This is a genomic window from Streptomyces zaehneri, assembly GCF_032248645.1.
In the GTDB taxonomy this organism is placed as follows: Bacteria; Actinomycetota; Actinomycetes; order Streptomycetales; family Streptomycetaceae; genus Streptomyces; species Streptomyces coriariae.
In genome coordinates this window covers 1-42,276 of record NZ_JASTTJ010000040.1, presented here as the reverse complement: position 1 = coordinate 42,276, position 42,276 = coordinate 1, and the positions used below count along the sequence as shown (strand labels likewise).

The 42,276-nt window shown below is 69.2% G+C and carries 21 protein-coding genes and 1 pseudogene; 15 read left to right on the top strand and 7 right to left on the bottom strand.

The genetic code is table 11. The features are described from left to right. Positions 1 to 245 precede the first annotated feature (245 nt). The 12 genes and pseudogenes from QQM72_RS38845 to QQM72_RS38790 all read left to right on the top strand — a co-directional run bounded on the left by QQM72_RS38845 (position 246) and on the right by QQM72_RS38790 (position 29,809). On the top strand, positions 246 to 6,257 hold the full coding sequence (locus QQM72_RS38845; protein WP_314225532.1) for a type I polyketide synthase: 6,012 nt from the start codon (positions 246 to 248) through the stop codon (positions 6,255 to 6,257). Positions 6,258 to 6,440: 183 nt separating this feature from the next. Then, positions 6,441 to 11,951, top strand: a complete 5,511-nt coding sequence (locus QQM72_RS38840; RefSeq protein WP_399080244.1) for an SDR family NAD(P)-dependent oxidoreductase — start codon at positions 6,441 to 6,443, stop codon at positions 11,949 to 11,951. Between the two features lie 31 nt (positions 11,952 to 11,982). Then, a complete protein-coding gene (locus QQM72_RS38835; protein WP_314225530.1) occupies positions 11,983 to 17,394 on the top strand; it encodes a type I polyketide synthase in 5,412 nt (1,803 codons plus the stop codon). Positions 17,395 to 17,436: 42 nt separating this feature from the next. Further along, positions 17,437 to 22,746, top strand: a pseudogene (locus tag QQM72_RS38830) (SDR family NAD(P)-dependent oxidoreductase); the annotation flags it as partial. Between the two features lie 227 nt (positions 22,747 to 22,973). Further along, a complete protein-coding gene (locus QQM72_RS38825; protein ID WP_314225528.1) occupies positions 22,974 to 23,741 on the top strand; it encodes an arylamine N-acetyltransferase family protein in 768 nt (255 codons plus the stop codon). A 275-nt stretch (positions 23,742 to 24,016) separates the two neighbouring features. Continuing rightward, complete coding sequence (locus QQM72_RS38820) at positions 24,017 to 24,340, top strand: hypothetical protein (protein ID WP_314225527.1); 324 nt, start codon at positions 24,017 to 24,019, stop codon at positions 24,338 to 24,340. Further along, positions 24,337 to 25,740, top strand: a complete 1,404-nt coding sequence (locus QQM72_RS38815) for a 3-deoxy-7-phosphoheptulonate synthase (RefSeq protein WP_314225526.1) — start codon at positions 24,337 to 24,339, stop codon at positions 25,738 to 25,740. The genes QQM72_RS38820 and QQM72_RS38815 overlap by 4 nt, the downstream gene beginning before the upstream one ends. A 106-nt stretch (positions 25,741 to 25,846) precedes the next feature. Then, entirely contained in the window at positions 25,847 to 25,984 is a 138-nt protein-coding gene (locus QQM72_RS38810; protein ID WP_314225525.1) for a hypothetical protein, read from the top strand. Positions 25,985 to 26,205: 221 nt separating this feature from the next. Beyond that, a complete protein-coding gene (rifK, locus tag QQM72_RS38805) occupies positions 26,206 to 27,366 on the top strand; it encodes a 3-amino-5-hydroxybenzoate synthase (RefSeq protein ID WP_314225524.1) in 1,161 nt (386 codons plus the stop codon). After that, a complete protein-coding gene (locus QQM72_RS38800) occupies positions 27,363 to 28,463 on the top strand; it encodes a Gfo/Idh/MocA family protein (RefSeq protein WP_314225523.1) in 1,101 nt (366 codons plus the stop codon). The genes rifK and QQM72_RS38800 overlap by 4 nt, the downstream gene beginning before the upstream one ends. Next, positions 28,460 to 29,158 (top strand): HAD-IA family hydrolase, encoded by a 699-nt coding sequence (locus tag QQM72_RS38795; RefSeq protein ID WP_314225522.1) that lies wholly within the window; start codon positions 28,460 to 28,462, stop codon positions 29,156 to 29,158. Before QQM72_RS38800 ends, QQM72_RS38795 begins: the two co-directional genes overlap by 4 nt. Positions 29,159 to 29,290: 132 nt before the next feature. Then, a complete protein-coding gene (locus tag QQM72_RS38790) occupies positions 29,291 to 29,809 on the top strand; it encodes a MarR family winged helix-turn-helix transcriptional regulator (protein ID WP_314225521.1) in 519 nt (172 codons plus the stop codon). Between the two features lie 73 nt (positions 29,810 to 29,882). Here the strand turns inward: QQM72_RS38790 and QQM72_RS38785 are convergent, their stop codons facing one another. The 4 genes from QQM72_RS38785 to QQM72_RS38770 form a co-directional block, all read right to left on the bottom strand. Then, on the bottom strand, positions 29,883 to 30,761 hold the full coding sequence (locus QQM72_RS38785) for a 3-hydroxybutyryl-CoA dehydrogenase (protein ID WP_314225520.1): 879 nt from the start codon (positions 30,759 to 30,761) through the stop codon (positions 29,883 to 29,885). Then, positions 30,758 to 31,789, bottom strand: coding sequence for a 3-oxoacyl-ACP synthase III family protein (locus QQM72_RS38780; protein WP_314225519.1), 1,032 nt, complete (start codon positions 31,787 to 31,789; stop codon positions 30,758 to 30,760). The genes QQM72_RS38785 and QQM72_RS38780 overlap by 4 nt, the downstream gene beginning before the upstream one ends. Positions 31,790 to 31,797: 8 nt before the next feature. After that, positions 31,798 to 33,156: a crotonyl-CoA carboxylase/reductase gene (ccrA, locus tag QQM72_RS38775; RefSeq protein WP_314225518.1), complete on the bottom strand. Its 1,359-nt coding sequence runs from the start codon at positions 33,154 to 33,156 to the stop codon at positions 31,798 to 31,800. A gap of 582 nt (positions 33,157 to 33,738) precedes the next feature. Continuing rightward, positions 33,739 to 34,494, bottom strand: coding sequence for a thioesterase II family protein (locus QQM72_RS38770; RefSeq protein ID WP_314225517.1), 756 nt, complete (start codon positions 34,492 to 34,494; stop codon positions 33,739 to 33,741). Positions 34,495 to 34,686: 192 nt separating this feature from the next. Here QQM72_RS38770 and mhpA point away from each other — a divergent pair, with 192 nt between their 5' ends. Beyond that, positions 34,687 to 36,303: a bifunctional 3-(3-hydroxy-phenyl)propionate/3-hydroxycinnamic acid hydroxylase MhpA gene (gene mhpA, locus QQM72_RS38765; protein WP_314225516.1), complete on the top strand. Its 1,617-nt coding sequence runs from the start codon at positions 34,687 to 34,689 to the stop codon at positions 36,301 to 36,303. An 86-nt stretch (positions 36,304 to 36,389) separates the two neighbouring features. Here the strand turns inward: mhpA and QQM72_RS38760 are convergent, their stop codons facing one another. The 3 genes from QQM72_RS38760 to QQM72_RS38750 form a co-directional block, all read right to left on the bottom strand. Then, complete coding sequence (locus QQM72_RS38760) at positions 36,390 to 36,794, bottom strand: type II toxin-antitoxin system PemK/MazF family toxin (protein ID WP_314225515.1); 405 nt, start codon at positions 36,792 to 36,794, stop codon at positions 36,390 to 36,392. A 488-nt stretch (positions 36,795 to 37,282) separates the two neighbouring features. Next, entirely contained in the window at positions 37,283 to 38,563 is a 1,281-nt protein-coding gene (locus QQM72_RS38755) for an MFS transporter (RefSeq protein WP_314225514.1), read from the bottom strand. A 59-nt stretch (positions 38,564 to 38,622) separates the two neighbouring features. Further along, entirely contained in the window at positions 38,623 to 39,000 is a 378-nt protein-coding gene (locus QQM72_RS38750; RefSeq protein WP_314225513.1) for a MerR family transcriptional regulator, read from the bottom strand. A 75-nt stretch (positions 39,001 to 39,075) separates the two neighbouring features. On the opposite strand from QQM72_RS38750, the gene QQM72_RS38745 reads away from it, so the two are divergent. Next, positions 39,076 to 39,804, top strand: coding sequence for an SDR family oxidoreductase (locus tag QQM72_RS38745; protein WP_314225512.1), 729 nt, complete (start codon positions 39,076 to 39,078; stop codon positions 39,802 to 39,804). A 544-nt stretch (positions 39,805 to 40,348) separates the two neighbouring features. Then, on the top strand, positions 40,349 to 42,088 hold the full coding sequence (locus tag QQM72_RS38740) for an FAD-dependent monooxygenase (RefSeq protein ID WP_314225511.1): 1,740 nt from the start codon (positions 40,349 to 40,351) through the stop codon (positions 42,086 to 42,088). The last annotated feature ends 188 nt before the right edge of the window (positions 42,089 to 42,276 follow it).

The following is a 42,276-nucleotide window of genomic DNA, read 5'->3' as shown; positions in this document are numbered from 1 at the left end:
CCAACTCCTATCTCGACGCGCTCATGGCCCACCGGCGGGCCGCCGGCCTGCCCGGTGTCTCGATGGCCTGGGGCCTGTGGCAGCAGAGCACCGGCCTGACCGCCCACCTCAGCGAGATCGACCAGGCCCGCATGAGCCGCGGCGGCGTCCTGCCCCTCACCCCCGCCGAGGCCCTAGCCCTGCTCGACACCGGCCTGCGAGCCGAACACACCCTGCTCGTACCGATCAAGCTCGACCTGCGGTCCTTGCGCGCCGACGCGGCCTCCGGCGGCACCGTCCCGCACCTCCTGCGCGGCCTGGTGCGCAGTGGCCGCCGCCTCGCACGCGCCGGCGCAGGCGACGGCAGTGACCTGTTCCGGCGCCTCGCCGGACTGCCCGAGGCCGAACAGGAAGCCGTCCTCCTCGGCATCGTGCGGGCCGAAGCCACCGCGGTCCTCGGCTTCAACGCCGCCGAACTCGCCCAGGGCACACGAGGGTTCAGCGAGATCGGCTTCGACTCGCTCACCGCGGTCGAACTCCGCAACCGGCTCGGCGCCGCCACCGGCGTCAAACTCCCCGCCACCCTCATCTTCGACTACCCCACCCCGGTGGCACTCGCCCGCTACCTGCGCGAGGAGCTCGGCGACGAGACGGCCGGTGCCACCGCCACCGCCACCCCCACCGTCCCCGCCGAGCCCGACGAGCCCATCGCCATCGTCGGCATGGCCTGCCGCCTGCCCGGCGGCGTCGACGACCCCGACGGCCTCTGGCGTCTCGTGACCGAGGGCCGCGACGGCATGGTGGACCTCCCGGACGACCGCGGCTGGGACCTCGACGGCCTGTTCGACGCCGACCCCGACAAGCCCGGCACGGCCTACGTCCACAAGGGCGGATTCCTGCACAGCGCCGCCCAGTTCGACGCCGGCTTCTTCGGCATCTCGCCGCGCGAGGCGCTCGCCATGGACCCACAGCAGCGGCTCCTCCTCGAAACCTCGTGGGAAGCCCTGGAGCGGGCCGGCATCGACCCCCACTCCGCGCGCGGCGACAATATCGGTGTCTTCTCGGGCGTCTCCATCCACGACTACGTCGAGTCCCTCAGCAACGTGCCCGACGAACTCGAAGGCTTCGTCACGACGGCCACCGCCGGTAGCGTGGCCTCCGGCAGGGTGTCATACGTGTTCGGCTTCGAGGGCCCCGCGGTGACCGTCGACACGGCCTGCTCCTCGTCCCTCGTCGCCATCCACCTCGCTGCCCAGGCACTGCGTCAGGGCGAATGCTCGCTCGCCCTCGCAGGCGGTGTCGCCGTCATGGGCTCACCGATCGGCCTGCGCGGCATGTCGCGCCAGCGCGGCCTCGCCGCCGACGGCCGGGTCAAGGCGTTCTCGGCCGGTGCCGACGGCACCATCCTGTCCGAGGGCGTCGGCATCGTCGTCCTGGAACGCCTCTCGGAGGCCCGCAGACGCGGCCACCGGGTGCTCGCGGTCGTCCGTAGCTCGGCCGTGAACCAGGACGGCGCGTCGAACGGCCTGACCGCCCCCAACGGGCCCTCGCAGCAGCGGGTCATCCGCAAGGCGCTCGCCAATGGTGGCCTCGCCGCGGCCGACATCGACGTTGTGGAGGCGCACGGCACCGGCACGGAGCTCGGCGACCCCATCGAGGCGCAGGCCCTGCTCGCCACGTACGGCCGGGACCGGGACCCGGAGCGCCCGCTCTGGCTGGGCTCGCTCAAGTCCAACGTAGGTCACACGCAGGCCGCGGCCGGTGTCTCCGCCGTGATCAAGATGGTGCAGGCGCTCCGACACGGCATCCTGCCGCCCACGCTCAACGTGACGGAGCCGACGCCCCAGGTCGACTGGACGGCGGGCGCGGTCGAACTGCTCACCGAGGCCCGCGCTTGGTCGGAGGAGGGGAGGCCGCGCCGCGCCGGTGTCTCCAGTTTCGGCATCAGCGGCACGAACGCGCACCTGATCCTGGAACAGGCACCGGAGGAGCAGCCCGCGGCGCCGGCCGCATCGACCGCCGGTGTGGTGCCGTTGGTCGTGTCCGCCGCCTCGGCGGCATCCCTGCTGGGGCAGGCGGGGCGGTTGGCGTCCTTTGTGGAGTCCGGCGAGAAGGTGTCGCTGCCGGACGTGGCCGCGGCGTTGGTTGCTCAGCGTGCGGTGTTGTCCGAGCGTGCGGTGGTGGTGGCCGGCTCGCGGGGTGAGGCTGTGGCGGGTCTGGAGGCGTTGGCGCGGGGTGAGTCTCATCCTGGTGTGGTCACTGGCAGCGCGGTGGTCGCGGGGCGGACGGTGCTGGTGTTCCCGGGGCAGGGTTCGCAGTGGGTGGGTATGGGGCGTGAGCTCCTGGATTCGTCGCCGGTGTTCGCGGAGCGGGTTGCTGAGTGTGCGGTGGCGTTGGGGCGGTGGGTGGACTGGTCGCTGGTGGATGTGTTGCGGGGGGATGTTGGGGCTGGGTTGTTGGAGCGGGTGGATGTGGTGCAGCCGGCGAGTTTTGCGGTGATGGTGGGTCTGGCTGCGGTGTGGGCGTCGGTGGGTGTGGTGCCGGATGCGGTGGTGGGTCATTCGCAGGGTGAGATCGCGGCCGCGTGTGTGGCGGGTGTGTTGTCGCTGGAGGATGCCGCTCAGGTGGTGGCGGTACGCAGCCAGGTCATTGCGCGCAGTCTGGCGGGCCGGGGTGGTATGGCGTCGGTGGCGCTGTCCGAGACTGAAGTGGCGGAGCGTATCGAGCGGTGGGCCGGCCGTGTGGAGGTGGCGGCGGTCAACGGTCCCACGTCGGTGGTGATCGCCGGTGATGCCGAGGCTCTCGACGAGGCGCTGGAGGTTCTTGCCGCGGAGGGTGTGCGGATGCGCCGGGTGGCGGTGGACTACGCCTCTCACACCCGGCATGTGGAGGCGATAGAGGAGGTCCTGGTTGAGGCGTTCGCCGGCATCCGTGCTCAGGCCCCGCTGGTTCCTTTCTATTCGACGGTGACGGGGGAGTGGGTAAAGGAGGCGGGTGTGCTGGGCGGCGGCTACTGGTATCGGAACCTGCGCAACCAGGTCCGTTTCGGTCCCGCGATCGCCGACCTGCTGGGTGAGGGTTACTCGGTGTTCGTGGAGTCCAGCGCTCACCCCGTCCTGGTCCAGCCGATCAGCGAGATCGTGGACGAGGCGGATGACATGGTCCGGTCTCGTGTCGTGGTCGGTGGTTCGCTGCGCCGTGATGAGGGCGGCCTGGGCCGGTTGCTGGTCTCGATGGCCGAAGTTTTCGTCCGGGGCGTCCCCGTCGACTGGGCGGGTGTCCTCCCTGCCAGTGCCGCCGCCACCCAGGTCGATCTCCCCACTTACGCCTTCGATCGTCAGCATTACTGGCTGCGTTCGACTCCTGTTGTCGATGCTGTCGCGCTGGGTCAGGCGGGTGCTGATCATCCGTTGTTGGGTGCGGTGGTGGCGGTGCCGGAGACCGGTGGTGTCCTGTGTACGTCCCGGTTGTCTGTGCGGACGCATCCGTGGTTGGCCGATCATGCGGTGAGCGGGGTTGTGCTCGTGCCGGGCACGGGTCTGGTCGAGTTGGCGGTTCGTGCCGGTGACGAGGTCGGTTGCGGTGTGGTGGAGGAGTTGGTGATCGAGGCGCCGCTCGTGGTGCCTGAGCAGGGCGGGGTCCGTGTCCAGGTCGCGGTCGGTGGCCTGGACGAGAGCGGTAGCCGTGCGGTCTTCGTGTACTCGGCGTCTGAGGAGAGCGCCGGGGATCATGACAGCGGGGTCTGGACCCGTCATGCCGCCGGCCGGCTGGGGTCGGCTCTGGCCGGGGGTATGGGCATGGCCGGGTTTGATGTCTCGGTCTGGCCGCCGGCCGGCGCTGAGCGGGTGCCGCTCGATGTCGCCGGGTTTTACGAGGAAATGCTTGATCGTGGTTATGCGTTTGGGCCGGCGTTTCAGGGTCTGCGTGCGGTGTGGCGGCGGGGTGAGGAGGTCTTCGCGGAAGTCGTTCTGCCCGACGGGCAGCGGGACAACGCCGTCAGGTTCGGTGTCCATCCGGCGCTGTTTGATGCTGCTCTGCACGCCAGGGGGCTCGTTCGGCCGGACGAGGTTGGTGCCGGAGCGGGTGGGTCGCGAACCGTGCTGCCGTTTTCTTGGAACGACGTGGCGTTGTATGCGGCTGGTGCTTCGGCGTTGCGGGTGCGTCTGGTGTCTTCCGGGCCGGATGTGCTGTCGTTGCAGGCGGCCGATGAGACCGGCGAACCTGTCCTGACGATGGGCTCGCTCGTGTTCCGGGAGGTTTCCGCGGAGCGGTTGGGGGCGGTGGCCGGTGCGGCGGGCGAGGACGGGTCCCTGTTCCGGGTGGAGTGGGCCGAGCTGAACGTGTCTGTCCTGGGTGCGGAGTTGGTGCCGTCGTGGGGAGCGGTCGCCACCGCCGAGGATGTGGCCGCCCTGACCGTCGATGCACCGGCCCCGGCCGTGGATGCTCCGGCCCCGGCCGTGGATGCTCCGGCTGTGGTCGTTCTGGAGGCCTGCGGGGACGGGGCTGGCGATGCCGATGAGGTGCTTGCTCTGACGGGCAGGGCGCTGGGTGTGCTTCAGGCCTGGCTGGTGGCCCCGGCTTTCGAGAGCGGCAAGCTGGTGGTGGTGACCCGGGGTGCGGTGCCCGCGGGCGGCGACGGCGATGTCACCGATCCGGCCGGTGCCGCGGTGTGGGGTCTGGTCCGGGCGGCCCAGGCGGAGAACCCCGACCGGATCGTGCTCGTCGATCTCGATCCCGTCGGATCCGCCGGAGTGGGTCCCGTCCTCGGGCCCGTGCTCGCCACCGCGGAGCCGCTGGTCGCCGTCCGCGGCACGGCCCTGTCCGCCCCGCGTCTGGTACGTGTGGCCGCCGTCGAGACCGAGCCTGCTTTCGACGCCGAAGCCGGTGCCGAGGCCGAGGCCGAGGCCGAGAGTGGGTACGCCTTCGCCCCCGGGGGCACCGTGCTGGTCACCGGCGGCACCGGCTCCCTGGGCGTGCTGGTCGCCCGGCACCTGGTGGCTGAGCACGGTGTACGACACCTGCTGCTGGTCAGCCGCCGCGGTCCCGACGCGGAGGGCGCGGCCGAACTGGTCGCCGAACTCGGCGAGTCGGGTGCGGTGGTGACGGTCTGCGCGTGCGATGTCGCCGACCGGGATGCCGTGGCGGCTCTTCTGGCGGCCGTACCCGCCGGGCACCCGCTCACTGGTGTGGTCCACCTGGCCGGCGTCCTGGACGACGGTGTGATCGGCGCACTGACTCCGGAACGCATCGAAGGGGTCTTCGCCCCGAAGGTCACCGCCGTCCGCCACCTGGACGAGCTGACCCGCGAACTCGCCCCGCAACTCGCCTCGTTCACCGTCTTCTCCTCCGCCGCTGCTCTGCTCGGCTCCGCCGGCCAGGGCAGCTACGCCGCCGCCAACTCCTATCTCGACGCGCTCATGGCCCACCGGCGGGCCGCCGGCCTGCCCGGTGTCTCGATGGCCTGGGGCCTGTGGCAGCAGAGCACCGGCCTGACCGCCCACCTCAGCGAGATCGACCAGGCTCGTATGAGCCGTGGCGGCATCCTGCCTATCGCCCCCGCCGAGGGAATGGGGTTGTTCGACGCGGCCTTGCGGGTTTCCGCAGCTCTGGTGGTGCCGATCAAGCTGGATCTGCGGAGGCTGCGTGCTGATGCCGTGGCCGGCGGGGGTCTGCCAGGGCTTTTGGGTGGTCTGGTGCAGGGTGGACGGCGGCGGGCACGGGTGGGAGACAGGCAGGCAGGGGCGGGGGACAGCGGTGGCGGCCTTGCTGCCCGGCTTGCAGGGCTCACACCACAGGAGCAGGAAGCGTTGCTGCTCGATTTCGTCCGTGGTCATGTGGCGATGGTCCTCGGTCATGCTGGGATCGCGCAGGTCGGAGCGGAGACGGCGTTCAAGGACACCGGGTTCGACTCGCTCACCTCGGTCGAGTTGCGTAACCGTCTTCGTGGGGCCACCGGCCTCAAGCTTGCCGCCACCATCGTCTTCGACTACCCCAACCCGCTCGCCCTCGCCCGCCACCTCCACCGCGAACTCGGGACCACAACGCAATCCGTGGCCGGAACGCATCCGCTGCTGGCTGAACTGAGCAGGCTCGATGCCACCTTGGCCGAGACGCACGCCGACGACTCGGTCCGCGCCCAAGTGACAGCCCGGCTTCAGGGCCTTCTGGCCTCCTGGTCGCTGGCGAACGGAACCCCGCCCGCTGAGGAGGATCTCGACTTCGATGCCGCCTCGGACGACGAGCTCTTCGACCTGATCGACACCGAGTTCGGCAACTAGCAACCGCCGACCGTCACAGCCTCTAGGAGCTGAACCCCGATGGCAGATGAAAGCAAGCTTCGCGACTATCTCAAGCGCACCCTCGCAGAGGCACGCCGTTCCCATCAGCGTGTGCTGGAGCTTGAGGCCGAGAAGTCGGAGCCGGTTGCGGTTGTGGGTATGGCGTGTCGTCTGCCTGGTGGTGTGGCGGGTCCGGAGGATTTGTGGCGGCTGGTCAGCGAGGGCCGGGACGGTATGTCCGGTTTCCCGTCCGATCGTGGCTGGGATCTGGAGGGCGTGTTCGACTCCGCCCCGGGCCAGGCCGGCGCCCCCTACGTGCCCCGGGGCGGGTTCCTGTATGACGCGGCGGAGTTCGACGCGGGTTTCTTCGGGATTTCGCCGCGTGAGGCGCTGGCGATGGATCCGCAGCAGCGGTTGCTGCTGGAGACCTCGTGGGAGGCGTTGGAACAGGCTGGGATCGACCCGGGGACGTTGAAGGGCCAAGAGGTCGCGGTGTTCTCCGGCGTCTATGAACAGGGGTACGGCTTCAGCACGGCGGAACTGGAAGGGTTCATCGGCACGGGGGCGATGACGAGTGTGGCCTCAGGCCGGGTGTCGTATGTGCTCGGTCTTGAAGGTCCGGCGGTGACGGTGGACGCGGCGTGTTCGTCCTCGCTGGTCGCGATCCATCTGGCGGCGCAGGCGTTGCGGCGGGGGGAGTGCTCGCTGGCGCTGGCGGGCGGGGCCACGGTGATGGCGACGCCGGGGGCGTTCGTGGCGTTCTCGCGCCACGGCGGCCTCGCCGTCGACGGCCGGGTCAAGGCGTTCTCAGACGCCGCGGACGGCACCGGTTGGGCCGAGGGCGTCGGGGTGGTGGTTCTGGAGCGGCTGTCGGAGGCGCGGCGGCGTGGGCATCGGGTGCTTGCGGTGATCCGTGGCAGCGCGGTGAATCAGGATGGTGCCTCGAACGGGTTGACGGCGCCGAACGGTCCGTCGCAGCAGCGGGTGATCCGTAAGGCGCTTGCCAATGCGGGTCTTTCGCCGGCGGATGTGGATGTGGTGGAGGGGCATGGGACGGGGACGGTTCTGGGTGATCCGATCGAGGCGCAGGCGCTGATCGCCACCTACGGGCAGGACCGGCCCGAGGACCGGCCGTTGTGGCTGGGGTCGTTGAAGTCGAACATCGGTCATACCCAGGCGGCGGCGGGGGTGGCTGGTGTGATCAAGATGGTGGAGGCGCTGCGGCACGGGGTCATGCCGCCCACGCTGCATGTCGATGCCCCGTCGGCGAAGGTGGACTGGACGGCGGGCGCGGTCGAGCTGCTGACCGAGTCCCGGGAGTGGCCCGACACCGGCCGGCCGCGCCGCGCTGGTGTGTCGTCCTTCGGTGTGAGTGGGACGAATGCGCACCTGATCCTGGAACAGGCCCCGCAAGAGCAGCCCGTGACGCCGGTGGAGTCTGTGCCTGAGTCGATGGTGGACGTCGGCGACGGTGTGGTGCCGCTGGTGGTGTCCGCCGCCTCGGCGGCATCCCTGGTGGGGCAGGCGGGGCGGTTGGCGTCCTTTGTGGAGTCCGGCGAGAAGGTGTCGCTGCCGGACGTGGCCGCGGCGTTGGTTGCTCAGCGTGCGGTGTTGTCCGAGCGTGCGGTGGTGGTGGCCGGCTCGCGGGGTGAGGCGTTGGCGGGGCTTGGTGCGTTGGCGCGGGGTGAGTCTCATCCTGGTGTGGTGACTGGCGGATTGTCGTCGGCCGCGGTCGCGGGGCGGACGGTGCTGGTGTTCCCGGGGCAGGGTTCGCAGTGGGTGGGTATGGGGCGTGAGCTCCTGGATTCGTCGCCGGTGTTCGCGGAGCGGGTTGCTGAGTGTGCGGTGGCGTTGGGGCGGTGGGTGGACTGGTCGCTGGTGGATGTGTTGCGGGGGGATGTTGGGGCTGGGTTGTTGGAGCGGGTGGATGTGGTGCAGCCGGCGAGTTTTGCGGTGATGGTGGGTCTGGCTGCGGTGTGGGCGTCGGTGGGTGTGGTGCCGGATGCGGTGGTGGGTCATTCGCAGGGTGAGATCGCGGCGGCGTGTGTGGCGGGTGTGTTGTCGCTGGAGGATGCCGCTCAGGTGGTGGCGGTACGCAGCCAGGTCATCGCGGGCAGTCTGGCGGGCCGGGGTGGTATGGCGTCGGTGGCGCTGTCCGAGACTGAAGTGGCGGAGCGTATCGAGCGGTGGGCCGGCCGTGTGGAGGTGGCGGCGGTCAACGGTCCCACGTCGGTGGTGATCGCCGGTGATGCCGAAGCCCTCGACGAAGCCCTCGACGTTCTTGTTGCGGAGGGCGTGCGCGTGCGCCGGGTCGCGGTGGACTACGCCTCCCACACCCGGCATGTCGAGGCGATCGAGGAGATCCTGGGAGAGGCGTTCGCCGGCATCCGTGCTCAGGCCCCGCTGGTTCCATTCTGTTCGACGGTGACGGGCGAGTGGGTGCGGGAGGCGGGTGTCCTCGACGGCGGCTACTGGTACCGCAACCTGCGTGGCCAGGTCCGTTTCGGTCCCGCCATCGCCGACCTGCTGGCCGGCGGCCACACCGTGTTCGTGGAGTCGAGCGCTCACCCCGTTCTGGTCCAGCCGGTCAGCGAGATCGTCGACCAGGCCGGCACAGAGGCCGTGGTCGGTGGTTCGCTACGCCGTGAGGAGGGCGGCCTGAGCCGGTTGCTGACCTCGATGGCCGAACTGTTCGTCCAGGGTGTGGTCGTGAAGTGGGCGGCGATGCTGCCGTCCGGTGCCGGTGCTTCACACGTTGAGTTCCCGACGTATGCCTTCGATCATCAGCATTACTGGCTGCGTTCGACTCCTGTTGTCGATGCTGTCGCGCTGGGTCAGGCGGGTGCTGATCATCCGTTGTTGGGTGCGGTGGTGGCGGTGCCGGAGACCGGTGGTGTCCTGTGTACGTCCCGGTTGTCTGTGCGGACGCATCCGTGGTTGGCCGATCATGCGGTGAGCGGGGTTGTGCTCGTGCCGGGCACGGGTCTGGTCGAGTTGGCGGTTCGTGCCGGTGACGAGGTCGGTTGCGGTGTGGTGGAGGAGTTGGTGATCGAGGCGCCGCTCGTGGTGCCTGAGCAGGGCGGTGTCCGTGTCCAGGTCGCGGTCGGTGGCCTGGACGAGAGCGGTAGCCGTGCGGTCTTCGTGTACTCGGCGTCTGAGGAGAGCGCCGGGGATCATGACAGCGGGGTCTGGACCCGTCATGCCGCCGGCCGGCTGGGGTCGGCTCTGGCCGGGGGTATGGGCATGGCCGGGTTTGATGTCTCGGTCTGGCCGCCGGCCGGCGCTGAGCGGGTGCCGCTCGATGTCGCCGGGTTTTACGAGGAAATGCTTGATCGTGGTTATGCGTTTGGGCCGGCGTTTCAGGGTCTGCGTGCGGTGTGGCGGCGGGGTGAGGAGGTCTTCGCGGAAGTCGTTCTGCCCGACGGGCAGCGGGACAACGCCGTCAGGTTCGGTGTCCATCCGGCGCTGTTTGATGCTGCTCTGCACGCCAGGGGGCTCGTTCGGCCGGACGAGGTTGGTGCCGGAGCGGGTGGGTCGCGAACCGTGCTGCCGTTTTCTTGGAACGACGTGGCGTTGTATGCGGCTGGTGCTTCGGCGTTGCGGGTGCGTCTGGTGTCTTCCGGGCCGGATGTGCTGTCGTTGCAGGCGGCCGATGAGACCGGCGAACCTGTCCTGACGATGGGCTCGCTCGTGTTCCGGGAGGTTTCCGCGGAGCGGTTGGGGGCGGTGGCCGGTGCGGCGGGCGAGGACGGGTCCCTGTTCCGGGTGGAGTGGGCCGAGCTGAACGTGTCTGCCCTGGGTGCGGAGTTGGTGCCGTCGTGGGGAGCGGTCGCCACCGCCGAGGATGTGGCCGCCCTGACCGTCGATGCACCGGCCCCGGCCGTGGATGCTCCGGCCCTGGCCGTGGATGCTCCGGCTGTGGTCGTTCTGGAGGCCTGGGGGGAGGGGGCTGGCGATGCCGATGAGGTGCTTGCTCTGACGGGCAGGGTGCTGGGTGTGCTTCAGGCCTGGCTGGTGGCCCCGGCTTTCGAGAGCGGCAAGCTGGTGGTGGTGACCCGGGGTGCGGTGCCCGCGGGCGGCGACGCTGACGTCACGGACCCGGCCGGTGCCGCGGTGTGGGGTCTGGTCCGCGCCGCCCAGACCGAGAACCCCGACCGGATCGTTCTGCTCGACACCGCTGCCGACTCCGGCCTCGACGTCACCGGCGTCGAAATGGGACCGGTCCTCGCCGCTGTACTCGCTGCCGGCGAGCCCCAGGTCGCTGTGCGGGGCACGGTGTTGTCCGCGCCACGTCTGGTCCGTGACACGACCGGCGCCGCCGTCCCCGGTATCTCTGATGTCCCCGCCGTCTTCGACTCTGAGAGCACGGTTCTGGTTACGGGTGGTATGGGTTCGCTGGGCGCGCTGGTCGCCCGGCACCTGGTGGCTGAGCACGGTGTGCGGCATCTGGTTCTGGTCAGCCGGCGTGGTCTGGAGGCTGAGGGGGCGCGGGAGCTGGTTGCCGAGCTTGGCGAGTTGGGTGCCGAATCGGTGGCTGTGACGGCGTGTGATGTCGCTGACCGGGATGCGGTGGCCGCGCTGTTGGGTTCTGTGTCGGAGCAGCGTCCGCTGACCGGTGTTGTCCACACCGCTGGTGTGTTGGACGACGGTGTGATCGGCGCGTTGACGCCGGAACGGTTGGCGTATGTGTTCGGGCCGAAGGTGATGGCCGTTGGCCATCTGGACGAGCTGACGCGGGACATGGATCTGTCGGTGTTCGCGGTGTTCTCTTCCGCGTCGGGTTTGATCGGTTCGGCGGGACAGGGCAATTACGCGGCGGCCAATGCCTATCTCGACGCGGTGGCTCACCGGCGGCGGGCGGCGGGCCTGCCCGGTGTCTCGATGGCCTGGGGCCTGTGGGAGCAGACCACCGGATTGACCGCTCACCTGGGTGCGGTCGACCAGGCTCGTATGAGCCGTGGCGGCATCCTGCCTATCGCCCCCGCCGAGGGAATGGGGTTGTTCGACGCGGCCTTGCGGGTTTCCGCAGCTCTGGTGGTGCCGATCAAGCTGGATCTGCGGAGGCTGCGTGCTGATGCCGTGGCCGGTGGGGGTCTGTCAGGGCTTTTGGGTGGTCTGGTGCAGGGTGGACGGCGGCGGGCACGGGCGGGAGACAGGCAGGCAGGGGCGGGGGACAGCGGTGGCGGCCTTGCTGCCCGGCTTGCAGGGCTCACACCACAGGAGCAGGAAGCGTTGCTGCTCGATTTCGTCCGTGGTCATGTGGCGATGGTCCTCGGTCATGCTGGGATCGCGCAGGTCGGAGCGGAGACGGCGTTCAAGGACACCGGGTTCGACTCGCTCACCTCGGTCGAGTTGCGTAACCGTCTTCGTGGGGCCACCGGCCTCAAGCTTGCCGCCACCATCGTCTTCGACTACCCCAACCCGCTCGCCCTCGCCCGCCATCTCCACCGCGAACTGTTCCCCGACGGCGTCACGGCCGGCCCGGACGTGGACGAGGCACGGCTGCGGCGCGCGCTCGCATTGCTCCCACTCGCCCGGTTCCGGGCGGCTGGACTGTTGGACGCCCTGGTCAGGCTGGTTGCACTCAATGACCACGAACCGCCGATCGGCATGCTGGACGACGCCGATGATGAGACCGCGATCGCCGACCTGAACGTCGACGATCTCGTGCAGCTGGCGCTCGGCGACAAGTGACTCTGCGGCACCTGATGGTTGGGGATTTCAAGTGAGTGCTCCTTATGAAAAGGTCGTCGAGGCGCTCCGAGCATCGCTCGAAGAGGTCGGCTCGCTGAAGAAGCAGAACCGCCAGCTCTTGGAGGCCTCCGGGGAGCCGGTTGCGGTTGTGGGTATGGCGTGTCGTCTGCCCGGTGGTGTGGCGGGTCCGGAGGATTTGTGGCGGCTGGTCAGCGAGGGCCGGGACGGTATGTCCGGTTTCCCGTCCGATCGTGGCTGGGATCTGGAGGGCGTGTTCGACTCCGCCCCGGGCCAGGCCGGCGCCCCCTACGTGCCCCGGGGCGGGTTCCTGTATGACGCGGGGGAGTTCGACGCGGGTTTCTTCGGGATCTCGCCGCGTGAGGCGCTGGCGATGGATCCGCAGCAGCGGTTGCTGCTGGAGACCTCGTGGGAGGCGTTGGAACAGGCCGGGATCGATCCGGGGACGTTGAAGGGCCAAGAGGTCGCGGTGTTCTCCGGCGTCATGGGCTCCGACTACTTCGCGGGTGGCAACGTGCATTCCGAGCTGGGGGGTATCGGCACGGGGGCGGCGTCGAGTGTGGCCTCAGGCCGGGTGTCGTATGTGTTCGGTTTTGAGGGGCCGGCGGTGACGGTGGACACCGCGTGTTCGTCCTCGCTGGTCGCGATCCATCTGGCGGCGCAGGCGTTGCGGCAGGGGGAGTGCTCGCTGGCGCTGGCGGGTGGCGCCAAGGTGATGGCGACGCCGGGGGCGTTCGAGGCGTTCTCGCGCCACGGCGGACTGTCCTTGGACGGCCGGTGCAAGTCGTACGCGGATGCCGCGGACGGCACCGGTTGGGCCGAGGGCGTCGGGGTGGTGGTTCTGGAACGGTTGTCGGAGGCGCGGCGGCGTGGGCATCGGGTGCTTGCGGTGATCCGTGGCAGCGCGGTGAATCAGGATGGTGCCTCGAACGGGTTGACGGCGCCGAACGGTCCGTCGCAGCAGCGGGTGATCCGTAAGGCGCTTGCCAATGCGGGTCTTTCGCCGGCGGATGTGGATGTGGTGGAAGGGCACGGCACGGGCACGGTACTCGGCGATCCGATCGAGGCGCAGGCGCTGATCGCCACCTACGGGCAGGACCGGCCCGAGGACCGGCCGTTGTGGCTGGGGTCGTTGAAGTCGAACATCGGTCATACCCAGGCGGCGGCGGGGGTGGCTGGTGTGATCAAGATGGTGGAGGCGCTGCGGCACGGGGTCATGCCGCCCACGCTGCATGTCGATGCACCGTCGGCGAAGGTGGACTGGACGGCGGGCGCGGTCGAGCTGCTGACCGAGTCCCGGGAGTGGCCCGACACCGGCCGGCCGCGCCGCGCTGGTGTGTCGTCCTTCGGTGTGAGTGGGACGAATGCGCACCTGATCCTGGAACAGGCCCCGCAAGAGCAGCCCGCAGTGCCGGAGCCTGTCAGGCCTGGGCTGGCGGGGACCAACGAGGGTGTGGTGCCGCTGGTGGTGTCGGCGAGGAGTGCGGGGTCCCTGGCGGGCCAGGCCGAGCGGTTGGCGTCCTTTGTGGAGTCGAGTGAGGTGTCGCTGCCGGACGTGGCCGCGGCGTTGGTCGCTCAGCGTGCGTTGTTGTCCCAGCGTGCGGTGGTGGTGGCCGGCTCGCGGGGTGAGGCGTTGGCGGGTCTGGAGGCGTTGGCGCGGGGTGAGTCTCATCCCGGTGTGGTCACTGGCAGCGTGTCGGCTCTGGGCGGGGCCGGAAAGGTCGTGTTCGTCTTTCCGGGGCAGGGTTCGCAATGGACCGGCATGGGCCGTGAACTCCTCGATTCGTCGCCGGTGTTCGCGGAGCGGGTTGCTGAGTGTGCGGTGGCGTTGGGGCGGTGGGTGGACTGGTCGCTGGTGGATGTGTTGCGGGGGGATGTTGGGGCTGGGTTGTTGGAGCGGGTGGATGTGGTGCAGCCGGCGAGTTTTGCGGTGATGGTGGGTCTGGCTGCGGTGTGGGCGTCGGTGGGTGTGGTGCCGGATGCGGTGGTGGGTCATTCGCAGGGTGAGATCGCGGCCGCGTGTGTGGCGGGTGTGTTGTCGCTGGAGGATGCCGCCCAGGTGGTGGCGGTACGCAGCCAGGTCATCGCGGGCAGTCTGGCGGGCCGGGGTGGTATGGCGTCGGTGGCGCTGTCCGAGACAGAGGCCGTCGAGCGACTTGCGCGGTGGTCGGGCCGGGTCGAGGTGGCGGCGGTCAACAGTCCGTCCTCGGTGGTGATCGCCGGTGATGCCGAGGCTCTCGACGAGGCCCTCGACGTTCTTGTTGCGGAGGGCGTCCGCGTGCGCCGGGTCGCGGTGGACTACGCCTCCCACACCCGGCATGTGGAGGCGATAGAGGAGATCCTGGGCGAGGCGTTCTCCGACATCCGTGCTCAGGCCCCGCTGGTTCCTTTCTGTTCGACGGTGACGGGCGAGTGGGTGCGGGAGGCCGGTGTCCTCGACGGCGGCTACTGGTATCGGAACCTGCGTGGCCAGGTCCGTTTCGGTCCCGCCATCGCCGACCTGCTGGCCGGCGGCCACACCGTCTTCGTGGAGTCGAGCGCTCACCCGGTTCTGGTCCAGCCGGTCAGCGAGATCGTCGACCAGGCCGGCACAGAGGCCGTGGTCGGTGGTTCGCTACGCCGTGGCGATGGCGGCCTGAGCCGGTTGCTGACCTCGATGGCCGAACTGTTCGTCCGGGGCGTCCCCGTCGACTGGGCGGGTGTCCTCCCGGCCAGTGCCGCCGCCACCCAGGTCGATCTGCCGACGTATGCCTTCGATCATCAGCATTACTGGCTGCGTTCGGCTCCTGTTGTCGATGCTGTCGCGCTGGGTCAGGCGGGTGCTGATCATCCGCTTATCGGCGCGGTCGTTGGCCGGCCGGATTCCGGTGGTTTCATGACCACCTCGCGGTGGTCGGTGGACGGGCACCCCTGGCTGGGTGATCACACCGTCGGTGATGTCGTCGTCGTGCCGAGCGCGGCATTGGTCGAGCTGGCCATCCGGTTCGGTGACGAGGTGGGCAGTCCGGTGGTCGAGGAGTTGACCGTGGACCGGCCCGTGCTGTTGCCGCTGCGTGGTGGCAGAGCCGTTCAGATGACCGTCGGGGAGGCCGATGAGCAGGGGCGGCGGCCGGTCGAGGTGTACTCGCGCCCGGACAACGCCAGCCTGGACGCGGTGTGGACACGCCACGCGCACGGCACGTTGGTGCCTGGGCCGGTGACCCCGTCCACTTCCGGCGCGACGTGGCCTACCGGCGGCTCCGCAGCCGATGTGGCCCTCGACAAGTCGGTCGGTGATGCCGACCGCTACGGCCTGCACCCGGCGCTGCTCGACGCAGCGGTCCGATCGGCGTTCCCTGATGAGAACGTGATCGCGACCCGGTGGAGCGGGGTGACCTTGCTGGCTTCTGGTGCGGCGGCGGTGCGGGTCCGCACAGCCCGTGACGCCACTGGCGGGACCCGCCTTGAGGTCAGCCATGCCAACGGCGCGCCCGTGTTGTGCGCTGATGTCGTTGTCGCCGAGCCGTTTTCGCCCGAAAGGGCAGAGGGTGAGGAGGCGTCGGTTCCTGGGGCGCTGTTCCTGGTCGATTGGGTTGAGCTTTCCCTTTCCCCTGGTGAGGTGACTGAGGATGCCGGTACTTCGGTGGTCGTCGTTGACGGCGAAGGTGTTGCTGCCCTTGCGGCGGACGGTCCAGCGGTACCGGGTCTGCTGGTGTATGAGGCCGGGCATGCGCCCGTCGATCCGCGCGAGGCCGTCGCCGCCGCGTTGGCTGTTGTCCAGGCATGGCTGGCAGCACCGGCCCTGGCGCACACCCGCCTCGTCGTGATCGTCCCCGACGCCGAGGACGATCTCGCCGTGGCCGCCGTGTCGGGCCTGCTGCGTTCGGCGCAGTCGGAGCACCCGGACCGTATCGTCCTTGTCGAGAGCGATCATGCCGGGCACTGCGGCGGTGCCGAGACCTCCAAGCACACGACGGCCGTGAAGGCAGTGAAGGCCGTGGAGGCCGTGCAGCTCGCGGTGGCCACAGGCGAGCCCCGCGTCCGTGTGCGCGGGGGTGTGGCCTTCGTCCCTCGGCTGAAGCGGGCGCCGTCTGCCGAAGGTCCCCGGCGCGGGCTCGACCCCGACGGCACCGTTCTTGTCACGGGCGGCACGGGGACGCTCGGCAGTCTCCTCGCCCGGCACCTGGCGACCGGACACGGCGTACGGCACTTGCTGCTGGCCAGCCGGAGCGGTCCGGATGCCGAGGGGGCGGCGGCGCTGTACGAGGAACTGACCGGCCTCGGCACGACCGTCACCATCGCCGCGTGCGACACCGCCGACCGGGACGCTGTCGCGGCGCTTTTGGCCGCCGTGCCGGATGCGCACCCGCTCACCGCCGTGGTTCACACTGCCGGAGTTCTCGACGACGGCGTGGTCACGGCTCTGACCGCGGACCGTTTCGACACGGTGCTGCGGCCGAAGCTTGACGCCGCACTGCACCTGCACGAGCTGACCCGGGACGCCGATCTTGCGGCGTTCGTCCTCTTCTCCTCCGCCGCTGGAGTCCTCGGCAACCCCGGCCAGGGCAACTACGCCGCCGCCAATGCCTGCCTGGACGCCCTCGCCCTCCACCGCCGCCGCTCCGGCCTGCCCGGCATCTCCCTCGCATGGGGGGTGTGGGACCAGACCGGCACCAGCGGGAACCTGGGCATGGCCAAACAGCGGAGGATGGCCCCGCAGGGCCTGGTCGCACACTCCAGCCAGGAGGGTCTGGAGCTGTTCGACGCGGCGCTGCAGTCAGACGACGCGGTGCTCTTGGCGGCCAGGCCGGACTATGCCGCGCTGCGCGCCCAAGTCGTGTCCGAACCCGTACACGTACTGCTGCGGAGCCTCGTGCGTGCCGGCCGTCGCACCGCTCGGCACGTGGCCTCCCGTCGGGGCGGCCTCGCTGAACAGCTGGCCGCCACGCTCCCGGTCCAGCGAGAGCAGATGCTGCTGGATCTGATCCGGCGCGAGGTCGCTGTGGTCCTGGGCCATTCAGCACCCGGCAAGGTCGACGCCGACCGGGCTTTCCGGGAGGTCGGCTTCGACTCGATGTTGGCCGTTGAACTCCGCAACCGACTCACCGGACTCGTAGGGATCCGCCTCCCTGCCACGATCATCTTCGACCATCCCACACCCCGGAGCCTGATGCGCCGTCTGCTCGCGGAACTGTGCCCTGAGGCTGTTGGCGAGTTGGCGGGTCGGGAGGACGAGATCCGGAGGGTCCTGGTCACCACGCCTCTGTCCCGGTTCCAGGAACTCGGGCTCATGGAGAAGCTCCTGCAACTGGTGGCGAGTCCCGGTGGTGAAAGTGTCACAGCGCCGGACGCCGCCGAACCGAAGCAGGACGGCAGGCTGCTGATCGAGGAGATGGACGCTGACGACCTGGTGGAGCGGGCCATGAGGAAAGCCGGGAAGCAGTAGCGCACGCACGACCGGGACGAAGGGAGACAGGGAATGACCAGCTCAGAGGCAAAGCTTGTCGAAGCGCTGCGGGCTTCACTGATCGAGAACGAGCGGCTGGAGAACGAGAACAAGAAGATCAGCGACCGCTTCACTGAACCGATCGCCATCGTGGGCATGGCGTGCCGGTTCCCCGGTGGGGTGTCGTCACCTGAAGAGTTGTGGGAGTTGATCGCCGATGGTCGTTCCGCAGTCGGCGCATTCCCCACCGACCGGGGCTGGGATCTTGAGAACCTGTACGACCCGGAGCTCGATCGGGCCGGCACGACTTATGTACGGGAAGGCGGGTTCCTGCACGGCGCGGGCGAGTTCGACGCCGGTTTCTTCGGCATCTCACAAAGCGAGACGCTGGTCATGGACCCGCAGCAGCGTCTGATGCTGGAGACCTCGTGGGAGGCTATCGAACGGGCGGGCATAGACCCGGCTGCTCTGCGTGGCAAGAACGTCGGCGTGTTCGCCGGCATGGGCGGCCACGATTACGCCACCGGTTTCCACAGCGTCCCCGACGAGCTCGAGGGCTACCTGATGACCGGCGGCTTGGAGAGCGTCCTGTCGGGACGGGTTTCCTACACTCTCGGGTTCGAGGGGCCCGCAGTCACGGTCGACACTGCCTGCTCGTCGTCCCTGGTAGCCCTGCACATGGCAGTGCAGTCCCTGCGTTCGGGCGAGTCGTCGTTGGCGCTGGCCGGGGGCTCCAGCCTGATGACCACTCCCACCGGCTTGGTGTTGGCCTCGCGTATGCGGACTCTTGCTAAGGACGGCCGGTGCAAGGCGTTCGCGGCATCCGCAGATGGAACGAACTGTGCCGAGGGCGTGGGCGTCCTGCTGCTGGAGCGGGTTTCCGATGCCATCCGTGACGGACATGAGATTCTCGGCGTCGTACGGGCCACTGCGGTGAACCAGGATGGCGCGTCCAACGGACTCACCGCGCCGAACGGGCCCTCGCAGCAGCGGGTGATCCGCCAGGCACTCGCTGCCGCTGGTCTGTCGTCCGCCGATGTCGACATCGTCGAGGCGCACGGCACCGGAACCCCCCTGGGCGACCCGATCGAGGCACAGGCGCTACTCGCCACCTATGGTCAGAGCCGCGACCCCGGACTGCCACTGTGGCTCGGTTCAGTGAAGTCGAACCTTGGACACGCCGGCCATGCGGCAGGCGTCGCTGGTGTGATCAAGATGGTGATGGCAATGCGGCACGGTGTCCTACCGCAGACTTTGTACGTGGACGAGCCCACGCCTCAGGTCGACTGGTCTGCCGGAGCGGTTGAGTTGCTGACCGAGGCGCACGAGTGGCCCGAGATCGGCCGTCCTCGTCGTGCGGGGGTCTCCGGCTTCGGCGTCAGCGGCACCAACGCGCACGTCATCCTGGAGCAGGCGCCCGAGCAGACATCTGTGAACGCCTCCGACGAGAAGCCGCGCGTGCTGGGCGACTCGGTTGTGCCACTGGTCCTCTCGGCCCGCGGCGAGGCGGGTCTCGCCGGCCAGGCCCGGCGCCTTGGTTCGTTCCTGAGGCGACGTCAAGGGCTGGACCTGCTTGACGTCGGCCGGTCGCTGGTGCAGAGCCGGGGTCTTCTCCCCGACCGTGCGATCGTGCTCGCCGAGTACCGGGAAGAGGCGCTGACCGCATTGGACGCCGTGGCCCGCGGCGAGTCCGCGACCGGTGTCGTCAAGGGAACGGCCGAGAGCGTAGTGGGCCGGACCGTCTTTGTGTTCCCCGGCCAGGGCACACACTGGGCGGGCATGGGAAGGGAACTGCTTGAGGCGTCGCCCGTGTTTGCAACCAGCATGGCCGAGTGCGCCGAGGCGCTTGACCCGCTGACCGGCTGGTCGTTGCTCGATGTGGTGCGGCAGGTAGATGGCGCCAGGTCCCTTGAGGACCTCGACGTCGTGCAGCCGGTGTCGTGGGCACTGAGCCTGTCGCTTGCCGCGCTGTGGGAAGCGTGTGGGGTCGTCCCGGATGCGGTCGTGGGTCATTCCCAGGGCGAGATCGCCGCTGCCTGCTTTGCCGGTGCGCTGTCCCTTCCGGACGCCGCCCGCCTCGTGGTCGACCGGGCCAATGCCATCCGCGCCGAGTTGTCGGGACGCGGAGGCATGGTGTCCCTCGTTGCCGGTGTCAAGGCCGCCTCCGTGCTGGTCGAGGAGTTGCCGGGCCTGGAGATCGCCGCAGTCAACGGACCCTCCTCAGTGGTCGTGACCGGTGAACTGCCCGCCCTGGAAGAGCTGCTCGCCCGGTGCAAGACCGAGGGCATCCACGCCCGCAGGATTCACGGGGCCAACGCCGCCGGACACTCCTCACAGATCGATGTGCTGCGCGACTCCTTCCTCGATGCACTTACCGGGGTCTCCGGCGGGCCTTCGCGCGTGCCGCTGTACTCCACGGTGACCGGGCGACTCCAGGACACCACGGAGCTGGACGCCGAGTACTGGTATCGCAACCTGCGGCAGACCGTGCAGTTCGACCCGGCCATTCGGTCCCTGGCCGGTGATGGACATGGGGTGTTCATCGAGGTCAGCTCGCACCCTGTGCTGGCGTCGAGCGTCCAGGACGTGCTGGAGGAGCTCCAGGCACCCGCTGTCGTCACCGGGTCGCTGCACCGCGACGAGGGCGGCCCACGCAGGTTCCTTGCCTCGCTGGCCCACCTGCACACCCACGGCGTTCAGGTCACGTGGGGGGCCGTCCTCGGCCGCGGTACGGAGCGGCCCGTAGATCTGCCCACGTACGCCTTTCAGCGCCAGCGCTACTGGTTGGATACGGCAGGCTCCGGTGGGGACGCGCCGGGCCTCGGTCTCGAGGCGGCGGACCATCCCCTGCTCGGCGCGGTCACCGAGATCCCCGGCTCGGACGGCGTGCTCTTCACTTCCCGGCTGTCGCTGCGCACGCACCCCTGGCTCGCCGACCACGCGGCCGCCGGAGTCGTCCTCATGCCCGGAGCAGCCTTCGTGGAACTCGCGGTCCGCGCCGGCGACGAGATCGGGTGCGGCCTGGTCGGCGAACTGGTTATCGAGCGCCCCCTGCTGCTGCCCGAGAGCGGCGGTGTCCAGGTACGTGTGTGGGTAGGTGAGCCCGACGAATCTTGCCACCGCACCGTCCAGATTCACTCCCGCTGGGAGGAAGCCGGTCCACGTGGGAGCTGGACCCGTCATGTCTCCGGACGCCTGGTGCCAGAGGAGGGTGGGGCCGATTTCGACCTCACCCAGTGGCCGCCGCCCGGCGCCACCGCCGTCGACCCGGACGTACTCGCCTCCACCTACGAGGGCATGGCACAGGCGGGATACGGCCACGGTCCGGCCTTTCGGGGCCTGCGCGGGGCGTGGACGCGCGGCGAGGAGGTGTTCGCCGAGGTCTCACTGCCCGAGGCAGCAGGCAAGGGCGACAATTACGGGTTGCACCCGGCCCTCCTGGACGCGGCCATGCACGCCTGTGCCTTCCGCGCCGACATGGCCGACGAGAGCCCGAAGCTGGCTCTGCCGTTTATCTGGCGCGATGTCAGACTGCACGCCATCGGAACCTCCACCCTGCGGGTTCACCTCACACCGCTCGCCCCCGACACGATCCGCTTGCGCCTGGCCGACGCCTTCGGCGCACCGGTGGCCGCCGTCGACTCGATGGTCTTGCGACCGGTGGTCCCGGAACTGCTGCGGGTCGGCTCAGGTGCGTCCAAGGAGCAGATGTTCCGTGTGGCCTGGGAGCCCGTCTCCGTCAGGAGCGTGCATGACGAGCTTAACGTCGTGCGCGTGACAACTGCCGAGGACGTTCGTGCTGTGGCCGGAACGCCCCCCGGCATGTTCCTCCTCGATGTGGCCGGCAATGGACGTACGGACCTCGCCGCCGTCCGGGACCTCACCGGACGAGTGCTGGAGGTCGTCCAGGCGTGGCTCGCAGAACCCGCCTTCCAGGACACTCCTCTCCTCGCTCTCACACAGGCCGGTGCGGCCGTCCAGGACGGGGACCCGGCTCCCGATCTGGCCGTCGCAACGGCCGCCGGCTTGCTGCGTTCGGCACAGTCCGAGAACCCGGGCCGCATCATCCTGGTCGACACGGACGGCACGGAGGCGTCAGCCCGGCGCCTGCCCGACGTACTCGCGTCCGGGCAACCTCAGGCGGCACTTCGCGGAGGCGCGGTGGCGGTGCCGAGGCTCGTCAAGGCCGTCCCCGCAGATGCCCCTGGCCGTCAACTGAACCCCGAGGGAGTGGTCTTGATCACCGGCGGTACGGGTAGGCTGGGTCGCCTGGCGGCCACGCACCTGGTTTCCAAGCACGAGATCAGGAACCTCATCCTGGTCAGCCGTAGGGGACCGGACGCACCGGGCGCGGCCGAGTTGGCGGCCGAACTCGAGGGGCTTGGCGCGCTCGTCCGAGTCGTAGCGTGCGACGTGTCCGATCGAGACTCCATGGTCGCGCTTCTGGCCTCCGTTCCCAAGGACACCCCCCTTACCGGCGTGATCCACGCAGCCGGCGCGCTGGATGACGGTGTAGTGACGTCCCTGACGCCCGAACAGCTCGACGCGGTGCTCAGTCCGAAGGCCGATGCGGCACAAATTCTGGATGAACTCACGCGCGATCTCGACCTTGCGGCCTTCGTCCTGTACTCCTCCATCTCGGGGATCTTCGGTTCAGCGGGTCAGGGCAACTACGCTGCCGCGAACTCCTACCTCGACGCGCTAGCTGTACGCCGTCATGCCTCCGGATTGCCGGCGATCTCACTGGTGTGGGGATGGTGGGGGCAGGGATCGGGCATGCTGGATAAACTTGCTGAGGTCGAGCTGAAGCGTTTCGACCGCTGGAACAGCACCGAACTTACGGCGCAAGAAGGCATGGAGCTGTTCGACCTTGCGCTGCTCGACCGTGACGCTGTTCAGGTCCTGACGAAGATGGATCTCGATGCGACATGGGACCAGACCAACTCCGCATCCGTCCCCCCACTTCTGCGCGGCCTCATCCGCGTCGGTCGGCGGCCCGCCCGTGATGGGGCGACCGGGGCCGACAAGCTGTCGGATCGGCTGGCCGAGGCCTCCCCGGACCAGCGAGGAAAGATCTTGGTCGACCTGGTCCAGCGCGAGGTCGTCACGATCCTCGGCTATGTGTCTGCGGACGAAGTCGGACCGGACCTTTCCTTCTTTGACATCGGTTTCGACTCTCTGACCGCCATCGAACTCAGGAACCGGCTGTCGGCACTCACCGGCGTCCGGATCCCGGCTACCTTCGCCTTCGAGTACCCCACCGCGGAACTGGCCGCCGAGGAGCTGCTGGAACGCCTCGAACCCCACGTGGGCTCGCCGGATACTCCACGTATGGCGCGCGGAGATCAATGACTGACTCGTCTATGTGCCGGAATCTGACAATGCGGACGTCAAGCCAGGATTTGATCGTGCGTCAGACCGGCGCAACTCCGGCACGTGATCGCAACTTCCACTGGTCACGTGCGGACGACGGGACCAGCGCACCGTGAACCCGACCGGTGCGCAGCACGGCCGGCGCACCGGTCACCGACCTACCCCCTCCGCCACTCGCCGACGACTAACACTCAAGGAGATAAAGCATGTTCGACAAGGACAAGTATCTGGAGTACCTCGGCTTCTCGGGAACGCCCGACGCAAGCCTGGCGACCCTGCGGGAGATCCACCGCAAGCACCAGATGCGGATCCCTTACGACAGTGGTTACGCCCTGGACCTGAACAGCAGTGGCGACGCCCTCGGCCTGGCCCAGGCGTCTTTCGACCTTGACGCGGCCTTCGAGACGATCGTGCTCAGCGGCCGGGGCGGCATCTGCGTCGAATTGAACTTCATGTTCCATCGGCTCCTCGTCGAGTTGGGCTTCGACGTGCAGGTGCTGGCCGCAGCCACCCTCCTGCCGGGGGGAGTGTGGGGCCCTGACATCGAGCACATGGTCATGCGCGTCACCATCGACGGCGAGGACTGGCTTGCCGACGCCGGGCACGCGGGCATCTCGATCGTGGAGCCGCTCCCGTTCTCCGGAGAGAGCCGGGTCCAGGACGGCATCGAGTTCCGGCTGACCCGTCGGGCGGAGTATTACTTCCTCGAGTACAAGACCCGCGGCAAGGACTGGCGCGACTCCTACCGGTTCCTGCCGCAGACGCGTACCACCGCGGACTGGGCCCGCTGGCGCGATGCCCTGCCGCTGGACGAGCTGGCGGCGCACCCGCGGCGCCGCCGACGGGTCATCGACAACGGGCAGGTCACGCTCACCGCGAACCTCTTCATCACCGTTGAGGACGGCGAGGAGCGGCTTCGTCTCATCCGGGACGAGAACGAGCTCGAAAAGATCGTCAGCACCTACTGGCGCTGAGCAGACGAAGCACCACGGCTGCCTGCGGAAGGGCCAGAGGCGCTCGTGAAAGCTTCGGATGAACGCGCCGTGCACAGCCGGACCTCCGGCCAGCAGCGGCCTTGGTCGCGCCCAGGGTCCAGTGGGCGGACCGTCTTCCGAAGACCCCGGCGGGGTGGCCGCCCCGGCGTATCACCGGCTTCCACAAGGCAGAGTGAGGCGGAGTGAAAGAACAGATACCGGTCTGCGTCGGCGAACGTTCCTACGATGTGCTGATCGGCCCTGGGGTGCGTTCCATGCCGGCCGAATTGATCCAGGGCCTCGGCGCCCAGCGGGTCGCAGTCGTGTCAGCCCGGCCCGCAGAATGGGTGCCTGACACGGGAGTGGAGACCGCGCTGCCCGAGGGGATCGAGACGGCCGAGCTGATCCGCCTGATGCGCCGGGACAAGAAGGCGCTCACAGGCCTCGCCTTCGTCCTCGACGGGCTCGGGGGAGCGGAGCTGGTCCACGACGTGTCCGAACAGGTCGTCGCCGAGGTCCTGGAGCGCATGCCACGGCAGCCACTCGGGCAACTCACCGAGGCGGCAGGCTTCCACGGAACGGGAGCTCCGCCGGTATGACGAGCTCATCAGAGGCAGCGCACGGCGAGGTCCGGGGCAGGAACACGCGGGAGCCGAGGCTCGCGGACCGCCTCGCCGCGGCCCTGGACAGACCCGCGGCGCAGCAGCCCGAGTGGCCGGACCCGGCCCAGGCCAGGACAGTAGTGGAACTGCTGCGCACCGCGCCCCCGATCGTGGCCGAGTCCGAGACGGCACAGCTCTCCGAGCAGCTCGCGGCGGTCGCCCGCGGCGAGGCATTCCTGCTGCAGAGCGGGGACTGCGCGGAAACCTTCGCCGAGACCACCGAGTCGCACCTGCGAGCCAACCTCGGTCTCCTGAAGCGTATGTCGCGCCTCCTTGCCCACGCCGCCGGGCTGCCGGTGGTTTCCCTCGCCCGTATGGCCGGACAGTACGCGAAGCCGCGCTCACAGTCCGTCGACGCGGACGGCTTGCCGGTCTACCGGGGTGACATGGTCAACTCCGCCGAACGCACCCTTGCCGCACGCACTTGTGACCCGGACAGGATGCTGCGCGCCCACGGGCACGCGGCTCGCGCGATGACGCTCGCCCGCCGGGCGTACGCACAGGAGCCGGCAAACCCGCACACCGGCCTCCCTTCGTACGTGCAAGGCACCCCCGGCGGCGGCCGCTTCGTCAGCACCGCCGAAGAGATCGGCCGCGATCAGGGCCCGAGTAGCGAACAGATCTATGTGGGCCACGAGATGCTCTTGCTCGACTACGAATGCGCCCCGCTCCACACCGCCGGGTTCACCACCGGTCCGCAACCACAGCTCGTCAGCCCACTCGCACACTTCCTCTGGATCGGCGAGCGCACGCGGGGCCTCGGCGACGCGCACCTCGCCGTTGCCGAACTGCTCGCCAACCCCATCGGGGTGAAAATCGGCCCCAGCACAACCCCGGAAGAAGCCGTCGAGTACGTCCGCAGGCTCGACCCCTGTGCCACGCCCGGGCGGCTGACGCTGATCAGCAGGATGGGCCACTCCCAGGTCCGCGAGGTGCTGCCGCCGATAGTGGAGAAGGTCACCGCCACCGGCCACCAGGTGGTATGGCAGTGCGACGCCATGCACGGCAACTCCCGCACGACGCCGGATGGCCGCAAGACCCGCCGCTTCGACGACATCGTCGCGGAGATCAACGGGTTCTTCGACGTCCACCGCACCCTCGGCACTCACCCCGGCGGCCTCCACTTGGAGGCGACCGGCGAGGACGTCACCGAGTGCCTGGGCGGGCCCCGCGGCCTCGGTGAGGCTGACCTGTCGGCCCGCTACCGTACCGCCTGCGACCCTCGCCTGAATGAGGAACAGTCCATGGAACTGGCCCTCACTGTCGCCGATTTGCTCGCGGAGGCCATCCGGCCAGCTGCCCAGCAGGTCACCGCTCGCCGAACTGCCCCTGCATGACAGCGACCTCGCGGTCAACGCGCCCCCGCTCGGACTGCGATCCAGCGACCCCCTGCCATTCCCGCCCGAAGCCCTCCCGCCCGCAGCGGTGGTGGGCGACATCATCATGCAACCCCACGAGACGCCCCTGCTGCGGCAGGCCGCCGCCCTCGGCTACCACGTCCACCACGGCATCCACATGCTGAGCGGTCAAGCGGAGTCCTACTGCCAATTCTTCGGCCTGAGCGCACCCAGGACCGGCTGACGCACATACCCGCCGCCATCCCACGTCCAGCCGACCCACACCCGGACAGACGGCTACCAAACCGGGGGATGCGGGGCGGTAAGAGCGGTGCCTACCGTGAAAGTCGCACTCATGGGTCTGATCCCCGAGGTGGAACCTTCCGTCGACCACATGCCCCGCCGCTCTATGCCGTCCGTCGGGCCATCGGCCGAGAAATGTCCGAAGTGGAGATTTGGAGATACATGAACGCGCGACCGGCACCAGAGTTCCCCTCCTGGCCGCAGTACGACGACGGCGAGCGCACCGGCCTGATCCGGGCCCTGGAGCAGGGTCAGTGGTGGCGCATGGGCGGGTCGGAGGTGGACTCCTTCGAGAGTGAGTTCGCCGACTTCCACGGCGCCCCGCACGCTTTGGCCGTCACCAACGGCACCCATGCCCTGGAGCTGGCGCTGCAGTGTCTGGGTGTCGGTCCGGGCACGGAGGTCATCGTGCCGGCCTTCACCTTCATCTCCTCCTCCCAGGCCGTTCAGCGGCTCGGCGCGGTCGCCGTCCCCGTCGACGTCGATCTCGACACGTACAACATCGACGTGGCTGCCGCGGCATCGGCCGTCACCCCCCGCACCAAGGTGATCATGCCCGTGCACATGGCCGGGCTCATCGCCGACATGGATGCGCTCGACAAGCTCTCCGCAGAAACCGGCGTGCCCCTGCTGCAGGACGCCGCCCACGCACACGGCGCCCGCTGGCAAGGCAAACGAGTCGGCGAGTTGGGTACGGTCGCCGCGTTCAGCTTCCAGAACGGCAAGCTGATGACCGCCGGCGAGGGCGGTGCACTGCTCTTCCCCGACGAGGAGACATACGAGGCCGCCTTCCTGCGGCACAGCTGTGGCCGGCCGCGCACCGACCGCCGCTACATGCACCAGACCGCCGGCACCAACATGCGGCTCAACGAATTCTCCGCGTCCGTGCTCCGCGCCCAGCTGAGCCGCCTCGACGCCCAGCTCACGCTACGCGATCAGCGCTGGACACTGCTGTCCCGGCTGCTCGGCGAGATCGACGGCGTCGTACCCCAGGGCGCAGACCGGCGCGCCGACCGGAACTCTCACTACATGGCCATGTTCCGGATCCCCGGCATCTCCGAGGAGGGCCGCAACACCCTCGTCGACACGCTCATCGAGGCCGGACTTCCTGCCTTCGCCGCCTTCCGGGCGATCTACCGCACCGACGCGTTCTGGGAGACGGCCGCGCCCGACACCACCGTCGACAAGCTCGCCGAAAGCTGCCCGCACACCGAGGCGATCAGCACCGACTGCATCTGGCTGCACCACCGGGTGCTACTCGCCTCCGAGGAAGCCCTCCACGCCACGGCCGAGATCATCGCCGACGCCGTGGCCGCACCATGAAGGTCCGTGCTGCCGTCGTCGGGCTCGGCTGGGCAGGCCGCGAGCTGTGGCTCAGACTGCTGAGCGAGCACAAGGACTTCGAGGTGGTCGCCGCCGTCGACCCCGACCCGGCCTCCCGGGCAGCAGCCGTAGCGATGGGCCTGCCCGCCCACACCACCATGGACGCCCTCGCCCCCCGCACGGTCGACATCGCCGTCGTCGCGGTACCCAACCATCTGCACGCCGAGGTAGCGGCCGCCCTGCTCCGCCGCAGGATCTCCGTCTTCCTGGAGAAGCCGGTCTGCCTGACCACCGCCGAGGCCGACGCCCTTGCCGCGGCCGAACAGAACGGCGGGATACTGCTCGCCGGCAGCGCCGCCGCCCACCGCGGCGACGTCCAGGAGCTTGCCGGGCTACTGCCCCAGGTTGGCCGGATCCGCCATGTCACCCTGGCCTGGGTCAGGGCGCGCGGCGTGCCACAGCCCGGCGGCTGGTTCACCCAGCGCAGCAAGTCCGGTGGCGGTGTACTCGTCGACCTCGGCTGGCACCTGCTCGACGTCCTCAGCTACCTCCTCGGCCCCGCCCCCGTCACCCAAGTGATCGGCTCGGTCTCCGACGACTTCATCAGCAGCAGTGCCTGGTCCGCTACCTGGCGCGAGGACCAGCCCACCGACGTCCCGGCCGGCAACGTCGAGGACACCGCCCGAGGCTTCCTGCTCCGCGAGGACGGCATCTCGGTCTCGCTACAAGCCGGCTGGGCCTCGCACGAGGCGCTGGACGCCTCCGTCATCACCGTCGAGGGCAGCAAGGGAACGGCACGGCTGCACTGCACCTTCGGCTTCAGTCCCAACCGGGCTCCCGAACCGGTGCTCACCCTCACCCGGGAAGGCACCACACAGCAGATCCCGCTGCCCACCGAGCCGATCGGCACCGAGTACAGACGCCAGCTCGACGGCCTCGCCGGGCTCCTGGCCGACCCAGGCCGACGCGGCCTGGCCGTCGCCCAGGCCCGCGGCACCGTCCGGCTGGTCGAAAGCTTCTACGCATCGGCGCGCGCCGCTCGACCTGCGGACCACGCGCCCCAATTCGCCCCCCACAAGGAGGTGAGGACCGCATGACCACAGGGTCGGAAAACCACGCGGCAACGATCTCCGAACGGCACTCCCCAGTCTCCGGACAAGCAGTCATCTTCGATCTCGACGGAGTCGTCGTCGACAGCTTCGCGGTGATGGGCGAAGCCTTCTCCCTCGCCTACGCCGAGGTCGTCGGCCCAGGAGAGGCGCCCTTCGAGGAGTACCAGCGCCATCAGGGCCGCTACTTTCCCGACATCATGCGGATCATGGGCCTTCCGCTGGAGATGGAGGAGCCCTTCGTCCGTGAGAGCTACCGGCTCGCCCACCACGTTCAGGTGTACGACGGTGTTGCCGATGTGCTGAGGACGCTGAACGAGCGCGGCCTCCGGCTGGCCATCGCCACCGGCAAGGCAGGCGAGCGCGCCCGGTCCCTGCTCGACGTCCTCGGCCTGCTTCCGTACTTCGCCCACGTCATCGGCTCCGACGAGGTGCCCCGGCCCAAGCCCGCCCCCGACATCGTCAGACGCGCGCTCGAACTCCTCAACGTTCCCGCAGACCGGGCCATCATGATCGGCGACGCCCCCACCGACCTGGCCAGCGCCCACGCCGCCGACGTCACCGCCGCAGCCGCACTGTGGGGCTGCCACGACGAGATCGGACTGCTCGCCGCCGGCCCTGACATCGTCCTGCAACGGCCCGTCGACCTGCTCGTCCTCTGCCCGGCCACCCCCGGCCACTGAGACGCCGCAGCCGTCCGCGGAGCCTGCCCGACCGAACTCTGCCCCCATGGACCGCCGAGGCGCACGGGGGACCGAAACGACATGGGGAAACGTATATGTGTTCATTAAGCATTCAAGAGGTCTGTGCATAACGTGGAGGAGACGACGAAGGCATACTCATCCCCCGCACGGATCCGATGGCTCACCGACGAGCAGCAACGCGTCTGGCGCTCCTTCGTCCACGCGACCACGCTCCTCGAGGACCACATGTGCCGCCAACTGCAACGTACGGTGAACATGCCCCACAGCTACTACCTGCTCCTGGTGAACCTCGCGGAGTCCCCTCACCAGCGGCTCCAGATGTCGGAGCTGGCGATGCATGCGAAGATCACCCGGCCCCGGCTCTCGCACGCCGTGGCACGTCTGGAGAAGGACGGCCTGGTGAGGCGCGAGGAAGCTCCCTCCGGCAAGCGCGGCACGTTCACGGTGCTCACGGAGGAGGGCCTGGAGGCCCTCGGGCGGGCCGCTCCGGGCTATGCCACGGTCGTGCAGCATGCCCTGTTCGACCGGCTCACCCCCCAGCAGCAGGAGTCCCTCGGCGCGATCATGCAGATCGTCACCGAGGGACTCCAGACGGACCGAGCGGGTGCCGACCTTCCCTGGCTGCGTTAGAAGCGAGACGGGGAGGCCGGTGGCAGTCGGTCAGGTCGTGCCCGGCCGGACCGTGATCGGGTCGGCCGTCGGGTCAGGATCGGGAGGACGCGTCGTACCGGTGGAAGCCGTGGCCCGTCTTGCGGCCCAGTCGGCCCTCCTGGACCATCCGGGTGAGCAGAGGGGGCAGGTCGGGGACCAGGCCGTCGGAGTTCTTCGCCATCGAGCGGGCCACGTCGGTGATCGTGTCGATCCCGATCAGGTCGAGCAGCGCGAGCGGACCCATGGGATGTCCGCAGCCCAGGACCATTCCCCTGTCGATGTCGTCAGCGTCGGCGATGCCCTGCTCGTACATCCTGACCGCCGCCATCAGATACGGCACGAGCAGGGCGTTGACCACGAACCCGCTTCGGTCCGCGGTGCGGATCACCTCCTTGCCGAGGGTGTCCCTGGCGAAGGACTCGGCCGACGCGGCGCACTGTTGCGAGGTGCGGTCCGTCACCACCACCTCGACCAGGGGCATCAGCGGCACGGGATTGAAGAAGTGCATTCCCACCACGGACCCGGCTCTGCCGGTGGCCTCCGCCAGATCGCCGACCAGCAGGCTGGAGGTCGTCGAGGCCAGGACGGCCGCGGGGTCGGTCAGCACCTCGTCCACCGCCTTGAACACCCGTTGTTTCACATCGAGTCTCTCGGTCACGGCCTCCACGACGAACTGCCGGTCCGCGAGGTTCTCGACATCGGCCGTGACCCGCAACCGGGCCATGGCCGCCGCCTGTTCCGGCTCCGTCATCCGGCCCTTTGCCACCGCGCGGGCGAACGAGGCCGTCAGCCGTCCGGCCGCGTCCTCGATCCGGTGCGGGGCGGAGACCAGGACCGTCACCTCCACCCCGGCGCGCAGGCTCACCTCGGCAATGCCGGCGCCCATCGTCCCGCAACCGATCACGCCCAGTCGTTCCACCGTCGTCCTCATCGAGTCCCGCCCTCGGTCACGGTCCAGCGCAGCAGGGCGGCACCGGCCGCCATACCCGCGCCGAAGCCCGCCAGGAGCACCAGATCGCCATCCCGTAGCACGCCGGAACGGTTGGCCGCGTCAAGTGCGACCGGCACCGACGCGGAACCGATGTTGCCGCTGTGACGCAACGGCAGATGGGTGTCTGCCCGCTCCAGACCACTGACCTCGGCCAGTTCCGCCACCAGCCGGCCATTGGCCTGGTGCGGCACGAAGTGCTGCACGTCGGCCGGTTCGTAGCCACAGCGCTTGAGCAGCCCGGCGATGAGGCCGGGGACGTTGTCCAGGACGAAGTCGCGCACCCCCCGGCCTTGCATGCTCAGCAGGTGGCCACCGTCCGCGACCGTCTCGGCGGAGGCGGGACGGCGGCTGCCCCCGGCCGACATGCTGATCAGCTCGTGGGCCTCGGCCCGGCTCACCAACTCGACCTTGAGCAGGCCGCGTTCCGGATCGCCGGCCGCATGCGGGACGGAGGCGATGACCGCGGCCCCGGCTCCGTCCCCGAACAGAACACTGGTTGCCCGGTTGTCGAAGTCGATGAACCGGGTCCACACGTCGGTGCCGATGACCAGGACCTTCGTCGTCGGGTCCAGCGCCACGTACGCCTGGGCGATGGACAGCGCGGTGACGAACCCGGTGCAGGCGATGTTGACGTCGAAACAGGCGGCCCGGTGGGCGCCGAGCGCCAGTTGCACCAGTGACGCGGTGGAGGGGATCGGGGCGTCACCGGTCGTCGTGGCGACGATGATGAAGTCGATGCCGTCCGCGTCCAGTCCGGCCTGGTCCAAGGCGGCGCGCGCGGCGTGGACGGCGAGGTCGGACGCCGCCTCGTCCGGTGCCGCGTACCGCCGTTCGACGATGGCGGTCCTGTCGGCGATCCACTCGGCGGAGGCACCGGGTACCAGGGCCTCGATCTCCTCGTTGGTCACCACCCGTTCGGGCAGGTAGGAGCCGGTCCCCAGCACGGATGTGACATACCCCTGTTCCATTTTCATGGTCACGCCGCCCGCGCGCTGTCGTGCGCGTACGCGCGCATCAGGGTCAGTCGGTCCTCGCCGATCCGGGCGCGCCGCTCGGGATCGGTCACACCCAGGCCCGGGCGGTCGGCCAGGCAGAGCACGCCCACCTTGCCGATGTGCTGGTTGAGCTGCACCAGTCGGGTCGCCGCGCCAGCCTCCTCCAGCGGGAACAGCGAGGTCAGTGCGGGCACCAGCGATCCCTGGCCGAACAGTCGTGCGGTGTCGACCTGTTCCTGGAGGTTCGCCACGTGGCTGCCGATGATGCGCTTGAGCCGCATCCATAGATAGCGGTTGTCGAACCGGTGCTGGTAGCCGGTGCTCGAACCGCAGGTCACCACGGTGCCTCCGCGCCGCGCGAGGAACACCGAGATACCGAAGGTGGATTTGCCCACGTGGTCGAAGACGATGTGCGGATCCTCGCCCACGCCGTCACGGATGAGCCGGCCCAGCCGCTTTCCCTGCGCCACCGCGACCGCCGGATCGTCGCCGGCGTCACTGCCGAAGTCGTACTCCTCACGGTTGATCACCAGGTCACAGCCGAGGGCGCGCGCCACTCGCACCTTCTCCTCGGAGCCGACGACTCCGACAGCGATGCCGCCGCCGTTCTTCACCAACTGAACGGCGTAGGCTCCCAGTCCGCCGGACGCGCCCCAGATCAAGACCACGTCCCCCTGCTTCATCCGTGCGCCGCGGTCGCTGACCAGCATCCGGTACGCGGTTCCGGCACAGGCCGGGACCGAGGCGGCCTCCTCCCAGGTCAGGTGTGCCGGCTTCGGGATCAACTGGCTGGCCCGGGCGATGGTGTAGTGGGCGAGGCCGCCGTAGTTGGTCTCGAAGCCCCAGGCGAGCTGGTTCTCGCTGAGCATCCCGTCGGCCTGGACGGACGCCTCCTGGTCCTCGACACAGGCCGCGTTGACCAGCGCGTGGTCACCAACCCGCCAGCGCCGCACGCCGGAACCGACGCGGACGATCACCCCGGCGGCGTCCGAGCCGAGGACGTGGAAGGGCTGGTCATGCCGCTTCGCCCAGCCGCCCTGGCGCCCGTAGGCCTGGAGGAAGCCGAAGGTCGACAACGGTTCGAAGGTCGCGGACCAGACCGTGTTGTAGTTGATGGCGCTGGCCATGACGGCTATCAGCACCTCGTCGGGCGCGAGTTCCGGCATCGGCACCGGGCCCACGTGGAGGGTCTTGCGCACGTCGCGGTCGCCTTCGGTCCCCTCGAAGGTCTTCTCGTCCTCGATCCGCAGGTGCGCGGCGAGGAACTCCGCCGGTACTTCCGCGGCGGCCAGTTCCTGCGGGCCGGCACCGGCACGTACTGCATCGGAGAGTGACATCATCGGGCTCCTCGTCAAGCCATGTGAGGCTGGTGAAACGATCGGGTTTTCTGTGTCGGGCTCGGCCCTCACCCCGCGTACAGGACCCATCTGCTGCCGTTCACGGGCGTCGAGGGGCGGCGCGCTCATCGCGGGCTCCCAGGTACCAGACGAAGGCGCCAAAGATGGCTTCAAGCCCAAGGGCAGGAGCAGACCTGGATGGGCCGACGAGGACGCCCGCAAGCAGTTCGCCGGTGACCGCGGGCAGACTGAAGCGCATCGCCGGTCGGCCGAGGACGAGGGCGAGCAGTAGGAGGAACGCGACTCCGAGCAAGTACACCAGCAGGGCGTGGTGTCCGATGGTCGGCGTGGGGGACGGCGAGGGGCATCTCGGCTTCTCTCCCGATTAAAGGGTCGGGTCGGTCTGCAGGCCCGGAGGCCTCTCTTGTGACCTCCGGGCGAGAAGGAGCGGCGCGGTGTTCGGTGCGTGCTTTCGCCGTGCGCTGCCGAGGTCTCGGAGCGGTGCGTTCGGTGAGTTGGGCGTTCCTCGCATGCACTTGAGGCAGCAGGGAAGCGTGTCAGGTGCCGCGACGTCGCGGAGGTCTTTCAGAACGGCCCCAGCCGCCGGGCCACCAGGCCGATGACCTCGGTTATGTGGTCTACGAGGAAGAAGTGGCCGCCCCGGAAGACCTCCGTTTCACACGCGCCGGTGGTGTGCTCGGCCCATGCCTCGGCCTCATCAAGGGAGACCCGGGGGTCGCTGTCTCCGGTGAGCACGGTCACCGGGCAGTCGAGGCGTCGGCCGGGCTCGTGCCGGTACCGTTCGATGGCGGTGTAGTCGCTGCGGATGGCCGGCAGGATCATCGCCAGCACCTCAGGGTCGCCGAGCAGCATCTCGTTGGTTCCGCTGAGCTTTCTGAGCTCGGCCACGACTTCAGCGTCGCTCCCCGTATGCACCCGCTCGCCGCCATAGCGGGACGGCGCCCGCCGACCGGACGCGAACAGCCGTACCGGCGCAGGCAGCCCGGCGTCCTGCGTGCGCAGCGCCACCTCGTACGCGAGGACAGCGCCCATGCTGTGGCCGAACAGGGCCAGTGGCTTGTCGTCCAGGTGGCGCAGCGCGGCGAAGATCTGGTCCGCGAACTCGGGGATGTTGTCGATCCTCGGTTCGTGGAGCCGGGTCTGCCGACCTGGGTACTGGAGGGCCAACACCTCCACCGATGGGTGCAGCGCCTTGGACACCGGGAAGAAGAAGCTTGCAGAGCCGCCCGCGTACGGAAAGCACGCAAGCCGCACATTGCTCTGCGGCGCGGGGTGCGAGACGCTCACCCATTTCTTGAACTGCGCCGTTGCTTGATGCATGCCGGACGAGCTCCTCGTGGTTGGTGAGGGAATATCGGAAGCCTAGGTTCGTGCAGGTGGAACCGTGTATCCCCAGATCTGATAGTCCCAAGCCGTCGAGCGGCCCGAACGCCGGTACGGATTGTTAGTCTTGCGCCGTTCCGATTTCGGCAGTTGTGCCTGCGCCAGCCACCCTGCGATGAGGGGTTTCCCGTGCCCGAGACGTCACCGCACGAGCAGTCCGCCGGCGCGAGCCCCGAGACAGATGCGGACGTGATTGTCGTCGGCAATGGCCCGGTCGGGGCCGCTCTCGGGATCCTGCTGGCACAGCGCGGCCGGCAGGTCATCGTCCTGGAACGGCGCCGACGCCCCTACACCCTGCCCAGGGCGACCAGCTTCGACGGCGAGACGGCACGGCTGCTCTCCGGCTGCGGGGTGGGCCCGGGCCTCGGCCGGATCACCGAGCCCGCCACCGGTTACCAGTGGCATTCCGCCGACGGTGAGGTCCTCCTCGACATCGTCTTTCGCACAGAAGGCCCGTACGGGTGGCCTGACGCCAGCACCATGCACCAGCCCGCCCTCGAGGAACTGTTGGCCTCGCGGGCAGCCGGACTGCCCGGAGTGACTGTGGTACAGGGCCGCCAGGTGGTGGGAATCGAGGAGCAAGACGACCGGGTCGTGGTGACGGCCGAGGACGAGGACGGCGCAGTCCAGACGTACACCGCGAGGTGGGTGGTGGGCTGCGACGGTTCCAACAGCTTCGTCAGGGACCATCTGGATGTGCCGGTCACCGATCTCGGCTTCTCCTACGAGTGGCTGCTGTGCGATGTGCAGCTGCACGAGCCGGGCAAGTTCGTCCCCACCAACGTCCAGATCTGTGACCCTGCCAGGCCTACCACCCTGGTCGGCAGCGGTCCGGGGCATCGGCGCTGGGAGTTCATGCGGCTGCCCGGCGAGCGTGCCGCGGACCTGAACCGGGAGGAAACCGCCTGGCGGCTTCTCGCTCCCTACGGGGTGACCCCCGACAGGGCGACGCTGCTGCGCAGCACCACGTACATCTTCCAGTCCCGCTGGGCCGAGCAGTGGCGGGTCAGCCGGGTACTGCTGGCCGGGGACGCGGCCCATCTGATGCCGCCGTTCGCCGGGCAGGGCATGTGCTCGGGCATCCGCGACGTCGTCAACCTGGCGTGGAAGCTGGACCTGGTAGTGGGCGGCCTCGCCCCGGAGTCGCTTCTCGACACCTACACAGAGGAACGCCGCGCGCAGGTACGCAAGTCGATTCTGTCCTCGGTCCAGCTGGGCCGGGTGATCTGCGTGACGGACCCCGTGGCTGCGGTCGAGCGCGATTCCACGATCCTGGCGGGCCGCCGCGGCCGCGGTCCGGCGGTCCCGGACCCGGCGTTGCCCCTCACAGAGGGGCTCCTTCACCGGGGAGTGGACGGGTCGCCCATATCCCCGGCGGGCGAGGTGGTCCCCCAGGGCCAGATACGCGGCCTTGGTGGCACGGGCCCTTTCGATGATGTGGTCGGCCGTGGCTTCGTTCTGATGCTGGCAGAGGGCGCGGACGCCGACCTCAACGCGGAACAGTCGGTATTCCTCACGGAACTGGGTACGCACGTGGTGACGCTGCTCCCCGAGGACGGGACGCCGCAGAACATGTCGGTGGTCGACGTGGGCGGCGTCTACCGCTCTTTCCTGGCTCGCCACGGGGCCGACGCGGTATTGATCCGTCCGGACTACCACGTGTATGGGGCGGCCTCAGGCCTGGGGGCAGCGGCGGCGCTGGTGGACGACCTGCGGGCCCGCGTGTACTCCAGCCGTGGTTCGTGATCTCGATGGTGAGGGGCGCCGAGGCGACAGCCGGACAGTGCCGGCCATCTGGCCGAGATCGCTCAGGCCGTCGGTTCCTTCTCCTCCTACCCGAGTTCACCGCGGCGCAGCGCGTCCCTCATCTCGCTGAGCTTCGCGGTCGTTGCCGGGGTCTGCTCCTGTGGTTGTTCAGCGAGTCGGAGGGCATCGTCGATCTCGCTGAGCTTCGCCGAGGACAGGACGGCCGCCCGCTCGGTCAGGTCGTCGCGGGACACAGTGGTCAGCCACGTGCAAGGGATAAGGCCTGGTCGCCTGAAGGCGAACCGCAGCACGCCCTCGAAGGGCAGCCCTTCCATGGCGCCGACTCGCACTTCGACGCCCAAACCGCTCATGTCGACGCCCGCCGGCGCGACGACCTGCATCGCCCGGATCCCGGACACGTCGTCCTCCGACAGCAGTACGAACAGTCGCCGCTCGTCGCCCCCCGCCCACCAGACTTCGCCACGTTGCACATGTCCTCCTGACACGGGACGGCAGGCGAACCTGCGCGACCCTGACGCACTGTGGAGACGGGTGCGGCCACCGTTGATCATCGGTATGTGAAGACGAACGATCACGCGGTGGCCCCAGGTCGCATTGTACCCAGCCCGCTGGCGGGAGGCGTTCGAGGGCCTGACGGGCCGGATCGCAGGCCGGTTCACGCGGGTCGAACCCCGGTGCCGAGCCCGGAAGTTGGTCGAGCCGGTTCCACCCGGCCACCTGCCCTGCGATCCACACTCCGAGATCCTCGCCGTGAACCACAACGTCCCCTGGCCAGGCAGGGAGCGCCCTATCCGCCGTCGCGTGCGTGGGCACCAGCCGATGCACGCGTGTTCAGCCGCGCTCCCGCTCCGGGCATCACCCAGGGTCGGTGTCCTCCCGGTGTCTCCAGGCGGACCTATGGCACCCGGCTTCGCCGGGAGGGAGCGTCGTGAACACCAGGTCCTCAGGGTCCCGGCCTCTACGCTGGACTATTCGGCTGATGCTCCCCGGCCTGCGGTGCGGAGGTTGTTCCGTCAGGCGTCTCGGCAGCAGTGCGCAGGGTACGTATCTGTGGTGAGAACAGGGCCGCCGTCGTGGCCAGGACGACCAGGACCGCGCAGCCGGCCAGCGCCTGGCCGGTGCCCACCGCGGCGGCGACGGGTCCGGCGATGAGCAGGCCGAGCGGGGCGAGGGCCAGGGAGCCGAACCAGTCGTAGGAACTGACGCGCGACAGGACCTCCTGCGGGACCTCTGTCTGGATCGTGGTCGCCCACAGCACGCCGAAGACGTCCGAGGCGATACCGGCGCCGAACATGGCCGAGGCGATCAGCCATACCGGGGCTTCGGCGCTGAGCAGGGCGATCGGCACTGCGGCCGGAAACGTGCAGAGCACAGCCACGAGAAGGGGACGCTCTACCTGGACGCGGGCGGCAAGCCCCGCTCCCGCGATGGTGCCCATAGCCTGCGCGCCCACGATGATTGACCACGCTCGCGCCCCGCCGAAGTGCTGCTCTGCAGTCAGCGGTCCGAGCACTCCGACGTTGGCGTTGAGTGCGGCCACCACCACGGAGTACTGCGCGACCACGACCCACAGCCACTGGCGGGAGGCGAACTCCCGCCATCCGTCCCGAAGGTCGGCCCACCCCGACGATCGGCCGCGCGGCCGCACGGACACCCGCAGCCGAGCGGTCAGCGCGGCGCTGAGGACGAACGATGCCGCGTTGAGCGCGAGCGCCCAGCCCGCGCCCACCAGCGCCACCGTCACCCCGGACAGCGCCAGGCCCAGCAGCAGCGAACTGTTGGTGCCCACCCGCAGCAGCCCGTTGGCCTGCTGCAGGCGGCCCGCAGGCACCACCGACGGCACGAGGCCGTCCATCGCCGGTGCGAACAGCGCCGTGGCCGTTCCGGCGACCACCGCCAGCACGCACATCGCCGCCAGCGGCGCGTGTCTGGTCAACACCATCGCGGCCAGCCCCGTATAGGCGGCAGCCCCCAGCACGTCGGCCAGGACCATCAGCCTCGGCCGCGACATACGATCCGCGATCACTCCGCCCACCAGGATGAACAACAGCTGCGGCAATGCCTGGCAGGCCAGCACCAGGGACAGCCGACCCGCGCTCGCCCCGGGCAGTGCGAGGACGGCGAACGCCAGTGCCACCCGCGCGAAGCCGTTGCCCAACACGGAGATGACCCGCGCGGATACGAGCAGGACGAACTGTCGGTCGCGCCACAAGGACGGCCCATCCGAGGAAACTGTCACGGCCAGGCACCCTAGTACTCCAGCGGTGGGTTGCTGGTGCGACGTCCGACCGGCCGCGCCTACGGGTGCGTGTCCGTGATCGCGATGACCTCGTCGAGGCGGTCCAGGGCAGCCTGCAAGTCGTCGATCCTGGCCTGGATGCGGTCCCGCTCGGCGCGCAGCATGGCTCGTTGTTCGGCGTCGGTGTGTCCGGAGTCCCAGCACGGAAGGAGTTCCGTGATCCTTCGGCTGGTCAGGCCGGCGGCGAACATCTGCTGGAAGAAGCGGACCAGGGAGACGGCATCCTGCCGGTAGAGGCGCTGGCCGGATGGGCTGCGCTCGGCGATGAGCAGCCCCTGCTGCTCGTAGTAGCGCACGGCGCGTACCGAGACGCCGGCACCCCGCGCCACCTCGCCGATGCGGATCAGCCGCTCGGCCGCGGCCTGTGTGACGGTCATGGTGATTCCCTTCAACCCGGCCCTGATGAGCAGCACTTGCCTCTGACGTTAACGTCAGGTTTTAGCGTACCGGGCATGGACATCAACAACTCAGTTGCCCTTGTCACCGGAGCCAACCGCGGTCTGGGCCGCGCCTTCGCCCAGCGCCTGCTCGAACGGGGCGCCCGCAAGGTCTACGCGACGGCTCGCCGGCCCGAGACCGTGGACCTGCCCGGGGTCGACGTGCTGCCCCTCGACATTGCCGATCCCGCTTCCGTGAGGGCCGCGGCCGAGGCCGCCCCGGACGTCTCGTTGCTCATCAACAACGCGGGGATCCAGACGGGGACCGACCTGGTGAACGGTTCGCTGGACGCGGTACGGCACGAGCTGGAGACCAACATGTTCGGCCACTTGGGAATGATCCGGGAGTTCGCGCCGGCGCTCGCCAGGAACGGCGGGGGCGCGATCGTCAACGTCCTCTCCGCCATGTCATGGTTCGGGGGCAAGGGCGCCAATGCCTACCACCTGACCAAGGCCGCCGCCTGGGCCATGACCAACGGCGTCCGCCTGGAACTCGCCGAGCAGGGCACGCTCGTGACAGCGGTGCACCTCGGCCTGGCCGACACCGACATGGCCGCGGGCTGGCCCGTGGCCAAGATCGCGCCGTCGGACCTGGCCGACGCGGCGCTCGACGGTGTCGAGGCGGGCTCCGCCGAGGTTCTCGCCGACCAGTGGAGTCGGGACGTCAAGTCCCGGCTGCCGCTGACGCCGGAAGAATTCAACGACGCGATGGACCGCGCCCTGGCGGCGCTGACGGCGGCATGAGGAGCCCCTCGGGCCGCACGGACTTCGGTCGGTTGTTTCTGAGCTCAGTCAATTAACACTCCATCCGCAGTTGTGGATCTTCACGTTGTGGCCTCGCGTCGGCGGCATTGGCATTGGCAGTGGCATTGGCAGTGGCAGTGGCAGTGGCAGTGGCAGTCGCGGGCGCGGGCGCGGGCGCGGGCCTGGTGTCGACGACGCCATGGGGATCAGTGCAGGCGATGGTCGCGTTGGTGCTGTGTGGTTGGTCTCGCTTCGTGGTTGTGGGGCGAGCTGGCGGATGTCGTTTGTCTGGGCGGGTGTTGGTGCTTGTCGGTTGGTGGGTTGGGTGGTTGTTGGGTGTTGGGGTTGTGTTCCTGTTGCGGAGAACGGGGTGTCCGGTATATTTCTGGTCGTCTGGTGGGCGTGGCCGGGTTGTGTGTGTGAACTACCTTGTAGGTGGGGGGAGTTGATCTGGCGGCTGTGCTGTTCGGGGCGGCTGCGGGTTTGATGTTTTCGGATTCTTTGTTTGTTTTGTCCGTGTGGTTGTTGGCGGGGGGAGCCGGCGATGGCGGGTGTTTCGGGTGTGGTGGAGGCGGATGTGGTGGTGGTGGGGGGTGGGCCGGTGGGGTTGTTGGTGGCGTGTGAGTTGGCGGGGTGGGGGGTGAGGGTGGTGGTTGTGGAGTCGGAGGTGGTGGTGTCGGGGCGTCCGAGGGCGACGACGGTGCATGCGCGTGCGGTGCAGTGTCTGGTGCGGCGTGGTCATCTGGGTGGGTTGGCGGGTGTGGGGGGCGGTGGTTTCCCCGGTTCTGGCTTCGGTTCCGGCCCAGGCTCCGGTTCCGGCTCTGGTTCTGGTTCCGGCTCTGGCTTTGGCTTTGGCTCTGGTTCGGGCTCGGAGTGGGCCGGGGCCTTTGGTGGTGGTGCGGGTTCTGTTTCTGGTTCGGGCGCCGGTGGTGTGGCTTCTGGTTCGGGTGGTGGTTCGGGGTCTGGTGGGGTGGTGTTTCATTTTGGGGGGATTGGGGGGTTGGTGGTTTCGGTGCCGGGTGGGGAGCCGGTGGCGGTGCTGAAGTGTGGGCAGGAGGTGTTGGAGGGTCATTTTGAGCGGCGGGCGCGGGGGTTGGGTGTGCGGGTGTTGCGGGGGTGTCGGGTGGTGGGGGTGCGGCAGTGGCGTGGTGGGGGGGTGGTGACGGCGCGGGGGGCGTTTGGTTCGGTGGTGTGTCGGGGGTTGTTTGTGGTGGGGGCGGATGGGGCGCGGAGTGTGGTGCGGGAGCAGGGGGGGTTCGAGTCGGGGGTGTATCCGGCGTCGGTGTCGGCGTTGGCGGGTGATGTGCGGTTGGGGGTGGGGGGGTCTTTGGTGGCGGGGTGGCATCGGACGGAGCGGGGGTGGTTGGTGGTGAAGGAGGTGGCGGGGGGTTGGGTGCGGTTGCGGACGGTGAATGGTGCGGGGCCGTGTGTGGGGTGGCGGGTGGCGCCGTCGGTGGAGGAGTTGAGGCGTGAGGTGTCGTGGATCGTGGGGCGTGAGGTGGCTATGGGGGAGGGGCGGTGGCTGAGTCGGTTCAGTGATTTTTCCCGGCTGGCTTCTTCTTATCGTCGGGGGCGGTTCTTTCTGGTGGGGGATGCGGCGCATGTGCATTTCCCTATTGGGGGGCAGGGGTTGAGTACGGGGTTGCTGGATGCGGTGGATCTGGGGTGGAAGCTGGCGTTCGCGGTGCGGGGGTGGGCGGGTGCGGGGCTGCTGGATTCGTATGACCAGGAGCGGCGGCCGGCTGCGCAGCGGGTGATCGACCATACGCGGGCGCAGGTGGCGTTGATGCGGCCCGGGCCTGAGTTGGAGCCGTTGCGGGCGTTGTTCGGTGAGTTGCTGGCGGGGGGTGGGGAGGCGGGTGTGCTGGCGTCGATGGTGAGTGCGCAGGACACGGTGCTGCCGGTGCGGGGGAGGTGTCCGGTGTGGTGGGAGGGCAGGTTCTTGCCCAATGTGGCGCTGGTGACGCGTGAGGGGCGTACGGATGTGGTCGCGTTGCTGGCCGGTGCCGGTGCCGGTGCCGGTGCCGGGGGTGGGCCGGTGTTGCTGCTGTTCGGTGAGCGGGGTGCGGGCGGCGGGTTCGAGGAGGAGGCGCGGGGGTGGGCGGGGCTGGTGCGGGTGGTGCATTGCGAGGTGGTGGCGGGGCTGGAGTGTGATGCGCTGCTGGTGCGGCCGGACGGCTATGTCGCCTGGGCGTCGGGCGGGGAGGGGCCGGCGGGTGTGCTGGAGGAGTATTTCGGTGCGCCGGCGAAGGCGGGGGGTGTGCCGGCCGGTGTCGTCGGGTGACGGAGGGCGGGCCGGTGGGGTGGAGGCGTGTTGGGATGTGCCGGCGATGGCGGGGGGTGTGCGGGCCGGTGAGCCGGGCGGAGTCCTGGAGGCGGTTGCCGCTGACGTGGAACTCGGCGAGGGGCGTGGCCGGCTGGTGGCCGAAGCCCCGGGCCGGTCGGCGTGTGGTTCTCCTGCCGGTTGTGGAT

Bases quoted from the DNA above. Each gene is read 5' to 3' on its own strand.
- QQM72_RS38825 (WP_314225528.1), top strand. From the start codon at position 22,974: ATGTTCGACAAGGACAAGTATCTGGAGTACCTCGGCTTCTCGGGAACG.
- QQM72_RS38820 (WP_314225527.1), top strand. From the start codon at position 24,017: ATGCCGGCCGAATTGATCCAGGGCCTCGGCGCCCAGCGGGTCGCAGTC.
- QQM72_RS38815 (WP_314225526.1), top strand. From the start codon at position 24,337: ATGACGAGCTCATCAGAGGCAGCGCACGGCGAGGTCCGGGGCAGGAAC.
- QQM72_RS38810 (WP_314225525.1), top strand. From the start codon at position 25,847: ATGCAACCCCACGAGACGCCCCTGCTGCGGCAGGCCGCCGCCCTCGGC.
- rifK (WP_314225524.1), top strand. From the start codon at position 26,206: ATGAACGCGCGACCGGCACCAGAGTTCCCCTCCTGGCCGCAGTACGAC.
- QQM72_RS38800 (WP_314225523.1), top strand. From the start codon at position 27,363: ATGAAGGTCCGTGCTGCCGTCGTCGGGCTCGGCTGGGCAGGCCGCGAG.
- QQM72_RS38795 (WP_314225522.1), top strand. From the start codon at position 28,460: ATGACCACAGGGTCGGAAAACCACGCGGCAACGATCTCCGAACGGCAC.
- QQM72_RS38785 (WP_314225520.1), bottom strand. From the start codon at position 30,761: ATGAGGACGACGGTGGAACGACTGGGCGTGATCGGTTGCGGGACGATG.
- QQM72_RS38780 (WP_314225519.1), bottom strand. From the start codon at position 31,789: ATGGAACAGGGGTATGTCACATCCGTGCTGGGGACCGGCTCCTACCTG.
- ccrA (WP_314225518.1), bottom strand. From the start codon at position 33,156: ATGATGTCACTCTCCGATGCAGTACGTGCCGGTGCCGGCCCGCAGGAA.
- QQM72_RS38770 (WP_314225517.1), bottom strand. From the start codon at position 34,494: ATGCATCAAGCAACGGCGCAGTTCAAGAAATGGGTGAGCGTCTCGCAC.
- QQM72_RS38750 (WP_314225513.1), bottom strand. From the start codon at position 39,000: ATGACCGTCACACAGGCCGCGGCCGAGCGGCTGATCCGCATCGGCGAG.
- QQM72_RS38745 (WP_314225512.1), top strand. From the start codon at position 39,076: ATGGACATCAACAACTCAGTTGCCCTTGTCACCGGAGCCAACCGCGGT.
- QQM72_RS38740 (WP_314225511.1), top strand. From the start codon at position 40,349: ATGGCGGGTGTTTCGGGTGTGGTGGAGGCGGATGTGGTGGTGGTGGGG.